Source organism: Ruegeria atlantica (assembly GCF_001458195.1).
Taxonomy (GTDB): Bacteria; Pseudomonadota; Alphaproteobacteria; order Rhodobacterales; family Rhodobacteraceae; genus Ruegeria; species Ruegeria atlantica.
In genome coordinates this window covers 110,758-167,549 of sequence record NZ_CYPU01000011.1, presented here as the reverse complement: position 1 = coordinate 167,549, position 56,792 = coordinate 110,758, and the positions used below count along the sequence as shown (strand labels likewise).

General features: G+C 56.1%; 57 protein-coding genes and 1 pseudogene (2 of these 58 only partly in view). 41 read left to right on the top strand and 17 right to left on the bottom strand.

The features are described from left to right. Positions 1-598: the 5' portion of an SMP-30/gluconolactonase/LRE family protein gene (locus RUA4292_RS03325; RefSeq protein WP_233493326.1), read on the bottom strand. Its footprint begins 287 nt before the window's first position; the window shows 598 of its 885 coding nt (coding positions 1-598); the start codon lies at positions 596-598; the stop codon falls past the left edge of the window. Between the two features lie 92 nt (positions 599-690). Between RUA4292_RS03325 and RUA4292_RS03320 the strand changes: the two genes are divergently transcribed. The 6 genes from RUA4292_RS03320 (at position 691) to RUA4292_RS03295 (ending at position 6,857) form a co-directional block, all read left to right on the top strand. Beyond that, positions 691-1,362, top strand: a complete 672-nt coding sequence (locus tag RUA4292_RS03320; RefSeq protein ID WP_058276291.1) for a GntR family transcriptional regulator — start codon at positions 691-693, stop codon at positions 1,360-1,362. 136 nt (positions 1,363-1,498) lie between these two features. Continuing rightward, positions 1,499-3,064 carry a sugar ABC transporter ATP-binding protein gene (locus RUA4292_RS03315; protein ID WP_058276290.1) on the top strand — a complete coding sequence of 522 codons (1,566 nt, stop codon included), beginning with the start codon at positions 1,499-1,501 and terminating at the stop codon, positions 3,062-3,064. A 2-nt stretch (positions 3,065-3,066) separates the two neighbouring features. Then, the gene (locus RUA4292_RS03310; protein ID WP_233493328.1) at positions 3,067-4,053 is read left to right on the top strand and encodes an ABC transporter permease; all 987 of its coding nucleotides are present in this window, start codon (positions 3,067-3,069) and stop codon (positions 4,051-4,053) included. A 56-nt stretch (positions 4,054-4,109) separates the two neighbouring features. Then, complete coding sequence (locus RUA4292_RS03305; protein ID WP_058276288.1) at positions 4,110-5,105, top strand: substrate-binding domain-containing protein; 996 nt, start codon at positions 4,110-4,112, stop codon at positions 5,103-5,105. 52 nt (positions 5,106-5,157) lie between these two features. Then, on the top strand, positions 5,158-6,060 hold the full coding sequence (locus tag RUA4292_RS03300; protein ID WP_058276287.1) for a hypothetical protein: 903 nt from the start codon (positions 5,158-5,160) through the stop codon (positions 6,058-6,060). Then, on the top strand, positions 6,048-6,857 hold the full coding sequence (locus tag RUA4292_RS03295) for an NAD-dependent epimerase/dehydratase family protein (protein ID WP_058276286.1): 810 nt from the start codon (positions 6,048-6,050) through the stop codon (positions 6,855-6,857). The genes RUA4292_RS03300 and RUA4292_RS03295 overlap by 13 nt, the downstream gene beginning before the upstream one ends. Before the next feature lie 416 nt (positions 6,858-7,273). On the opposite strand, the gene RUA4292_RS03290 is transcribed toward RUA4292_RS03295, so the two are convergent. Further along, a complete protein-coding gene (locus RUA4292_RS03290) occupies positions 7,274-8,641 on the bottom strand; it encodes a sensor histidine kinase (protein ID WP_233493325.1) in 1,368 nt (455 codons plus the stop codon). Further along, entirely contained in the window at positions 8,638-9,306 is a 669-nt protein-coding gene (locus tag RUA4292_RS03285) for a response regulator transcription factor (RefSeq protein WP_058276324.1), read from the bottom strand. Before RUA4292_RS03285 ends, RUA4292_RS03290 begins: the two co-directional genes overlap by 4 nt. A gap of 139 nt (positions 9,307-9,445) precedes the next feature. On the opposite strand from RUA4292_RS03285, the gene RUA4292_RS03280 reads away from it, so the two are divergent. From RUA4292_RS03280 to RUA4292_RS03260, 5 genes are all read left to right on the top strand, one after another. Then, entirely contained in the window at positions 9,446-10,534 is a 1,089-nt protein-coding gene (locus RUA4292_RS03280; RefSeq protein ID WP_058276285.1) for a type 2 periplasmic-binding domain-containing protein, read from the top strand. An 81-nt stretch (positions 10,535-10,615) separates the two neighbouring features. Further along, positions 10,616-12,646, top strand: a complete 2,031-nt coding sequence (locus tag RUA4292_RS03275) for a tripartite tricarboxylate transporter permease (protein WP_058276284.1) — start codon at positions 10,616-10,618, stop codon at positions 12,644-12,646. A 44-nt stretch (positions 12,647-12,690) separates the two neighbouring features. Next, positions 12,691-13,779, top strand: coding sequence for a 4-oxalomesaconate tautomerase (locus tag RUA4292_RS03270; RefSeq protein ID WP_058276323.1), 1,089 nt, complete (start codon positions 12,691-12,693; stop codon positions 13,777-13,779). 53 nt (positions 13,780-13,832) lie between these two features. After that, positions 13,833-14,069, top strand: coding sequence for a hypothetical protein (locus tag RUA4292_RS03265; RefSeq protein WP_058276283.1), 237 nt, complete (start codon positions 13,833-13,835; stop codon positions 14,067-14,069). Beyond that, positions 14,066-15,046: a D-2-hydroxyacid dehydrogenase family protein gene (locus tag RUA4292_RS03260; protein WP_058276282.1), complete on the top strand. Its 981-nt coding sequence runs from the start codon at positions 14,066-14,068 to the stop codon at positions 15,044-15,046. Before RUA4292_RS03265 ends, RUA4292_RS03260 begins: the two co-directional genes overlap by 4 nt. On the opposite strand, the gene RUA4292_RS03255 is transcribed toward RUA4292_RS03260, so the two are convergent. Beyond that, positions 15,015-16,046, bottom strand: a complete 1,032-nt coding sequence (locus tag RUA4292_RS03255) for an AbrB family transcriptional regulator (RefSeq protein ID WP_058276322.1) — start codon at positions 16,044-16,046, stop codon at positions 15,015-15,017. The two genes, RUA4292_RS03260 and RUA4292_RS03255, sit on opposite strands and share 32 nt — an antisense overlap. Before the next feature lie 110 nt (positions 16,047-16,156). Here RUA4292_RS03255 and RUA4292_RS03250 point away from each other — a divergent pair, with 110 nt between their 5' ends. From RUA4292_RS03250 to tcuB, 3 genes are read left to right on the top strand one after another with little or no spacing between them, the layout of a single operon-like run. Next, on the top strand, positions 16,157-16,837 hold the full coding sequence (locus tag RUA4292_RS03250; RefSeq protein ID WP_058276281.1) for a GntR family transcriptional regulator: 681 nt from the start codon (positions 16,157-16,159) through the stop codon (positions 16,835-16,837). A gap of 11 nt (positions 16,838-16,848) precedes the next feature. Then, positions 16,849-18,243, top strand: a complete 1,395-nt coding sequence (tcuA, locus tag RUA4292_RS03245) for an FAD-dependent tricarballylate dehydrogenase TcuA (RefSeq protein ID WP_058276280.1) — start codon at positions 16,849-16,851, stop codon at positions 18,241-18,243. Beyond that, positions 18,233-19,312 (top strand): tricarballylate utilization 4Fe-4S protein TcuB, encoded by a 1,080-nt coding sequence (tcuB, locus tag RUA4292_RS03240; protein ID WP_058276279.1) that lies wholly within the window; start codon positions 18,233-18,235, stop codon positions 19,310-19,312. Before tcuA ends, tcuB begins: the two co-directional genes overlap by 11 nt. A 348-nt stretch (positions 19,313-19,660) precedes the next feature. Here tcuB and RUA4292_RS24370 read toward each other — a convergent pair whose 3' ends face one another. Both RUA4292_RS24370 and RUA4292_RS03235 read right to left on the bottom strand, forming a co-directional pair. Beyond that, the gene (locus tag RUA4292_RS24370) at positions 19,661-19,840 is read right to left on the bottom strand and encodes a hypothetical protein (RefSeq protein ID WP_145974844.1); all 180 of its coding nucleotides are present in this window, start codon (positions 19,838-19,840) and stop codon (positions 19,661-19,663) included. 108 nt (positions 19,841-19,948) lie between these two features. After that, complete coding sequence (locus tag RUA4292_RS03235) at positions 19,949-20,656, bottom strand: IS6 family transposase (RefSeq protein ID WP_058276278.1); 708 nt, start codon at positions 20,654-20,656, stop codon at positions 19,949-19,951. A gap of 163 nt (positions 20,657-20,819) precedes the next feature. Here RUA4292_RS03235 and RUA4292_RS03230 point away from each other — a divergent pair, with 163 nt between their 5' ends. The 3 genes from RUA4292_RS03230 to RUA4292_RS03220 all read left to right on the top strand — a co-directional run bounded on the left by RUA4292_RS03230 (position 20,820) and on the right by RUA4292_RS03220 (position 23,333). After that, positions 20,820-21,827 carry a terminase TerL endonuclease subunit gene (locus tag RUA4292_RS03230; RefSeq protein ID WP_058276277.1) on the top strand — a complete coding sequence of 336 codons (1,008 nt, stop codon included), beginning with the start codon at positions 20,820-20,822 and terminating at the stop codon, positions 21,825-21,827. Between the two features lie 156 nt (positions 21,828-21,983). Then, positions 21,984-22,661, top strand: coding sequence for a class I SAM-dependent methyltransferase (locus RUA4292_RS03225; protein WP_058276276.1), 678 nt, complete (start codon positions 21,984-21,986; stop codon positions 22,659-22,661). A gap of 21 nt (positions 22,662-22,682) precedes the next feature. Then, on the top strand, positions 22,683-23,333 hold the full coding sequence (locus tag RUA4292_RS03220; RefSeq protein WP_158506931.1) for a hypothetical protein: 651 nt from the start codon (positions 22,683-22,685) through the stop codon (positions 23,331-23,333). Here the strand turns inward: RUA4292_RS03220 and RUA4292_RS03215 are convergent. From RUA4292_RS03215 to RUA4292_RS25605, 7 genes are all read right to left on the bottom strand, one after another. Next, complete coding sequence (locus RUA4292_RS03215; protein WP_158506928.1) at positions 23,330-24,049, bottom strand: HNH endonuclease; 720 nt, start codon at positions 24,047-24,049, stop codon at positions 23,330-23,332. The genes RUA4292_RS03220 and RUA4292_RS03215 overlap by 4 nt on opposite strands. Before the next feature lie 452 nt (positions 24,050-24,501). Next, positions 24,502-25,038 carry a hypothetical protein gene (locus RUA4292_RS03210; protein ID WP_058276273.1) on the bottom strand — a complete coding sequence of 179 codons (537 nt, stop codon included), beginning with the start codon at positions 25,036-25,038 and terminating at the stop codon, positions 24,502-24,504. 215 nt (positions 25,039-25,253) lie between these two features. Continuing rightward, the gene (locus tag RUA4292_RS03205; protein ID WP_058276272.1) at positions 25,254-25,646 is read right to left on the bottom strand and encodes a hypothetical protein; all 393 of its coding nucleotides are present in this window, start codon (positions 25,644-25,646) and stop codon (positions 25,254-25,256) included. A 124-nt stretch (positions 25,647-25,770) separates the two neighbouring features. Then, positions 25,771-25,965: a hypothetical protein gene (locus tag RUA4292_RS03200; RefSeq protein ID WP_058276271.1), complete on the bottom strand. Its 195-nt coding sequence runs from the start codon at positions 25,963-25,965 to the stop codon at positions 25,771-25,773. A gap of 119 nt (positions 25,966-26,084) precedes the next feature. Next, positions 26,085-26,681: a hypothetical protein gene (locus RUA4292_RS03195; RefSeq protein WP_058276270.1), complete on the bottom strand. Its 597-nt coding sequence runs from the start codon at positions 26,679-26,681 to the stop codon at positions 26,085-26,087. 577 nt (positions 26,682-27,258) lie between these two features. Further along, positions 27,259-29,223, bottom strand: a complete 1,965-nt coding sequence (locus RUA4292_RS03190; RefSeq protein ID WP_158506925.1) for a mechanosensitive ion channel family protein — start codon at positions 29,221-29,223, stop codon at positions 27,259-27,261. A gap of 273 nt (positions 29,224-29,496) precedes the next feature. Further along, complete coding sequence (locus RUA4292_RS25605; protein WP_058276268.1) at positions 29,497-29,946, bottom strand: helix-turn-helix domain-containing protein; 450 nt, start codon at positions 29,944-29,946, stop codon at positions 29,497-29,499. A 109-nt stretch (positions 29,947-30,055) separates the two neighbouring features. Between RUA4292_RS25605 and RUA4292_RS03180 the strand changes: the two genes are divergently transcribed. The 11 genes from RUA4292_RS03180 (at position 30,056) to RUA4292_RS03125 (ending at position 43,010) form a co-directional block, all read left to right on the top strand. Next, complete coding sequence (locus RUA4292_RS03180; RefSeq protein ID WP_058276267.1) at positions 30,056-31,060, top strand: helix-turn-helix domain-containing protein; 1,005 nt, start codon at positions 30,056-30,058, stop codon at positions 31,058-31,060. 520 nt (positions 31,061-31,580) lie between these two features. Then, the gene (locus RUA4292_RS03175) at positions 31,581-33,101 is read left to right on the top strand and encodes a DUF1254 domain-containing protein (protein ID WP_058276266.1); all 1,521 of its coding nucleotides are present in this window, start codon (positions 31,581-31,583) and stop codon (positions 33,099-33,101) included. 58 nt (positions 33,102-33,159) lie between these two features. Further along, positions 33,160-34,155 (top strand): efflux RND transporter periplasmic adaptor subunit, encoded by a 996-nt coding sequence (locus RUA4292_RS03170; RefSeq protein ID WP_158506919.1) that lies wholly within the window; start codon positions 33,160-33,162, stop codon positions 34,153-34,155. A gap of 497 nt (positions 34,156-34,652) precedes the next feature. Continuing rightward, positions 34,653-35,867, top strand: coding sequence for a DNA cytosine methyltransferase (locus RUA4292_RS03160; RefSeq protein WP_233493324.1), 1,215 nt, complete (start codon positions 34,653-34,655; stop codon positions 35,865-35,867). Further along, a complete protein-coding gene (locus tag RUA4292_RS03155) occupies positions 35,864-36,637 on the top strand; it encodes a GIY-YIG nuclease family protein (RefSeq protein ID WP_058276263.1) in 774 nt (257 codons plus the stop codon). The genes RUA4292_RS03160 and RUA4292_RS03155 overlap by 4 nt, the downstream gene beginning before the upstream one ends. A 97-nt stretch (positions 36,638-36,734) precedes the next feature. After that, positions 36,735-39,068, top strand: coding sequence for an ATP-binding protein (locus RUA4292_RS03150; RefSeq protein ID WP_058276320.1), 2,334 nt, complete (start codon positions 36,735-36,737; stop codon positions 39,066-39,068). Continuing rightward, entirely contained in the window at positions 39,065-40,738 is a 1,674-nt protein-coding gene (locus RUA4292_RS03145) for a DEAD/DEAH box helicase family protein (RefSeq protein WP_058276262.1), read from the top strand. Before RUA4292_RS03150 ends, RUA4292_RS03145 begins: the two co-directional genes overlap by 4 nt. After that, a complete protein-coding gene (locus RUA4292_RS03140; RefSeq protein ID WP_058276261.1) occupies positions 40,735-41,262 on the top strand; it encodes a hypothetical protein in 528 nt (175 codons plus the stop codon). Before RUA4292_RS03145 ends, RUA4292_RS03140 begins: the two co-directional genes overlap by 4 nt. A gap of 3 nt (positions 41,263-41,265) precedes the next feature. Continuing rightward, positions 41,266-42,360, top strand: coding sequence for a PIN-like domain-containing protein (locus tag RUA4292_RS03135; RefSeq protein WP_058276260.1), 1,095 nt, complete (start codon positions 41,266-41,268; stop codon positions 42,358-42,360). A 215-nt stretch (positions 42,361-42,575) separates the two neighbouring features. After that, the gene (locus RUA4292_RS03130; RefSeq protein ID WP_058276259.1) at positions 42,576-42,788 is read left to right on the top strand and encodes a helix-turn-helix domain-containing protein; all 213 of its coding nucleotides are present in this window, start codon (positions 42,576-42,578) and stop codon (positions 42,786-42,788) included. Positions 42,789-42,821: 33 nt separating this feature from the next. Next, complete coding sequence (locus tag RUA4292_RS03125; RefSeq protein ID WP_058276258.1) at positions 42,822-43,010, top strand: hypothetical protein; 189 nt, start codon at positions 42,822-42,824, stop codon at positions 43,008-43,010. An 11-nt stretch (positions 43,011-43,021) separates the two neighbouring features. On the opposite strand, the gene RUA4292_RS03120 is transcribed toward RUA4292_RS03125, so the two are convergent. Beyond that, positions 43,022-43,270 (bottom strand): hypothetical protein, encoded by a 249-nt coding sequence (locus tag RUA4292_RS03120; protein ID WP_058276257.1) that lies wholly within the window; start codon positions 43,268-43,270, stop codon positions 43,022-43,024. 158 nt (positions 43,271-43,428) lie between these two features. Here RUA4292_RS03120 and RUA4292_RS03115 point away from each other — a divergent pair, with 158 nt between their 5' ends. The 6 genes and pseudogenes from RUA4292_RS03115 to RUA4292_RS25600 all read left to right on the top strand — a co-directional run. Continuing rightward, positions 43,429-43,893, top strand: coding sequence for a helix-turn-helix domain-containing protein (locus tag RUA4292_RS03115; RefSeq protein WP_058276256.1), 465 nt, complete (start codon positions 43,429-43,431; stop codon positions 43,891-43,893). Further along, positions 43,890-44,468, top strand: coding sequence for a PIN domain-containing protein (locus RUA4292_RS03110; RefSeq protein WP_058276255.1), 579 nt, complete (start codon positions 43,890-43,892; stop codon positions 44,466-44,468). The genes RUA4292_RS03115 and RUA4292_RS03110 overlap by 4 nt, the downstream gene beginning before the upstream one ends. A gap of 43 nt (positions 44,469-44,511) precedes the next feature. Further along, positions 44,512-44,736, top strand: a complete 225-nt coding sequence (locus RUA4292_RS03105) for a DUF1214 domain-containing protein (RefSeq protein WP_058276254.1) — start codon at positions 44,512-44,514, stop codon at positions 44,734-44,736. 145 nt (positions 44,737-44,881) lie between these two features. Continuing rightward, positions 44,882-45,304, top strand: coding sequence for a hypothetical protein (locus RUA4292_RS03100; RefSeq protein WP_058276253.1), 423 nt, complete (start codon positions 44,882-44,884; stop codon positions 45,302-45,304). A gap of 99 nt (positions 45,305-45,403) precedes the next feature. Continuing rightward, positions 45,404-46,912: a DUF1214 domain-containing protein gene (locus tag RUA4292_RS03095; protein ID WP_158506916.1), complete on the top strand. Its 1,509-nt coding sequence runs from the start codon at positions 45,404-45,406 to the stop codon at positions 46,910-46,912. A gap of 91 nt (positions 46,913-47,003) precedes the next feature. Further along, positions 47,004-47,138: pseudogene (locus tag RUA4292_RS25600) on the top strand (hypothetical protein); the annotation flags it as partial. Positions 47,139-47,361: 223 nt separating this feature from the next. Here the strand turns inward: RUA4292_RS25600 and terL are convergent. The 3 genes from terL to RUA4292_RS03080 are packed head-to-tail and all read right to left on the bottom strand — an operon-like array spanning position 47,362 to position 50,681. Beyond that, positions 47,362-48,852: a phage terminase large subunit gene (terL, locus tag RUA4292_RS03090; RefSeq protein ID WP_058276251.1), complete on the bottom strand. Its 1,491-nt coding sequence runs from the start codon at positions 48,850-48,852 to the stop codon at positions 47,362-47,364. Further along, positions 48,833-49,288 carry a DUF5681 domain-containing protein gene (locus tag RUA4292_RS24695; RefSeq protein ID WP_058276250.1) on the bottom strand — a complete coding sequence of 152 codons (456 nt, stop codon included), beginning with the start codon at positions 49,286-49,288 and terminating at the stop codon, positions 48,833-48,835. The genes terL and RUA4292_RS24695 overlap by 20 nt, the downstream gene beginning before the upstream one ends. Beyond that, entirely contained in the window at positions 49,281-50,681 is a 1,401-nt protein-coding gene (locus tag RUA4292_RS03080) for a site-specific DNA-methyltransferase (protein WP_082636977.1), read from the bottom strand. The genes RUA4292_RS24695 and RUA4292_RS03080 overlap by 8 nt, the downstream gene beginning before the upstream one ends. A 455-nt stretch (positions 50,682-51,136) precedes the next feature. Here RUA4292_RS03080 and RUA4292_RS03075 point away from each other — a divergent pair, with 455 nt between their 5' ends. The 7 genes from RUA4292_RS03075 to RUA4292_RS03045 all read left to right on the top strand — a co-directional run. Next, positions 51,137-51,367 (top strand): DUF3489 domain-containing protein, encoded by a 231-nt coding sequence (locus RUA4292_RS03075; RefSeq protein ID WP_058276249.1) that lies wholly within the window; start codon positions 51,137-51,139, stop codon positions 51,365-51,367. Next, positions 51,364-51,768 (top strand): DUF2924 domain-containing protein, encoded by a 405-nt coding sequence (locus tag RUA4292_RS03070; RefSeq protein WP_058276248.1) that lies wholly within the window; start codon positions 51,364-51,366, stop codon positions 51,766-51,768. The genes RUA4292_RS03075 and RUA4292_RS03070 overlap by 4 nt, the downstream gene beginning before the upstream one ends. Next, a complete protein-coding gene (locus tag RUA4292_RS03065) occupies positions 51,765-53,435 on the top strand; it encodes a recombinase family protein (protein WP_058276247.1) in 1,671 nt (556 codons plus the stop codon). The genes RUA4292_RS03070 and RUA4292_RS03065 overlap by 4 nt, the downstream gene beginning before the upstream one ends. A gap of 613 nt (positions 53,436-54,048) precedes the next feature. Next, positions 54,049-55,341: a tyrosine-type recombinase/integrase gene (locus RUA4292_RS03060; protein ID WP_058276246.1), complete on the top strand. Its 1,293-nt coding sequence runs from the start codon at positions 54,049-54,051 to the stop codon at positions 55,339-55,341. Then, positions 55,334-55,903, top strand: coding sequence for a hypothetical protein (locus tag RUA4292_RS03055; RefSeq protein ID WP_058276245.1), 570 nt, complete (start codon positions 55,334-55,336; stop codon positions 55,901-55,903). Before RUA4292_RS03060 ends, RUA4292_RS03055 begins: the two co-directional genes overlap by 8 nt. 298 nt (positions 55,904-56,201) lie before the next feature. Further along, a complete protein-coding gene (locus RUA4292_RS24360) occupies positions 56,202-56,444 on the top strand; it encodes a hypothetical protein (RefSeq protein WP_145974843.1) in 243 nt (80 codons plus the stop codon). 12 nt (positions 56,445-56,456) lie between these two features. Continuing rightward, on the top strand, positions 56,457-56,792 hold the start of the coding sequence (locus RUA4292_RS03045; RefSeq protein ID WP_058276243.1) for a PriCT-2 domain-containing protein. Its footprint extends 1,029 nt past the window's final position; only the first 336 of its 1,365 coding nucleotides appear in the window; the start codon lies at positions 56,457-56,459; the stop codon falls past the right edge of the window.

The window sequence follows — 56,792 nt, the reverse complement described above, 5'->3', positions numbered from 1 at the left end:
GCAGGCCGGGTTCATCCTCGAAAGAAACATGCATCCGACGGTTCGAAACAGATCCACTATCAGTGTCGTAGTCGAACGCCACGATTTCCCGATCCGGGGTATCGGCAAAGAACATTGTAGTTCCATCCGCCGTGAAGCAGGTCGAATTGGCGCAAGACACCCCTTCGATGATTGTGCGCACGTTCAGATCCGTGTCGACGCAAATAACCGACGAATCGGCATTACCCGAGACTTCGTTCATCCCCCCGACAATCAACCGCCCCTGACGATCAGTCCGCCCGTCATTCAACCGCGTCTCCGCGTTATTCGACTCGAATCGGGTGACGAGGGATTCTTCTTTCATGGCCTGATCGAGCAAAACGACACGATCTGCATAAGCAACGATCAGCCCTCCAGAGATCCGCGGAGCAAAGCAACATACGCGCTCTGGCATCTTATGAGACGTGCTTTTCGAAGTTACCGGATCAAATGAGAAAAGCGCGCTGCCTTCGATGTCGGTCCACCAGACAAGCCCATCGGCGGGATTCCAGAAAATCCCTTCCCCGTGCTGGTTCTTGCAGTCAACCACCAACTCTGCGCGCAATTTTTTGACCTCCATTATCGCATTCTGATATCTGATATACCAGCTTGCCTAATCTGGTGTATCAGATATCTTGCATCTGGCAACACCTTTTTTGGAGATATCCCCAGATGGCCCTTGAGAGACCCAAATCATTGCGTGAACTCGCACTGGAGCATTTGCGGAACAGCATTATCGATGGCTCCCTGAAGATGGGTCAGGTTTTGTCGGAGCGAAAAATCTCCGAAGAGCTGGGCGTGTCTAAGTCACCGGTCCGCGAGGCGCTCGCTCAATTGCGTGACGAAGGGTTGGTCAGTATCGAACCGCAAAAAGGCGCACGCGTGTTTTCCTTGTCTGAACCGGAAGTCACCCAAATCTGCGACTTCAGACAAGCGATTGAAACAGCCGCCTTCGAACTGGCATTGTCGCGTGACCCTGAAGGACTAGCGAATGAAATGCAACGCGTCGTGACGGAAATGGAGCGAGAACGGAGGCGCGGCAACGAGAAAGGCTACCTTTCACTAGATACCACGTTTCATCAGTTGATCTTCGAACATGCCGGGAACGATTATTTGACGGCTAGCTATACCCGATACATCGGTAAGATTGCAGCACTACGAACCCACCTGGCGAAGCTGCCGCAGCACACCGAACTCTCTTTTGATGAACATGCGAAGATTGCGATTGCAGTGCGCGAAGGGAACATGGCCAAGATCAAGTCTCTTCTTACGGCACATATTGATCGCACGCGGCAGGCCTACAAGAGCGCTGCAATTGTTCTCGAAGGAGCCGCTGCGCCCTGACGCATAGAGCAGCTGAGTTTTTGAAGGGGGGCGGGCCATATCGGCACCGCCCCTTTCTTGTTCCGCTTCACCGCTATCTCTTTTTGATTGACATCTGAGATATCAGATGCCAATCAAAAAGCGGGAGGAGCTTTGTATGACACCTGCAATGGAACATGGCGCACTGAGGTCACAGCCACTGATTCAACTGGAAGCGGCTGGCAAAAGCTTCGGAACGAACATTGTTTTGGACGGTGTCGACTTCGAGTTGAGACCCGGTGAAGTTCACGCGCTTTGTGGTGAAAACGGTGCTGGGAAATCCACCTGCCTCGGTCTTCTTTATGGACTTCACCAGCCTACAACCGGGCGAATCCTGTGCGATGGCAACGAGCAGCTGATTGAAAGCCCGTCACATGCGCAATCACTCGGTATTGGCTGTGTCTTTCAGGAACTCAGCCTCGCCGGTGCCCTCTCCGTAGCGGAAAACATCTTCGCAGGCCGCGTGCCCACCCGGTTGGGTGTCGTCGACTGGCCTGAATTGCGTCGTCGGGCGGAAGCGTTGTTGGCGGAGTTCGGTCTGGATATTGATGTTTCCATGCCGGTTGACGGCCTTCCGATTAGCTCCCGCCAGATCGTAGAAATTGCCAAGGCGTTGTCACTGAACTCCCGCGTCCTGCTTTTGGATGAGCCAACTTCAGCATTGGCACCCGATGAAGTGGACGCACTATTCGACGTCTTAAAGTCCCTTACAAAGAAGGGGATTGGCATCGTGTATGTCAGTCACCACATGGCCGAGATCTTCCAGATTTCAGACCGCATCACTGTTCTGCGCGACGGACGCCGCATCAGCACATTGCCCGTGTCAGAAACCTCACAGGAAAAGGTCGTTGCCGAGATGATCGGCGGCGCACATCCCGGTGATGTCACCCGTTCGGATCAAGGCGGCGGCAACGAGGTTTTGAATGTAAAGAACCTGACGCACCCCGCCGAGTTTGAAGACATTTCGTTTTCCATAAAAGCCGGAGAGATCGTTGGTATGGCCGGTCTAATGGGCGCCCGCCGCAGCGAGATTGTCCGGTCCATCGCTGGACTGATGCATGGCGCGACAGGCGAAATCAGATTGCATGGCAAGCCAGTCAGCTTTGCGTCCTTGCGGCAAGCGATGCGCGCTGGTGTCGGGTTTGTCCCCGAGGAACGCAAGACCGAAGGTCTATTTCTGGAACAATCGCTCAGCGACAACCTGATTGCAGCCAGTCTTTCCGAACACACGTCTGTCGGTTTCATACGTGCCAGCACAATCAAAGCTGCGAGCCAGGCCGCCATTAACGCCTTCAGTGTCAAAACCAGCGGGATTACCGAACTTGTTGGCGATCTGTCAGGGGGCAACCAGCAAAAGATCATGCTGGCAAAATGGCTCAAACGTGCTCCAGCTCTTCTGATCATCGAGGAGCCCACAAAAGGTGTTGATGTCGGGGCCAAATTTCAGATTCACACAGAGCTTTTACGTCGAGCCGCCGAAGGGATGGCCATCCTCGTGGTGTCATCCGATTTCCCTGAACTTGTCTCTCTCTCTTCGCGCATCCTTGTGGTTCACGACGGTCGCCTCATGGGCGATGTCGCGGCAGCTGAGGCAACCGAGACTACGCTTCTTCAATTGGCCGCCGGAAACTCTGTTCCATCGGTGGATGCAACTCAACCCAATCAATCAGGAGTCGCGACGTGACCATGACAGCTCAAGCCAATTTGCCCATGAAACCACCCCTGTTGCGCCGTGTCCTGCAAGCCTTTGTTGATATTCGTGAGTTAACGCTGATCGTCCTGATCGCCGCCATCATCATCGTAATGTCCAACATCAACCCCTACTTCCTGAGCTTCTCGAACTTTCGAGCAGTAGCTGTGGGCATGGCACCGACCGCAATCATCGTGATCGGCATGGCGATCCTGCTTGCATCCGGTGGTTTCGATCTGTCGGTTGGGTCGGTAATGGCCCTGTCTTCCACCGTCGTCGCCATGCTGCTTTTGTCCGGTATGGCAATCCCGCTCGCCGTAGCCTGCGGGCTCATTCTAGGTGGCATCGTGGGCGTGGTGAACGGTGTGCTGGTGACCGGCCTCGGGATCAATCCGCTGATCGCAACGCTCGGCACGATGTCGATCGCACGCGGTATAGCCCTCGTATTAACCGAGGGGTTTTCAGTATCCAGCCTGCCGACGTCTTTCGCCTGGATCGGTAAAGCTGACATCGGCGGCTTTCCGGTGATTGTTTTGTTCACCATTCTGCTGGTGATCCTGTTTGATCTGGCCGTCCGCCATACGCGTTTCTTTCGTCAGGTCTATTTCATTGGCGCCAATGAAAAAGCCGCGATGCTCTCAGGCATCCACGTCACACGCGTGCGCATCATTCTGTACGCACTGACCGGTGTCCTGGCTGCTCTGGCGGGTGTCTTGCTGGCTTCCCGCCTGATGAGCGGTACGCCCACGGCAGGCAATGGCATCGAACTGCAAGTTCTGGCGGCGGCCGTCATCGGCGGCGCATCTTTACGAGGAGGAGAAGGCACTATCCTTGGAGCTTTCCTTGGCGTCGTTTTCGTCGCGTTAATCAACAACACCATGACGATGCTGGCCGTATCGATCTACTGGCAGATGATCGTCATCGGCGGTGTACTCGTTACAGCAGTCGCCTTGGACATGCTGATCCGAAGCAAACGGGGCTAGGCCCGAAGCTCTCCAAAACTCAACAACAACCAAAGATCCAAAACAGGGAGACTACGATGACCGAATTGAAAGTAAATCGGCGCAAGCTGCTGACAGCGGGCACGACTGCGGGACTGGCCGCCGCTTTCGGACTGCCCATGCTGTCCAAGGAAGCCATGGCGCAAGCCGCTGGCAAGGAATACGTTTTCCTGTCCATCGTCACACAAGTGCCGTTCTGGGTAGATTATCGCAACGCGATGGAAGATCTTGAGGAGTTGATGGGCATCAAAGCCACGTTCACGGGCCCCCTAGATTTTGACACTGCAGCGCAAGCGCGCCAACTGGACGAATTGATCGCCAGACGCCCCGCAGGTATCCTCATCTTCCCCGGTGATCCGGCTACTTTGGCACCCGGCGTTGAACGCGCGGTCGAAGCCGGGATTCCGATCACGTGCTGTATAGGTGACATTCCCGACAGCCCCCGGTCCACGTTCCTCGGCATCAATGGCGTTCAGGCAGGACGTGTCGGCGGCGAGATGCTGGCGCAAGCGATTGGCGGCAAGGGGAAGGTCATCCTCGGCACGTTTCCCGCTCCTTCCACGCTGGAGCGGGTCGAGGGATACAAACAAGTTTTCGCTGAGAAATACCCGGATATCGAAGTCGTCGATGTTGTGAACGACAAGGCCGACCCGTCCTACGCGCCAACAGCCTATCTTCAAGCCATTCAGGCAAACCCGGATATTGTAGGCATTGGCGGCACAGATGGCGACAGCGGCAAAGGCGCTGCGATAGCGGTCAACGAGGCGGGTCGCAAGGACATCAAGATCGTCGCGATGGATCGTAATGACGACATGCTGCCCTACATCGAAGACGGCACCATACACGGTGCTGTGGCCCAGAAGTCCTATTTGGAGATATTCCTCGCCTTCCACATGATGCATTGGCAAAATACCGATGCGTTGAAGGTCTTGCCGGATTGGAAGGCCGCCGGGATCAACCCGCTGCCTGAACGCGTCGAAACCGGGGTGATGCCGATCACGTCCGAGAATGTCGCACAGTTTAAGCACGTCTAAATTTTCATCCCGGCGCGGCCATGTCGCGCCGGAACACCGTCAGGGAGCAAACATGCCGGACAGATGGAGTGTTCTTCAGCTACAGCAGGGCGATCTGCGACTGACACTCCTGCCAGGCATTGGAGGCCGTCTTTGGGACGTGAGTTTTCATGGGCGCTCACTCCTCTTTCAAAACCCAGATCTTGACGGATTCGAGGTCGATGACACCCGGCTCGCCGATTTGCCTACACGCTCTCCACAATTTGGCTTTCCACTTTGGGGGGGCGAGAAGACATGGATCGCCCCTGACGCGTCTTGGGAAAACGGCGCTCCGTTTCCCGTGTTGGACAGCGGCTCCTACCAGATCACTTCGAGAAGCAGCACTCGTATCGACCTGACCAGCGCCGTCTGTCCCTTATCTCACTTATCTGTTTCGCGTCGCATCACACTGACTTCTGAGAAGAGCTGGGACATTGAACATATCGTTGCCAATCATGGAACTTCCTCGCGCTTGACCGGCATTTGGTCGGTCATGATGCTTAACACCCCAACCAAGATCGGCGTCGAAATGGATCATCCTGTGTTTTATCCTGTTTTCGGCTCTGCCGAACAGATGGTTGCAACGCACGGCAGAAGCGCTGTCGTGGATTGTAGCAGGCTGCAGGAATTCAAGATAGGACTTCCGAACCCCAACAGCCGGACGCTGGTAAAGTGCGGAACGGATGGACCTTTGTTGATGTGCTCAGTACCGGAACCTCGGCAAGGTGACCGATTTGCGCATCACTATCCATTCGAGGTCTTCAATTCAGGCGATTACGCCTACTGCGAAGCAGAGTGGCACTCCCCCGTGCGCGACCTCGCCCCAAATGAAACGCTGAGTTTTAGGCAAATGTTCCGCGTCTTGACGGACGAGGACGCATCACAAATGCCTGTACGTCTCAAACGCTACAAGGAATTCCTGTCATGCATGTCCTGATCACAGGCGCCGGCGGGCATCTTGGACGCAAACTGTTCGACACGCTCGAAAGTGATCCCGGCTACACCGTATCTGGCATTGACATCCGGCCCGTCGATCATCCCGACATTCATACCGCGGATCTGTCCGACGACAGCACTTGGACAAGCCTGCTAAAGGGTGTGGACGTGATCGTACACCTTGCTGGTGACAGAGAGCCCGCCGCAACGTGGCCCTCAGCGATCAAGCACAATATGGATGCAACCCTTACGCTCTATCACCATGCGGTCGCCATGGGTGTCAGTCGCGTGGTTCTTGCCAGTTCCAATTGGATCCATGGCGACAAGAGATTCACGCATGACGCGCTTAATAGCAAGACGCCTCCTGGCCCGGTGAATGCCTACGGTATGTCAAAACTGTTCTGTGAACGGACAGGGGCTTACTTCGCCGAGCATCACGAACTGTCTGTCATTTGTCTGCGCATTGGCTGGACGCAATGGACTCATGACAACCAACCCGGCACGCATATGGCGATGGGCCGATGGGGCCAAGAAATGTGGTTGAGCGATCGGGATTTCCTAAGCGGCATGCGCGCCGCAATTGATGCTAAGGACGTTTCCTTTGCAGCACTGAACTTGATGTCGGATAACCCGGGCATGCGTTGGGATATCACCGAAACGCAGCAAGTGATCGGCTATTCGCCGAAAGATGGGAGCCCGGCGAAAATCACTGCAAGCATTGCCTTTAGGTCTGCGCTGAAGCGCCTCTTTGCAGTCTGGCTCCCCAATTATTTCACGACACGTTTTCCAGATTGGTAGAGTACAAGGTCCGGGCATTGTTGTTGCGTTGCGCAATCAGTTTCCGAAACATATCCTTAAGGTAAGCGCTGAAAAGGTCAGCGTTGTTCGCATTGCGGTTGTAGGCGACCGACGTCTCGAGCGGCAGATTTCGCAACCATTGGATGTTTGATGGTGCGATAACAATCCGCGAACATCGCTAAGCGGTTTTATGTGAAGCGATCTCTGGTTGAGTAGTGGCCATTCAGTGGAACAAGTACGAAAAGCTGCCTCGCGGGACCAAGCGCCATTTCGCTGCACAAGGCTTCAAAGTCCGGTGAAGGTGCATCAAGATCGCCGTGCCTGGCACCTGGGGTGGAAATCGGTCATTCGCTGCAATCGCAAAAATTCGCTTTGATTGTTACAGGTTTCGGGTTCCGAGTAGAAATAGAAATGAACTAGACGGCTATGGGAAGCTCAAGCGTAACGCTTGCTCCTTTTTCGACTTGGTTGATCGCGACCACTCCTTCATGGCGCTCCGCCACCGCTGAGACAATTGACAACCCCAAACCGCTGCCTTCGGAGTACTCGAGCTGCGAAAACCGACTGAACGCGGCTTCGCTTTGGTTAGGCGAAAGACCTGTTCCGTCATCGGCCACAGTTAGCTTGACGTTCCCGCCCTCACAGTGCAGCAAGACTGAAATTCGGCTCAATTTTGTACCACCGTGCTTAACAGCGTTGTCCAGCAGATTTTTGATGGCCTCAGTCAAAAACACACGATCCCCTGAGATCACGATCGGGGTGTCCGGCATCGCGACCTCAAAGTCGATCCCTTTTGCGAGGATATGAACGCCCATCTCTGCACAAGCCTCTTCCACGACTACGCGGAAATCAATCTCATCCATCTGATCCTGATGCGTAGGTTGCCGCAGTCGTTCCAGCGACAATAACTGTTGCGCCACCGTGGCCGAGTTTTTTGCTGCGGCCACAAGCTCAACAATGCGTTTGTCCCTGTCCTCATCCGTTTTCGCATCTCTCAGTGCTTCGGCCATGGACTGGACCGCGGCTGCTGGGTTTCGTAGCTGATGCGCGGCTTCTGAAATAAACACTTGATGAGCGTTGATGCTGTGTTCAACCTGCCCAAACAGCCGATTCAGGGTTTTGACAATGCCTCGTACTTCGATCGGGACCGACCGTTTGATTTCGCTGAGGTCGTCTGGCGATCTCAGCGCGATTGCTTCCTGTAAATCGAGCAACGGTCGTAGACCGCGGGCAACGCCGAACCACACGACAATGGCAAGCGTCGTCAACAAAATGCCCATCAGAATTGCAGCGCGGAGCGACAACTGGTTGGCAAATGCATTTCGGTCGGCCATGAGCTGCCACACAGTTACAGTCGCGTCCCCCACCAGATTTTCCAAAGTGACGCGCTCGGTCATTCTGAGAACCCGGACGGGCACCTCCCGGTGCACAGATTCAAAAAAATGTGGACTGTAAGGGTCTTGTTGCGATGATGCAGCAGATGTTGGCGGGTACGCGTAGCCAGTGACATAGCTGCCGCCCGGACCGGTCACGTGATAGAATATCTCTCCACCGGATGCTTCGCGGATCATACTGCGCGTCGAGGGCAACAACGCGTCGCCGCCCGAGATAGCGACATCGCGCGAAATTGCGAGCCCCGCAGACAGTAAGCTTTCATCGAAAAGCTCCTGCGCTGTTTTCTGTGCGACGGTAAAGCGCCAAAACCCAAGCAGAAACGCAAGCAAAACCAAAGGCGTGAGGATCAGCAGGAACAACCTGAGCCTAAGTGATCGGTGCGGGATCACTTCTGCACCTCAAGCAAATAGCCAAGCCCGCGGGCCGTTTTGATCTGGATGCCCAGATCCTGAAGCCGCTTCCGCAACCGGGACACATGGGGTTCTACGGCCGAATCCTCGACATCCGTCCCGACGCCGTAGACGTAATCGGTCAGTTGGCTTTTGGGGACAATCCTGCCTCGGCGTTCCAGCAGGCATTCAAGCACGGCCAATTCCCGGCGTGGCAGGTCCATTACCTCTCCGTGAACGGTGACCTGCCGTGCCGAGCGATCGAATTCCAATCCGCCGATGGTTTCGCGCGCGCCATAGTCGAGGTCCTTTCGACGCGAAAGCGCACGAATGCGGGCTTCCAACTCATCCATCTCGAAGGGTTTGACCAGATAATCGTCAGCGCCCATATCCAGACCCAGCACACGGTCGCTTGTCTCTGACCTGGCGGTCAGCAGGATCACCGGCGCACCATCTCCGCGATTGCGCAAGGATTGCAGGATTTCAAGCCCGGACCGGCCTGGTAAGTTGATATCCAGAACGATCAGGTCTGCACCTTCCTGTTCCAGATAGGTGTCAGCCTCGTCGCCATCGGTCAGCACGTCAGCTGCATGGCCACGATCACGCAGGCGATACGCAATGGCGTTGGCAAGTGGCTCGTTATCCTCGACGATGACAATCCGCATCGGGGCTCCTGCAAGTTTCGCGCAAGGTTGGCCCTTCATGATTGCCAGATGGGAGGGGGAATCAACCCCACAGTTCTATTTGCGATCACGGTGGTGCCAAGAGTGCCTTCGTGGTTGTCTGGTCAATAGGGAGGAACCAATGACCATTTCCAACTTTACCCGTCGCGCCGTCGTGGGGCTGATCGCTGCCGCCGGGCTGGCCGCGCCTGTCGCTGCTGAGGTCGATTTCTCGGGCAAGACCATTGAGTGGGTCATCCCGTTCTCGGAAACGGGCGGTTCGGCCAAATGGGCCAACTTCTTTGCGCCGCTTCTGTCCGAGGCGCTGCCCGGCCAGCCAACCGTTGTGGTGAAGTTCATGCCGGGCGCAGGCTCAACCAAAGGTGCAAACTGGTTTCAAGAACAAGAGCACGACGATGGCACGCTTTTGTTCGGAACATCCGGTTCAACCCAGTTTCCCTACCTTCTTAGCGACCCGCGCGTGCGCTATGAATACAACGACTGGATTCCGGTCATGGCGTCGGGCACCGGAGGTGTCGCCTATCTGAACCCGGAAGATGGGGCCAAGTTCGACGGTTCTGCAAACGCACTGAAAGACACAAGCTTCATCTATGGTTCGCAAGGTGCCACCCGGCTGGATTTGGTACCGCTACTAGCGTGGCAGATGCTGGGCATGGATGTTGAACCAGTCTTTGGCATCAAGGGTCGCGGTGATGGCCGACTGATGTTCGAACGTGGTGAGGCCAACATCGACTATCAGACCTCATCGGGTTATCTGGGCGGCTCGGCCCCATTGGTTGAGGCCGGTCAGGCTGTTCCGATGATGACCTGGGGCGCACTGGATGCCGATGGCAACATCGTTCGCGACCCGACATTCCCGGACATAGCTACCTTCAAAGAGGTTTGCGAAGCCACCGATGGCTGTGAAACCAGCGGTGAGGCGTGGGACGCATGGAAAGCGTTCTTTGTTGCAGGTTTCCCGGTTCAGAAATTGGCCTTCCTGCCGGGTGATACCCCGCAGGACGTCGTCGACACGTACACGGCAGCCTTCCAGGCAGTCACTGAGCGTGCTGATTTTGGCGATATTTCGTCCAAGCGGGTTGGTAAGTACCCGGTGTTTGTCGGAGACGGTTCCAAAGCCGCCCTGCAAACTGCAACGAGCGTGGATGATAACGCCAAACAGTATGTCCTGAACTGGCTTAAAGACTCCTACGGCGTCGAGCTTAATTAAGCCGGGCCATCACAGCGCGTGCCCTCCCACACGAGGGCCGCGCCATCTGAATTCTATAAAATTGAATGAAAGGCGGCCGCTATGGAGGCTTTCGCCACCGCTCTTCCTGCGCTTGGTGATGCGTGGGCTCTGATCCTGCAACCTATCGTTCTAGGCTATCTTGTGCTCGGCGTTGTCATGGGGCTGGCCGTTGGAGTTTTCCCTGGGCTCGGCGGCATTGCTGGCCTGTCCCTATTGCTGCCTTTCATGTTCGGCATGGACCCTATCCTGGGTCTGGCGCTGATGATCGGAATGGTCGCCGTCGTTCCGACTTCTGACACATTTGCCTCGGTTTTGATGGGGATACCAGGCAGTTCGGCTTCGCAGGCGACCGTGCTTGACGGCTTCCCGATGGCAAAAAAGGGCGAAGCCGCGCGAGCCTTGTCCGCCGCCTTTGCCTCATCCTTATTCGGGGGTTTGGTCGGCGCGACATTCCTGACCATGTTCATTCTGATCGCGCGGCCAATCGTCTTGGCCTTCGGCCTTCCCGAGATGCTGATGATCACCATTCTCGGTCTTTCGATGGTTGCTATTCTGGCCGGGCGCATCCCGTTGAAAGGTGTTGCCGCCGCCGGGCTGGGCCTGATGGTCGGCACCATCGGCGAGGCGGATGCTGGTGGCTCGCTGCGTATGGCCACCTATGACATTCCCTATCTGACCGATGGCCTGAAGCTGGTCATTGTCGGTTTGGGTATTTTTGCCGTCCCTGAAATCGTTTCCCTGCTGCGTCAGGATCGGTCGATTGCCAAGGGGGCTTCTTTGGGGGCCGGATGGCTGGATGGGGTCAAGGACTGGTTCGCCAATATTTGGCTGTCTGTTCGCTGCTCAATCATCGGTGTGATCGTAGGCGTTATCCCCGGACTTGGGGGCTCGGTTGTCGACTGGATCGCCTACGGCCATTCCGTGCAAACAACCAAGGACAAGAGCAACTTCGGCAAAGGCGAAGTGCGTGGCGTGATCGGACCGGAAAGCTCGAACAATGCAAAAGAGGGTGGCGGTCTGGTGCCGACCCTGCTGTTCGGCATCCCCGGATCGGGTTCGATGGCGATTTTCATCGGAGCCGTGGCTTTGCTGGGATCAGGTGATATCGAGGTTGGTCCCAGCATGTTGCAGGACAATCTGGATATCACGTATTCGATCGTCTGGTTGCTGGCTCTGGCCAATGTCGTGGGCACCATCCTGTGTATCGCGGCTTCAGGCGGCATCGCCAAGCTGACCACGATCCGGTTTACCTATCTGGCACCGTTTCTGTTCATGCTGATCAGCTTTGCGGCGTTTCAGTCTGGTCAGAATTTCGAAGACCTGTTGGCCTTGTTCGTGATCGGCCTGATCGGTATTTTTCTGCGCCGTTTCGACTGGTCGCGCCCGGCGTTCCTGATTGGCTTTGTGCTGTCGAACCCGGTTGAAAAGTTCACCAACCAGGCATTTCAGATCGCATCGTTCCGCTTCCGCAAAAGCTTTGGCGAGGGCATGGAATATGTTTTCAGCCCTATTGTGATCATTCTGATCGTGGTCACGATTGTCTCAATCATTCTGGGAATCCGTCAGGCCAAGATGATCATGGCCGAGGGTGAGGTTCAGTCCGGCAGCAAACGCGCGCCGCTGGTCTTCCTGCTGGCGATCATGGCCTATCTGGTCGTTGCCCTGATCAACGCCAACATGATCCCGGACTATAACATGACCGACAAGATCATCCCTCTGGTGATTGGGTATGTGTCGTTGTTCTGCTGTGTCGTTCTGCTGATCCAGATGATACACCGACCCGAGGGCGATGCGATCTTTGCCGACAAGGAAGTTGCCGGTGAGGACGCCAGCGCGCCTCATGGATTGTGGTCCACGCTCGCATGGTTCGCCAGCCTGATCGCGGCGACCTGGGTTGTAGGCTTTATCCTTGCGCTGATCGGGTTCCTGATTGCGTTCCTGCGCGTCCGGGCTGGGTCCAGCTGGCAGATGACACTGGTCCTGACGGCCTGTGGCATCGGTTTCATGTGCGTCATGGCAGGTGCGTTGAACCGCGATTTCCCACCGGGTTTGCTACAGGACATGGTTGATCTGCCATGGCCGCTGAAATGAGCCGGGGCCTTCGCGGACACGCGCAAAACCCGAAAGGGCGCGACATGACCCAAACTGGAATTCCGTTCATATTCATGCGGGGCGGCACGTCTCGCGGTCCCTACTTCCGACGCTCTGACTTGCCAGAGGATCTGGAGACTCTGGCAGACGTTCTGATCGCTGCGGTTGGCGCGGGACATCCGTTGAATATCGACGGCATCGGCGGCGGCGCAGCCGTCACGACTAAGGTCGCGATGCTGTCGGCCAGTGATGAAAACTGGGCAGATATCGACTATTTCTTCGCCCAGGTTTCGGTTGAGGAAAAGTTGGTCGATTTCAAACCCACCTGCGGGAACATCCTGTCCGGTGTCGGGTCTGCGGCAATCGAAATGGGTTTGATCGAGCCGCGGGGCGATGAAACCGAAATCCGTATCCGCGCCGTCAACACCGGAGCGCAGGTGGTGGCGAAGGTGCCTACACCTGGCGGTGAACTGACCTATCAGGGAGATGTGGAAATTGCGGGCGTGCCGGGGCGTGCCGCGTCGATACAGCTAAGCTTTATGGGTGTTGTGGGGTCATCAACCGGCGCGTTCCTGCCCACTGGTCACTTGCGCGACATTGTGCAAGGTATCGAGCTAACCTGCATGGACGTCGCGATGCCGATGGCCATTGCCCGCGCTTCTGATTTTGGCCTTACCGGATACGAAAGCGCAGAGGAACTGGACAGTAACCGCTCGTTCTTTGACCGGATGGAGGCCGTTCGGATAGAAGCGGGATTGTTGATGGGAATGGGCGATGTATCCCAATCCGTAACCCCGAAATTCGGCATACTTGCACCTGCTCGGGACGGGGGCACACTTGCGGTCAGGTATTTCATGCCGTGGAGTACACATCCGACAATGGCGGTAACAGGGGCACAATGCATGGCCTCCTGCGCATTGACGCCGGGAACTGTTGCGGATGGGTTATTGGAACGAGCCGCATCCGGGCCTGCTGAAGTCGTGCTTGAGCACGCTTCGGGCAAAATCGATGTTCTGGTGGATTTTTCCAGCGAAGATGGTTTCACTCTCAAATCGGCGGGTTTGGTACGAACAGCGCGCAAGCTGGCAGATGGCAAAATCTATGTGCCGCAATCTGTGTGGGATGGGAGTTGAACGGGCATTAATCATTTGGTATACTGTAGTATACATTGAAGGGAGGTGTCACGATGAACAACTACTCTGAATGCCTCGATATTGCCCGGCAGGAACTCAAACTGGCGCAAGCTGCATTGCGGCAGGATATGGCGGATTATCCGACGCCAATCGCTGGCTGCGATGAGCAATTCAATCATTTGCTGGATCAGAGTCAACGTGTCCGCAATGCGCTCGCGGCGCTTGAGGCCTCGCATTTTGTTCCGACACCAAGAAAACTGGAAACCGGCGAAGGCATTGAAAGCCGATGAAAGTACACATTCTGGATGATTGGTTTGACACGCTGCGCGGCCTGCCTTGCTTCGCAAAGCTTGCGGATCATGACGTGACGGTTTGGACGGATCACCTTGAAGATATCGGTGTTCTGGCATCACGGTTACAAGATGCCGATGCCGTGGTTCTGTTCCGGGAACGCACCAAGATCTCCCGAGCGTTGCTTGAGCAGCTGCCGAACCTGCGGCTGATCAGTCAGCGCAGTGTCTATCCCCACGTCGATCTGCAGGCATGCTCCGATCACAACGTGCTTTTATGTTCTAACATGCATAGCGGAACTCCGTCTTATGCCGCAGCCGAATTGACCTGGGCCTTGATCATGGCCGGAATGCGCGATCTTCCGGCACAGATGGCATCAGTCAAGGCCGGTCGCTGGCAAGCCGGGGTGGGTAAGACGCTGCGCGGGCGTCGACTGAGCTTATATGGCTACGGGCGTATCGCCCGGGCTGTCGCAGGCTATGCCGAGGCCTTTGGTATGAACGTCATCTGGTGGTCGTCCGAAGAAGGTCGTGCGCGGGCGATGGCGGACGGTGTTGATGTCGCGTCCAGTCGGGAAGCGTTCTTTGCGGATAGCGATGTGGTGTCGGTTCATGTCCGCCTGAAACCGGACACGCGCGGAATTATCGAGGCGTCAGACTTTGCAGCTATGCAGCCGGGGTCGTTGTTTGTGAACACCTCGCGGGCGGGGCTTATTGCACCCGGCGCTCTGCTTGAAGGGCTCAACCAAAGTCGACCAGGAAAAGCGGCCATTGATGTTTTCGATACCGAACCTCTGACCGACCCAAGTGACCCGCTACTGTCGCATCCCAATCTGATCGCGACGCCGCATATTGGCTTTGTAACAGAGGACGAGTTCGACCTGCAATTCGCAGATATCTTCGACCAGGTACACGCCTATGCCGATGGCGCTCCGATCCATATGATCAATCCCGAGGTTTGGACCAACGCAAAATAAGACCCGCCGCAATAGGTGCGCCGATGATCACCAGCACGATCCGTGTCAGGTGGTGGGTGATCACAAACCCCAAATCAGCGCCCGAAACGATGGCAAGAACGGTCATCTCGGCCTGACCTCCAGGCGCAAACGCAAGAAACGTCTCGAGCGGTTGACCCAAGCCAAGTGTGGTCACAACAGCCGTGAATCCGGCAGCCAGAATGGCAAGAATAACAACGTATGCGACACCGGCAGCAACGACCCGACGTAGTTCAGTCCATGTCACGCCAACAAATTTTACGCCTATCCCGCACCCGATGAAGAACTGGGCAGCCAAAATTGCTTCGCGGGGTGGTCGGGCATGGATGAAATCGCCCAGAGACAATGCAGCCGTCAAGATCATCGGCCCAAGGATGGACGCACCAAACAGTCCAATTCTTTCGCCGCCTTTCCATCCGACAAAGGCTGCTAGAACCATGAGTAGAAGCTCATTAACCGGCAAATCGCTGACGGGCTGTCCAATGGGGTTGGTGAGTTCGGCATCGTAGAAAACCGTTAGAAACAGCGGTGCCAGCGTCACGATAATCAACACGCGTGTTCCGTGGATCAGCGACAGTGTTCTCGGATCAGCCCCGGCCTCGGTGCCAAATATGATCATGTCTTGCAGGCCACCCGGCATAGCGGCGTAAAACGCTGTCTTGTCGTCAAACCCCCAGAATTTACGAAAGAACGGCACGCCGATCAACGCGATTAGGATGATGAAAAACGGGATCAGCATGATCGACGCTGCCATTTTTGGCAGTTCGGCAAACAGGCTGGGTGTAATCGATGCGCCAACTGCGACGCCCAGAATGGTTCTGGCCGCGACCGAAATCTGTCCGAACCCTGACATTGGTGCATGAGCCAGAGCAGCAATCAGGCATGCTGTCATGGGGCCGAATAAAAACGGCAGTGGCAGATTCAACGCCCAGAAGATCAACGTGCCAAGCGTCGCAAGGCCAAGTGTCATTGACCTTTTCATCAGCATAGCTGGTTGGTTTTCCGAGCTGGGCAAAACTTGGCTTCCGGGATTATTGACTCACGATGTATCCAAATGTATACATATGGACGCAATATGCAAGCGTGAGCGTTATGAGCATCCAGGACGACCCAATACAACCCGGTCCACAAGGCAATTCCGCCTATCGGCGCCTGCTGGACGAGATTCGTGAAGGAACCCTTTTTCCCGGCGACCGCCTGAGGGAAATTGAATTGTCCGAACGGTTGGGCGTCAGCCGCACACCTATCCGCGAAGCGATCCGACAGCTCGAAGCGGACGGACTCGTTACTCATGTGCCAAGGCTGGGCGCAACCGTCCGCAGCCTCGATTACGCCGAGGTGATGGAGCTATACGAGATGCGCGCCGTGCTTGAAGGCACTGCCGCCAGATTGGCAGCACGGGCAGCCTCGGATGTTGAACTTGATGAGTTGGAGGTTCTGAATGATCGGCTGGCCGAGGCGGGCACAGGTCCGGACGCAGCCCGGATCAACCGGATTTTTCACGCCACTTTGCTGGATGCAGCCAAGAACCGGTTTCTGGCAAAGTCCATGCTGTCTCTGCAAAAGGCGCTGCTGATCCTTGGTCCATCGCAATTGTTGGACAGTGATCGGGCAGAAACTGCGGTGACTGAACATCGGCGGATCATGACCGCCCTGAAGTCGCGCGACGGTGCCGCAGCAGAAACGGAAATGCGCGCGCATATCCAGGCAGCCCAACGCATGCGTATCCGCGCGCTGCAGGAACGTGACCGCACAAGCGATCAAAGCCATTAGGAACACCGGACATGGCCACCCAAGCGGAAGCTTATGATATTGCGGTGATTGGAGGGGGCAACGCGGCCCTATGCGCGGCAATGACAGCAGCCGAAGCTGGTGCGAGGGTCCTGATCCTGGAAACCGCGCCAAAACCGTACCGCGGTGGAAACTCACGCCACACACGCAACTTTCGCTGTATGCACACCGGCCCTCTGGGCCCGTTGGTCGAGGAATACAGCGAGGATGAATACCTGTCCGACCTGTTGAAAGTCACAGGCGGCAAGACTGACGAACATCTGGCGCGTTTGGCGATCCGAACCTCGGAAGAATGCTTGCCTTGGATGGAAGAGCACGGGGTCCGCTTCCAACCGTCTCTTTCCGGAACCTTGTCCCTTGCCCGGACCAATGCATTTTTCATGGGGGGCGGCAAATCTCTGGTGAATGCCTATTACCGGACAGCCGCCGGATTGGGGATCGACGTCCGGTACGAAGCCGCAGTCACGCATCTGGAGCTGAATGGTGATCAGATCGAATGGGTGGATTTCACCTATGAAGGTCAAGAACATCGCATTACTCCCAAAGCCGTGATTGTCGCCTCGGGCGGGTTTCAGGCCGACACTGATTGGCTCACCCGCGCGTGGGGCGAACCTGCAAAGAACTTCCGGATCCGAGGCACGCCTTACAACCGAGGTGTGGTGTTGGCCGACCTTCTGGATCAAGGCATTGAGCGCGTCGGCGACCCGACCCAATGCCACGCCGTTGCCATCGACGGGCGTGCACCCAAATTCGATGGCGGGATTGTCACTCGTCTGGACTGCGTTCCGTTTTCAATCGTCGTGAACAAAAACGCAGAACGTTTCTATGATGAAGGCGAAGACGTCTGGCCTAAGCGCTATGCGATCTGGGGTCGACTTGTGGCTGCGCAACCGGATCAGGTGGGGTACGTCCTCATCGACGCCAAATCGCTGAACCTGTTCATGCCATCCGTTTTTCCACCGCTCAAGGCGAACACGTTGGAAGAACTGGCCGGGATGATGGACCTACCAGCCGACAAGCTGACGGCGACCGTCGCCGAGTTCAATGCTGCCTGCGGTGATACCAGCGGGTTTCACCCAACCGAATTGGATGGAGTAATGACCACCGGTCTGACCCCGCCCAAGACCAACTGGGCCCGCCCGATTACGGAACCGCCTTTCTACGGGTACTCGCTACGCACTGGTGTGACGTTTACTTATCTGGGCTTGAAAGTCGACGACGCGGCCCAGTGTTCGACCCGTGACGGTAAGATCAAGAACCTTTGGGCTGCCGGAGAAACCATGGCCGGATCGATCCTTGGGCAGGGCTATCTGGCGGGCTTCGGCATGACCATCGGAACCGTTTTTGGACGCATCGCAGGACGTGAGGCCGCCGCCTATGCAAACTGAATTGATCCGGGAAGCCCGCCGTCAGGCCGAAATCTGCAACGCCTGCCGCTATTGCGAAGGCTATTGCTCGGTCTTCCCATCGCTTCATGCAGAGCGCGCGTTCTCGGATGGAGACATCACGCAACTGGCCAACCTCTGCCACAACTGCCGAGGCTGTTATTACGCCTGTCAGTACACCGCCCCGCACGAGTTTGACCTGAACCTGCCCAAGGCACTGGCCGAGGTGCGGCGCGATAACTGGGAAAGCTTCGCATGGCCGCAGCCGCTGGCGCGCCGGTTCCACACGCATGGCGGGGCCATAGCGCTGGCGCTTGTGATCGGATTTGCCCTGTTGCTCGGGGCCATCCGCGCCATCGGTTCCAGTGGAGACGAGGGGTTCTACGCCGTCCTGTCGCACAACGCGATGGTTGTGATCTTCGCGCCCGCGTTCCTGCTGCCTCTGTTCAGTATAGCCATCAGCCTTCGGCACTATTGGGCCAAGGTTGACGGCGAACCGATCCAGATGTCTGATCTGATGGCTGCGTTCAAACACGCGGGCAAGATGCAGGATCTGGCCGCAGGCCATGGCGAGGGCTGTAACTTCGAGGACGAAGACCGTTTCAGTCAGGGCCGACGCCAAATCCACCACGCCATCATGTATGGCTTTCTGTTGTGCTTTGCGTCGACTTCGGTGGCGACCGTCATGCACTATGTATTCGGAATGCACGCGCCGTACGGGTTCTGGTCGTTGCCGAAAGTGTTCGGAATCTCCGGAGGTATTTTGCTGACAGTAGGGTGCGGTGCGATGGCGCTGCTCAAGCTAAAGTCAGACCGTGAACTTGGCGATCCGTCGGCATGGGGCGCGGATATCGGATTTATCCTGTTGCTCGGGTTTGTGGGGCTGAGTGGACTTGTTCTATACGCCCTCAGTTCAACAGCATTGATGCCTGCACTGCTTGCCATCCATCTTGGTTCGGTACTGACATTCTTCCTGCTGATGCCCTACACAAAGATGGCACACGGCTTCTATCGGCTTGCTGCTCTTGTAAGGGATGCCCAACGGAAAAGAGATGTGTTCCTGGTCCGTTAACAGCCCGTCGCGCCTGTGTGAGCAGAAAGAACATGCAATAGGATCAATTATGATTTTGAAGAACTCTGCGTTACAGCATTTCGAGTGGCGGTCAACGTCCGGAATGGGCCGTCCCTTGCACGACCGACGGCAGCGACGCACGCTTCGCACGTATTTGGGCCAACCGCAGCATTTGGCACTCTGGGCTTCCTTTGGAATATTCGCCGCACGCTGCACTAGGGTCCGGTTTTGATTTCTTGGAAAAAAGACAATAGCAGAAAGCCTCTGCACATCGCAGTTCGGGTGTTATATGCACCGGTCTCTCGTCAAACGCCCGATCTGCTGTCACATGCCTTCGATATTGGCATTTCAGGCCGTAGCATTTTCCTTAACGATGTACCGCAGCAAGTTATTACCCTCGGCCATAAGGTCGAGGCGATCTTCGTTCTTTTTCACTACGGATGACCACGCCATCTGATCTTGTATGAAATCATCAATGATCGCTATGCGCCGCCCACGGCCCATTTCCTTGGTTTTGCTTTTTGACACCAAAAGCCTGTCAATATGCCCAATGAGGTTAGGTGACAGGTCCTGATCTTTAATGGGTGCTGTCAGACCAATTCGAACCAGTCTCAGTTTACCGCAGAACGCGTGAACTTATCCGGAACAAAGCTGACGCCACTCGGAGAGAGCGGCGCTTCGGTTTAGTTTGAAATTGTCTCGTGAGTAGAGGTGGCGTTCCTGGTTGAAGTGGTTGTGGACTGATGAATGAACTGAGGCAAATTTCTGCAGGCATCGCATTTGCCTGAAGCGCAGCATCGCCCGTTCTCGTCGTCGAAATGGCAGGTGGGAATTCTCAGCCCGATTATTTAACCAGCGGCCAGTTTCTTGCCGGTTGTCGTTCCCTATAACTCGCATTGCGGCGCCATAAGACCGCAGTTTGTCGGTCACGATGATTTCAGGTTTGCCGCAACGCTTCATTGATTTCCTGAGGAATTTCAAAGCTGCCTTGCGGTCACGGCGCTTTGTCACATAGCTTTCCAGGACTTCGCCCTCATGGTCGACTGCCCGCCAGAGGTAGTGCGTCTCACCGTTGATCTTCACAAACACCTCGTCCAAATGCCACTGCCAGTTCGAATAAGATCGCATCCGACTGACTCGGTTTCTTCGGATCTCAGCCGCGAACATCGGGCCAAATCTGTTCCACCAGAACCGAACCGTTTCGTGGCTGATCTCGATGCCACGTTCGTGCAGAAGATCTTCTACGTTGCGGAGTGAGAGCGGAAATCGAACGTACATCATGACCGCCAGACGGATGATCTCCGGGCTCGTTTTGAAGTAGCGGAATGGGCTTCTTTTTGTCATCCAACGAGGCTACAAAACCGCCCTGCCCGTCTCAAGCTAGTTTCTTCTGACAGTGCCGACCCACGAACTCGCCCAGATAAACGCCGCCTCTGCCGTCATTCACCAGCTACGCCTTGGCGGCGCGAATTGGGGCCGAGATTTCAAAGTTCTCAGCATCACCACAATGAGCATTGCCCCGCCCGAAGGTGAGTTCAAACGCCAGCTTGCCTATGCCCGTTCCGTTCGGGACGGTCGAATAACTGACCCCGATTTTTTGCCCCTGCTGTTTACTTTCCCCCTGACCGAGCGGCCCGACCTCGACCCGCTCGACCCAAGCCAGTGGTGGCGCGGAATGCCGTCGCTGCGTACCGACAAGCAACCCGGCACGATGGATGCCGCCGAGTTGGAAAGGGAATTGAAACAGGCTGCCGATGCCGACGACCAAGAGAGTTTTGCCCTGACCCTGTCCCAGCGTCTTGGGATTGAGCGCAATGACAGCACGGCCAGCGCCGAGAGCATCTTGCATTTACATTGGGACAGATGCCCCCGCCTGATACCGAGCGGCCCCTATGATTTCGTGGCCGTGGGCATCGATGCTGGCGGATTGGATGATCCCGCCGCCGTGTGCATCGCCAGACGCCCCAAAGCGGCCCAGAGGCGGCTGGAACTCACGGTGCATCAGTTTCTCACTCAGACGGGCTATGACCGAGCACCTGGTAATTTGCAGGAAGTCTATGACGAGGCGATAAAGAACCAAACGTTACACGTTCATGAAACGACAGAGGCGATGCGAAACACCATGTTTGATTTGGTATCGCAAGCTGGCGCTGATGTGGTTGGCGGCGACGAACACGGCCAGACGGGGTTTGCCCAAGCCCTCAAGGATGCGACAGGCAAGGCGTTCTCATCCGTGCCGCAGACTTGGGTTCTCGGTGCAGCACTCGCCTCTTTGGAAGGGCGGTTGCTCGACGGCGCGGTTTCGCACAGTCACTGCCCATTGCTTATGGCGAATGTGGACAACCTTCTGGTCGAAGAACTGGCAAATGGAAACCGCAGGCTCAAGAAACGTGACAACCGTTTGAGTGGCCAAGGCTACGCCAAAATCGATGGCATCATATCCGTAATCAACGCAACGGCCCTCATAGATGAGCATGGCCACCGTGCGTTTGATGCTGGGCGACTTATTGGGTAGCGGAGAAAATCGCCAAACAAGCCAAAAATTCACAACCGGAACAAAGCAAAAACATTTGTCAAGACTATGATGTAAGAAAATCATCGTATAACCGTATAGGAAACACAAGGCTTCGTTGTCCGAAAGCCCAACAATACAATATATTCCGAGGTTAAAATGCAGAACACATCGCATGCCGTCATGGCGCAGCGCACCGAAGCTAAGGACAGCCTAGACGACTTCCCGACCCCTCCATGGGCAACGAGAGCGCTGATTGAACACGTTATCGAACCAGAAAACGGAACAGCAAATCTATCTGCACTCGAACCGGCATGTGGGCGTGGATACATGGCCCAAGCATTGAAGGAGTACTTTGGAACAGTTCACGCGTCCGATACTCACGATTACGGCTACAGCGAAGTTACCGATTTCCTTTCAGGCGTCCAAGCTACAGGCGCATACGATTGGGTAATTACCAACCCGCCCTTCCGTCTCGCCGAAGAATTTATTCAGCGGTCTCTACCTATCGCTCGAAGAGGTGTCGCTATGCTGGTCAGAACAGTCTTCATAGAAAGCGTTGGCCGATATAATCGTTTGTTCAGCATAACCCCGCCAACAAAAGTCGCTCAGTTTACAGAACGTGTACCAATGGTGAAAGGTAGGGTTGATCGAAAGGCATCGACTGCAACAGGCTATGCATGGGTCGTTTGGGAGAAGAACTTAAATACAACGCCCGCGCTAGTCTGGGTTCCACCTTGTCGGAAAAAACTTGAAAAAGATGCCGACTACGACGCAACATTTTTAACGGGCGAAAGCACTAGTGATGCGCCCTGTCAAAAGGAACTTTTCGGATAGGTACTTCATATGTCTCACCTCGTGGAAAAATTGAAACCCGAGGTAGAAGCTACTATCAACCGTTTGAATGGCAAAAAGTTTCGGCCTGATCCAATTGCTGGCGAACATTTTTCGAAGATCGTCAGTGTCATGAGCAGCGCCTACAAGCGCCACGGGTTCATTATTGAACGCGCGATACTGGAACAATTGAAAACAAATCCTGACTTTGCAGTCTGGGAGGATCGGTCATTCTACGTTCCCTCTACTGCCGATCACATCGTGGACAGCGCTATCGGCGCGCCAGACCATATCTTTGGTACTGAAACGGCATACCGAGAAGGGCCGCGAACCTTACAGGTCGATGCGATTGTCTATAATCGCCGCACCAAAGCTATAAGAGCATATGAAATAAAACGCGGATCAGGATTACATGACGCCGGAAAGCGTCGTTCCATTCTGCGCGACTTGTTATGCCTTCAAGTTTTGTTGAAATCATACGGGCAGCAAAAAGGCTACGAGGTGTCTGAAGCCACGGCGCACATCATTTTCTATTACGGTCAGTGTTCCATCAAAAAGCCATTCAGCCTTGTACGCGAAGAACTAGATCATCACTTCGAATATCCAGTGGTCGATGAAGTCGAAGGGGTTAACACTTTTTTCAAGGAACGTCTGTTTTCGATCCTTACGAGTTAGTTACCTATCAATGCTTTTAGAGTAGCAATATCCATGACTTCACCTGCTTTGCGGTGAACCATTCTATGACAATTTGGGCAAAGCGGTTTGACCTTCTTCACCGCTTTCCTCAAATCCTCTTTGGTCTCCCCGGAGCTAGAAATTGGCTTAAGGTGGTGTATCTCAATCAGCCCTTTTCCACCCTCACCATAGACGGTTGATCCTTCAAATCCACAGCCGCTGCATTCGATTTTCCCATCAGCTTTCGAATAATGCTTGATCGCATACTCGCGCAGCTTTTTGGACCTTATGACGATAGACTTGGCGACTTCTTGGCTTTGGCCCTCTTCGACAAAAACACAGTCTTTCTCTGGTGTTACCGACCGGGTCACTGATGTCTTATTAAAGCCTTGCCTAGCGTAGCTTTCTCGTGCGCCTTGAACTTTTTGAGCGTAACGCTCACCTTTGTCGGTGATGTGGTAACGCTCACCATCGTAGGTCGCAACTCCCAGTTTCTCCAGTTTGTTGTGCGACTTTAGGTTTCGCACTTTTTCGCTGAAATAGTCGTCGCCGCGAAGAGGCGAAATTTCTAAGTCTCGTCCGGAAGGCTTGAGTGCGTCGCGGAGGATTGGAATCAGTTCTGCTGTAGATAAACCGTTTGGTTTGTTCTCTGTCAGTGCCTCCAACGCTGGAATTACCAGGTCACCCTCAGACACTCTGGAAGGGTCTTTTGCCAAGAAAATCACCTTATCGTTTAAGTAAATTTTTGCAGCGCCTTTTCTACTTTAACGCCATAAGTAGTCACCGCGATAACGTAGCTGAAAGGAGATTGGAAGATGCATGTGAACTGCACAAAAGGCTCTGCGAACAACCCTTCTCACTTGAAGCGGCTAAAGGTATGCGGTCTTTCGCAGGACGCACCTGCTTTCATGGCGTGAATTGTGCAAACATCGACGTGCTGACCAATAGCTTGACATTGTGCGAAAAAAATTCTGAACACACATAAATGTCAGTTGCTCATGTGCGTTTTAGGCATTGCGTAGAACATTTTCCTAACAATACCCAGCTCGAACAATCCTAGCTTTGGCCTCTGGCGTTTCAAAGCGGCGGTACCGGCCACCTGAGTACCGTCGGCAGTCCAGCGCATGACCTGCGGCGAGAATGCTGTTGAGTTTCATATCTGTCCGCATCAATTCCGCATCACCACCACGTCGCAGCCTTCGCTTCTCCAAAGAAGCGAGGCGTTAAGTGCTCGGTTGTTTGTCCATTTCGTCCTTTCAGACTCGGAGGACGAGAGGGGAATATTGGGAACAACCTCTTTGATCCGGTCGAAGGCATCCTCGGCGCAGTAGGCATCGGTGAGGCCATAGGCGCGACCAGCCGCGAAATCCTTGCCGTCCTCTCTGTCCTGATCACTTATGCTCCACAGGGGTGAAGCGCAGATATTCCCCTGACCGGTGAGTGTGCCAGCGTCCGTGTCGACCGCGAAGTGGACCTTGATGATGTTTGTGGATGCTGTCTTTGCAAAGCGATTCATTTTGTCTGCGGCATCATTCCACGCGGCCTGATGCTCCCCGTCTGGAATACCAGCGACATGAGCGTAAACGCTGCACTGAACAGACCGCCAGGCGGTGTCGTATTCTTTGATGAGAAACTGCGCAACCGTCTCTGCGCCGGACTGGGTTGCGAAAACAGCAACCAAACCGGCAAGGATAATCTTCTTCACTCCAATACCTCATTTTTCGTGGAAAACCGTGCAGAACCCAGAGACGAAATAACCAGTATCAGACCGGTTGCTACGGCCAGTGTTTGGAGTGCGTTTTCGAACAACTGCAATAGTAGCCTTCATCCTTAAAGTGTCTAAGTTTTGAGTAGCTACCTGGTAAACGTCGCGTTGATTCTCCAGACGTCCTTATGATCGTATGCGGACTTTCTCATACATCACTGTCCGGCTACAAATATTGCAGTTCCTGACACAACTTGTTCATCATAAGGGTAGGCTACGTTGTCGATCATTACAAAGCCGCCAGTTTGCGAACCAGTTTGGCCAAGAATGACGCCGTTTGCCCCCACTGACGCAGCTTGGTTTTTTAGTTCCGCTACCGCGTAATCCATCGACTGTTGATCCGACCAGCCGCTGGAACTGTCGGCTTTCACCAGTGCAATAACTTCATGCTGGGTTTGAGGCTTCGATGAGTATAGCTGCACTTGAGCCGGGTCTATTGCCGGGCGTTGTTTGCCCGTTACGACGGTTGTTCCAGTGGCGTTTGTGCAAGCAGCTGCTATGGCGATACCTAATACCAGTACAGCACTTCTTACGGATGCAATTTTCATTTCTGTTTCCGAATACTGTAGACGATATCCGATCAACTAACTGAACGATGTAGCGCCGCCTAGCGGCGAACGGCCAAACAGTCGTTTCTAAGTCTCAAGGTGGCTAATTTCCCATAAAAGCGCTTCAACTATGCCCGACCGGCCCACGTAGTTCGGGTTCTGTTGGCAGCGGATGGTCTGGCGGTTCAACGCCATGCTTTTCCAACCATTCCAACCCTTCACCCCATTGGGTCTGGATGCTTGGTGCGCTGCGATACTCGCGCAACTGTTCCAACCGACATTTCAGGTCATAAGGAATCGTGCGGGGCCATTTCTTCATGGCAAGATGTTCTATTTTTGTTCTTACAGTTGTCAACAGCCCTTGACTTGCACTCGACCTACGAGGAACAACGCCAATCTAAACTTGGCCTTTTCAACTGTTGCGTAGCTACAAGATTTCTACCTTTTGTTCACGAGCACCGTTTTTAGCGCGTCCATCAGTTTGGTGATTTCCTCATGGTCATCGTCGCAAAGATGACGAAATGCCCACAAAGCGTCGTAAGTTTGTTCGATTATTTTCAGACAGTTGAGCATTATTGAAGGCATGCCACTTACTTCGATGCTCCAACCTTTCGGTTCAAAATGCGAGAAATCGTTGCGAATTTCGAACAGCCTTTTGAACGCGCGTTTCTGTTCTGCACTAAATTCCAAAACGCACCCAGCACGCTCAAAACGCTTGTCCTCTCGTCGTGCGCGTTTCAATAATTCATGTGGGTTTGCCAACTTTGGCCTTTTGGGCAATTCATCGTGGCTGCCGTTTTGCAAGGCATCCATGGTTGCTATTGCATCATCTTCTGTAAGCGCTCCGACCTGCATCGTACCTGACAAATGACAAGTCAATGCGCCGTTAACTGCGCTAGCCATGGCGATAGCAGCCCATTTCCAACAGTGTATGTTGCCCGACACGACCCGTTCCATCTGATGCAATACTTCGCTCAGCGAAATCAAAACGTCATGCGCCTCATCTGTGGAAAGGTAGTTCTCGTTGTCGGTCATCACTTTGTTGCTCCCAAATCCTGTCATGCCGAGCGACCTAAGTCCTAATTGACCGCACCGCCATCGTTATCAGCAGGTAGATAAATAGAACCAAGAAACCGACGGTACCCATCGACCCGATCGGTTTCTTTTCTATCGGGAAGGCGACGTCGAGCACACCGTACAGGTTGAGACGCAAAAGTCTTGGCGCGATCTGCCAACCGTTCAAGCGGATGCCTTGGAACCCAGTGCAAACGATTGCGCGGCTGCTGGGCTGAAACTGGCCGAGCGAATCTTACGGGATGAGTTGAAGCGCCGTGACTGACACCAGACTGACGCAGCCGTCTTTGCCAGCTACCAAATTTCCGCCAAATAATTGATTTTAATGGCGGTGCTGTCAGACCAATTCGAACTCGTCTCGGAGGGAACGGGACCCCCGTCGAACCTTCTCCACCCACTAACCCATTGAATTTACTATGCCGACCTATGGTTTGGAGTCCCGCTTGCTGCAAACGCGACTGAGATCCAACTTGAAAACTCTGATCCACTTGCCCGCTGCCGGCAGAGCAAATTCGCCAGTAGTCGACGCGCCAAAATTTCAGTCACCGGATTTGCCAGGCTTCTCATCCAAATTTCTTTCCGAAACCGGGTCTTGCGGCTCATCCGCTGAAAGCGTTTCGCCACCTTCGGCGAGTTCCTCATCGGTCGCGAAATAGTCTGGAGACCCCGGTGGCGGATACTTCAATTTGCCAGAGAGAGCCTCAAGCGCTGTGCCGGAAAAGCGCGGAAACGGCAGTTGCCGCTGCCGTCGCCAGGTCGCGACTTCCTGGTGCGCCTGTTCCGTGCGCTCAGTATCCAGGCCGGGATCGCGGCTCCAGTAGAGCGTCTGAGACGGGAATGCGAAGCCAGTACCGGACGCCTCCACGATGTCATCGATCCGCAGGAGTATGTCCTCTCTGATAGAGTAGAAATCGTTCCACTCCCTCGTCTTGGCATAGATGCGTAAATTAACATTTTTAGACGATTCACCAAACCCGATGAACCGGACGCGGATCGTTTCGGCCTCAATCCGCGGATGGGAGTGCAGCATTTCGCGGATTTTTGCGAGAACATACCGCATTTGCTCTGCATCCGTCTCGAAGCGCAGACCCAGGGTTTCGTTGATCAACATCGTGTCGCATTTGGCCCAGTTGACGATCTGCATGTCGGCGAATTGCGCATTCGGAATGGAGATCTGCGTGCGATCAATCGCACGCAGCTGGGTCGAGCGCACGCCAATGTTTTCAACGGTTCCGCTCTGATCGCCGAAGGTGCAGTAGTCGCCAACCCGGACCGGCTTATCAATGAACAGGATGAATCCACCGATCAGGTTCTCCAGCGTCGGCCTGACCGCAAGTGCTACGGCAATGCCGCCGATCCCGAAACCTGCAATCATGCTGAGAACCGGAACGCCCAATTCATGTGCTCCGTACCCCAGGATCAGGACGCCGCCGATAAACCCGATGATCTGCCCCACCAACCGGATAAAACTGTCATCGAGACTTTGATTTGTGCGCCTCGGATCCACTATGACGGTTTCGAAGAAGGCTCTGGACATGGTCCAGAAGGCCCCTGTGGCGGCGATGTAGAAGACCACGACAAGGCAAGATTCAGTCAGATCGAAGAAGCGTCCGGTGGTGTTGACCTGAAACGAAAACACGTGCTGAAGCCAGAGCAGTGCAATCATTATGCCAATCGGGCTCAGGATCCTGAGACGGACAATTTTGACCGGGTCGTCTGTCAGCCACTCAACCAGCAATCGATGCCAGACGCGCAGGACAACGCCTGATGCGATAGACAACAAGATGACTAACAGAATCTTCCAGATCGGAGTGTCGAGAATAGAGCGCTTCATGAAATTCGGCAGTTTCGCGACTCCGGCGTTTGGGATCCATGGACCAGCAAGCTGGCGGCTCGTATCGTCCCATGATGTTATCGGAAGTGACGACCGAAGCGGAAGCGTTCTCAGGCCAGCATAAAATCTGGGCGCGCTGCGGACTGTGTCCGCAGAAAACAGGTACTCCCCGGCACGGTTACCTTCGACTATTTCAACGATGCGCAGGGGTGTGCCGGGCAGACGAAATCCGGTGGTGGGTTGATCATCAAGATCGTCAGGCCCGGGAAGGACCGCAGCGTCGATGGCTTTGACCCGCCCAAGGATGTCCAGAAGGTACAAAGCCGTTTGCGATCCGGTCTCGCGACGAGAGGCTAATGGCAATTGCGACAGATCGATCAGGGCTCTGATCTGCCCGATCGCAAGTGTAATCTGAGCCGCGTTCGAGGTGTTCTGCTGCTGCCAGTATGCGCCCAGCGAAGTTTCAAGGTCATCGCGCAACTGGTATAGCGACTGCAAAGTGTTGCGCGGGCTTTCCGTCCGGATCGGGTTGATCTCGGCGGTTTCGATCTTCTCAAGCATCGAATCCAGTTCGCTGGCGACACTTCCCTGGTTCGCCTCTTGTGCTGAGACCTGAGAGGCGCAGAACAGCGAGACCAAAGCCACGAGCAGAAATCTGAAAAACGCCATGTCTTCTTCCTTGCGCCATACGCTCATTGTTTGGACCCACCATCCGCTGTGAAGGCGTTTGATGTCCAGCCTCCCAAACGACCGAGTCGGTCCCTCGGGTAAACAACTGGCGGAACATGTCCTCTGGTTTTGGTCATATCGCGCCACTCTCTCGGATCACTCAAAGAAAGCCCTGAACACGACGGGTCAAGCGCGGCATCTGCGGGCGCGCGGACAGGCAACAATCCAGAATACCCGGGCCTGGTGCCGCCTGACATCGTGTAGTTGGGATAATCAGGACATTTGGTGCGCGATACCCTGCCTGCGGTCACGCAAAAGACTTGCTCGCCACTGCTTGGGGGTTTGTCCTGTCCATTTTCGAACCGCGCGTCCAAAGTTGCTTGGGTCGCTGTATCCAAGCATCCGTGCGATTTCAGATAGGTTCAGATCCTCCCTCACCAAAAGCTGAACCGCCCTTTGTCGCCTGGAACTGTCGAGGAGCTGAGAAAAACTCGTCCCCTGTTCCATCAGCAGACGCTGGAGTGATCTGGGGCTCATACCGATCTCTTCGGCAACGCCCTTCAAGCTGGAACAGGTGGTCCGAGACGCGCACCGGACGGCGCGTTCTACTGTCTGAATATTGGTGAAAGTCTTGCGCTGGATCAAGTCGACACCATTCGGAGTATGAGAAAATCGCCCCAAGTATAGCCGAATCAAGCGCAGTGTTTGGTCCGAACACGCCATGCTTCACAATGGCAACAAGTGGCGCGAAATGATCAATATTGGCATCGCAAGTTGTCAAATTGTCGTCGATTGACTTAATAACCAGGTCGCGAAGTGTTTTTGGGGGAAGATGGACAAGATTTCGACATGCCGGGCGGCCTACCTGATCCCGTTCATTGACGTCCTGCGCGATATTGGCGCTTCGGTCGAACGTGAGTTGGCAAGGGCGAAATTGCCGACAATGGTTGAGGAAACACCGGAAGAACTTGTCAGCAATATCCTTTCCATGGACTTCCTCACCAGAAGCGCAAGGCTTGAAGGTGTAGATGATCTGGGCTGGCTTTGGGTCCAGAAGTTTTCATCGTCGAGCTTCAGTGCCGAGCTGCTGACGGCACTGCGATCCTTCCCCACTGTCAAGGCACGTCTCGACTGCCTGTCCAACCTGATCGCCCTTGAAGACTCTGATACGCGTGTTGGCCTTATCGGTTTCAATGGCAGTGCCGAAGTCTATTGTGACAGCAAGTCGTCCGAAATACCGAGCGACCCAATCTCGGAATGGACTCAGGTCACGGTTTTGATTGAGGCTGTTCGCAGTATCACCGGCGAAAACTGGTCTCCGGACGAGATCAGGTTCAAGTCTGATTTCAGCGTCTGCGACGCCGCACGCGCGGCGAACCCGAATACACGTTTCCTCACGCAATCGGCCCACACGTCGATCATCCTGCCATCGTCTGTTCTGGCGGCCAGCAAACTGACCTGCGCGGCGGCACAGGTGCCGGAGCCGAACACCCCCAACAAACTGGACGGGACGGAAAACCTGAAACGTCTGATACGTCCCTATCTGCTCCAAGTAGCCCCCAAAATCGAGGTGCTCGCAGATGTCATGGGGGTGAGTCCAAGGTCGCTGCAACGCAAACTCAAGCAATCGGGTTCCAGCTATTCAGAACTCATCGAAACCACACGTTTCGAAATGGCGGCCGAGATGTTAAGGGATTCCGACATGCCGCTGATCGATATTGCGATGATGTTTGGCTATGAAAACCAGTCCAATTTCGGACGCAGTTTTCGACGTGTCGCCGGGATCAGCCCGGGGAAGTATCGCCGCGAGATGTTTGGTCGCCAACGCGTCGCCTGATTTGGCGCGATCGGACCAAAAACGGCGCACGTTCTCCGACACCATCCAAGACATCGACTCATGCGCACAACATCGCGCGTGGGTCCCTTGGATAGCTCAGGAGAAAACACATGACAGGTCTGCCCCTCCGAAACGCGCTTTGCGGTGCCAGCATTCTGGCGCTCGTCAGTTCAGTTGGCTTACATACGCTACTACGGTCCCCTCAAGGCCTTTAACGACAAGACCTGGGTGCCAAATGATGTGGTGATGGTCGAATAGATTCGACCAAAAGATTAGTATCAGCGGGCCGGGGTCACCCTGGCCTGTTTGCATTTGGCGCATCTTCACAGGCCGCATACCGTTCCATTCACGGTCCTTCTTCGATTAAGAAGCGTGGTTTGCAATCACGGCGCTGCACGACAGAGCGCGTCCTTTCAAGTGGCGCGATCGGACCAAAACGCCCGAAGCGGAACGACCATACTTGGAGTGGATTTATCGCTGCCCTGAATTGTTCAGCTCTGCAGATGCAAAGGAGAGAGAAATGAAACCAGGTAAACACGTATCGGCAATATTGAGCGCAGGCCTGCTTGCGCTGAGTGGCGTTTCGGCACTTGCCGACGCCCCGCAAATGAAGATGACCACCGACCTGCCCGCTTCGATCACGACGCCGGACAGCGTGGACAGTTCGCTCGGGACGCTGACCTATCGGGACGGGGTTCCGGACGGCGCATCGGTCGAAACCCTCTATGAGTATCTCGACCGGTCCCGCGCGGTTGAGGTGATGCTGAACGCGATGCCAACCATGTCGGCCTATGCGCTGCGCGAAGGCCAGCGCGCGGCAGGCTGTGCAGCGGCGCACCAGATCTGCATCGTCGACACGCTGCTGGACAGCAAGGGGCTTTTCCTGACCGGCAATACGTCGACCATGTATTCCTTTGGCTTCCTGGATCTGGAACGGGACGGTCCGACCGTCGTCGATATACCGCCGGGCATGCTGGGGGTTCTGGACGATATGGCGTTTCAGTACATCACCGATCTTGGTGCGGCGGGCCCCGACAAGGGCAAGGGCGGCAAATACCTTGTGCTGCCACCGGGCTATGACGGGGATGTGCCGGACGGATATTTTGTCTTTCAATCCAAAACCTACGGCGTGTGGAACTTCATGCGCGGCTATCTGACCGACGGGGTCGCGGCCGCCTCGAAGAACATTCGCGACAACCTGAAGGTCTATCCCCTGTCGCAGGCCGACACCCCGCCTGAAATGGAGTTCGTGAATATCACCGGCAAAGAAATGAACACGATTGTTGCCACCGATGTCAGTTTCTACGCAGGCCTGAACGACGTGATTCAGCAGGAACCCGAAGGGTTTCTGGGCGTTGAGCGCACTGGCCAGCTTGCAGCCATCGGGATCGAGAAAGGCAAAGATTTCGCCCCTGACGACCGGATGCAGGCGATCCTTGAGGACGCCGCGAAGATCGGCGATGGCATCGCGCGCGCCTATACGTATTTCCCGCGCGACCCCGGCGTTCAGGTCTTTGGAGCGGACAGCGCATGGGTACTGGCCTACCCCGACCGCAACACCTTCTTCATGCGGGGCGAGGGCCGCAACCTTGATGGGCGGACGACCTATCACTACGGCTACATCGTGGTCTCACCCGCCATGGCGATCCGCGCCGCCGGCAAGGGGTCGGACTATACCATGGCAATGCTGGACAGCGAAAAACGCCCGCTGGATGGCGCCAAGACCTACAAGCTGACGATGCCTGCAGATGTGCCAGTCAAGGATTTCTGGGCGGTCACGATGTACGACACCCAGACCCGTTCGCAATTGCAGACCGATCAGCAATTCCCGACGCTCGACAGCTATACTGAGGGGATGCAGAAAAACGCGGACGGATCAATTGACGTCTATTTCGGACCGACGCCTCCCGAAGGCAAGGAAAGCAACTGGCTGCAATCCGTTCCCGGCAAGGGGTGGTTCATCGCGCTCCGGATGTACGGCCCGCTTGAGCCCTGGCTGGATGGCAGCTGGCAGCCCGGTGAAATTGAACTGGTGGAATGAGATGTCGCTTCGGGGCCGGTCGCAGGACCGGCCCCTGACAAAACACGGAGCAAACGTCATGACTGAAATTGAATACGGCCAAACCGCGCAACCTGCTGCACGGATACACGCGTCGGACGTAAGGCAACGCTGGCCCGTGGCAGCCTGTCCAAGAACGCAATCGTTTGTGGCTCTGATCGCGCTGCTCATATTGGTCCTAACGGGGAGCACTGCCGTTGCGCAATCTGCGATCACGGACAAGTCAGACCTGATTGATCTGATCCGAAGGGCCGCCGAAGGCGCGGTTTTCGATGGCCGCGTCGTCGCCGCCAACCAAACCGACATTTCAAGCACTGTTGAAAGTGTCATTACGCAGATCCATTTTTCTGCAGAGCAGAGTGTGAAAGCCGGCGATCCGCTGTTTACTCTGGATGCGACTGAATTCGAACTGAACGTCAGGTCCGCTCAAGCCCGCTTGCTTGGCGCCCAGGCTGACGTCGAATTGGCCGACAGTAACTACAGCCGGGCGCAAACCCTTTTCGACCGTGGTACTGTGACCACCGCTCAGTTGCAGAAGGCAAAAGCCGAACTGGCGTCTGCGCAAGCTACAATGGCCCTGGCTGAAGTGGCGCTTGACGCAAGTCGGGTCGATCTTGAAAGCACCGTGATCCGAGCCCCAATTTCGGGGATCGTCGGCCGCCCGAACGTGTCCGTTGGCGCCTACGTCGAGCTTGAAGCGGGCGCCCCTCTGGCCCGCGTTGTTCAGCTGGATCCTGTGTTGGTGGCCTATGAAGAACCGTATGCGCCGCAAGTTGAACTCTTCATGTCTTCGGTGCTGTCTTCCCCCGATGAGTTTCTCGGGCTTCTGACCATCAGGCTCATGCTGACAGACACTCTGATCTATCCGATATCCTCAAAACCGACCCATGCCAGCAGCACTCTGACCGAAGCGGCGGGGACTGTGACGCTGTGGGCTGAATTTGACAATCCACAACATGTTCTGAGGCCGGGCATGCAAGTCAAGGTTCTGACCGAGGTCGATGAGGACGCGGTCAGGCAAATGACGTCTGAGTAATCCAAGGTTTCCCCAGCCCCTTTTGGGGCCCAGCCATCAGGAAGACAATATGTTTCAAATAGACCCTGAGACTTGCCCCATTCGATATCGCTTTCCACGATGGGGCTTCCTGGCCGCTGCCTTGCTTCTTGAACCGAAGCTTAGAAGGAACCGGGCGCGCGATCTTGAGAACGAACGGCTTCTAAAAGATCTGGGATGGCGGATTTTGGTAATCTGGGAATGCGCTATCTCCGGCCCGAAGCGCCTTTCACCACAAGACTTGTCCCAGAAAATGTCCCAGTGGCTTCACTCGGATCTGCCGGCCCATGAGCTTGGGGGCGACGACTGTCGTGCGGTCGGCTCGAGGGGTGGATGATCATCGGATGGACCCGGAGAGCAACACCCAAACCGCTAATTGTTGAGATTTTCTTAAGAAGACACCCCATATCTTGCCACAGGAATCTTGATCCGAAGCCCACCTTCTGGTCTAACGAGGCAAAAAGGAGTCAGGCGCCAACATGTCGATCGAAATGGCGAATATCACGAGGCAACGCGCCTCGATCGAGCTCTTCGCCGGCGCGGGCGGCTTGGGCATCGGACTGGCGCAGGCCGGGTTCATTCCAAAAACGGTCGTCGAGTTCGATCGTTGGTGCTGCGACACATTGCGCGAGAACCACGGTGTTCTGGACGGAGCCGATCCCGAGGATCAGTCCGCGTGGAACGTGATCGAAGGCGATGTACGTTCGGTCGACTTCAAGTCCCATGAGGGCGCTCTTGATTTGATCTCCGGCGGACCACCTTGCCAGCCTTTCAGCATGGGAGGACGGCACCGCGCTTATGACGACGCGAGGGACATGTTTCCGCAAGCGGTTCGCGCGGTTCGAGAGGCGCGACCAAAAGCGTTCATTTTCGAGAACGTGAAAGGCCTGACACGTGCGACTTTCGCGGACTACTTCTCGTATGTGCAACTCCAGCTGGAGCACCCGGAGCTCTTGGCGCGCGACGACGAGGCTTGGCAGGATCATCTGGCGCGGTTGCAGCAACATCACACCTCCACCCGCCGTCCGGGTCTGCACTACAATGTGGTCACGAAGCTACTGAACGCGGCCAATTACGGCGTCCCACAACGTCGTGAGCGCGTGGTTTTCGTGGGATTTCGAAACGACGTGGACGCGTGTTGGAGCTTCGGAGAGGGCGAGTTCAATCAACACGCGCTGATTTGGGATCAAATGTTTGGCGACTATTGGGAGCGCCACGAGGTCCCGAAGGCCCACCGGAAACTGGAAGGGCGCGCGGCTCAGATCGCGAACAAAATATCCAGAGAAGAAAAGCCGCGGGGCAGGCCCTGGAGGACGACGCGCGACGCGATCGGTGATCTGCCGGATCCGCGTCGCACGCAGCGCGCGGCCACCTTCCACGATCACCGCTTCCAGCCCGGCGCGCGCAGCTACAAAGGGCATACTGGCAGTTTTTTGGACGAACCTTCCAAAACCCTTAAAGCGGGCGTGCACGGCGTTCCTGGTGGAGAGAACATGCTCCGTCGCGCGGACGGTTTCATACGCTACTTCACCGTCCGGGAATCCGCCCGTTTGCAGACATTCCCCGATGGCTATCGCTTCCACGGATCATGGAGCGAGACCATGCGCCAACTCGGAAACGCGGTGCCCGCCGAATTGGCTCGGGTGGTTGGAATAAGCGTCGCCAAAAAACTGGATGCGGCGGAAATGGCATGAACGACGGCTATGCGGAGCTGGAATTCGATCTGCCAAGCGCCCTCCTGAGAGACATCGTCGCCCTTCTTGATGGTATGAACGCCGCCGAGCTCACCTCGGCGAACCTGACGCGAGTTACGGACGCGCCCGGCGTTTACGCCCTGATTTCGGGCGCGACAGGGGAGCTTCTCTACATTGGAAAGGCTGAGAGCTCGAAAGGTCTGCTGAACCGTTTGACACGCCACATGCGCAAGCTGGATGGGCGGCAAAACATCAACCCTGGCGATATTCATTTCAAGGCGGTGCGGATATTCGTCTTCGCGGCGATGGATCTGGAGGCGGCGTTGATCGCTCACTATGGCGGCGATGGGAAACTCCCTTGGAACCATTCCGGATTCGGCTCGAACGATCCCGGGCAGCAAAGGGACACCACGACCTACAAACAGGACCACTTCGACACGCAGCACCCCATTCGGCTGGATGACTGTTTCGTCGAATTCAAAGTTGGGAAGCGGCCGGTCGCCGAGGTCATGCAGCATCTCAAGGATGGCCTGCCCTACCTTTTGCGCTTCCAGCGCCCGAACGCGAGCTCCCGAAACTCCTTCGAGCCCGACTTCGAGGTAAACGAGGTCGATATTCAGCGGCCTGACCTGACGACGCGAGAGGTGCTGCGGCTATGCATCGCCGCGCTTCCCCCCGGATGGCACGCGACGGCGCTTCCAAGTCACGTGATTTGCTACAAGGATGACGACCGGCGCTTTCCAAGCGGGACTTTAATCGCCCGTTCCTAGGGCTGATCGATGATTTTCAAAGCTTTTTGGATGTCGCGCTTTTTTCGCGATCTCAATTCAACTATTTCATGAATAGCGTTTCTTATTGGTGGAAAAAATGACCCAAGAATTTGATCTCACTCCTGACGCCCGCGTTTTGCAAATGCTGGGCGAGATCAATCTTCACCAATGGCGATGCGTCGCGGAGCTGATCGACAACAGCATAGACGGTTTCGTCGAGGCGGCTCGCGCGGGCACGCCGGTGGAGCATCCCGAGATCACGATCACGATTCCAACCTCCAACAAGGGCGACGCGCGTCTGTCCATCCGGGACAACGGACCCGGCATGGCGATCGATTTATTGGAACGCGCGGTTCGAGCTGGCTGGTCGGGGAACAATCCATTGACCAATCTCGGGCTGTTCGGCATGGGTTTCAACATCGCCACGGCGCGGCTCGGCACGGTAACCGAGGTTTGGACCACGCGCGCAGGCGAGCCAGAGTGGGTCGGTGTGCGCATCGACCTCGAGGGGCTTCGGGCGAGCCAGAGCTACAAGACACCGCGACAAACACGGGTGAAGCCGGACCACACCCAGCACGGAACCGAAATCATCATCACGAAGCTAAAGCCCGATCAGCGCGCCTATCTCGCGCGATCGGCCAATCTCGGAACGATCCGCAAGCATCTCGCCCGCGCCTACTCCGCGATCTTGCGCGAATCCGAAGCGGGCCGGATCAGACTGAAGGTGAACGGAACGAAGCTGGAACCCAGGCGCCATTGTCACTGGGATCCCGACCGTTCGGTGGAACTGAGCGACGGGACGGTCGTCCACGCGGTCGAGCGGTTCGACGTCGCGCTCGCGCCGCGGAGGTATTGCACCCATTGCATGCGAGCCTTGAGCGGCGATGAGGAGCAATGCCCCAACAGCGGTCCGAATTGCGAGATCGTGACAACCGAACGCCGGGTGAGGGGATGGGTTGGGCTCCAACGCTATCTGCACAAATCAGACTTTGGTATCGACTTCATCCGGAACGGCCGTAAGATCGAGATCGGCTCGAAAGACCTATTCGCTTGGAACAACGGAGACAATGCGGAGATCGAGTATCCGATTGACGATCCGCGGAGCCGCGGTCGGTTCGTGGGGGAGGTTCACCTCGACCATTGCCGCGTGAGCTACACGAAAGATCGCTTTGAACGGGACGACCCGTCTTGGGAGGAGATGGTACGCGTCGTCCGGGGTGAGGGCCCACTGCGGCCGCAGGCGGCGAAACAAAGTGGCTTCGACGGCAACACGAGCCCACTCTACAAACTGTTCCAGGCGTTCCGGCGCTCCAGCCCGCAAGGCAAGAACGGTCTGTGGTCACGGGTGCTCGTGGTCAAGGACAACGACCGGTCAGAGCAGATGGCCGAGTCGTTTTATGAGAACGACGCCGACTATCTTGACGACGAGCGTTGGTGGAAACTGGTCGAGGAGCAGGACAAAGAAATTCTGGGGGAGGGTGGCGACACCGATCTTCCAGATGGTTTCCTTGACAACGGGGAGGACGGGTCGACCGGCGGCGGCGGCTCGCAGGATGATACCGACGGTGCGGGCGTCGCGCCGGATCCGGAACCCGCCGAGCCGTCGGCCGAGCGCATCGAGATCCATGAACTGTCGCGCAAATACGTGCACCCCACATATCGTGTGGAATTCCAAGTGGAAGCCTTCGCGTCGGACCCTACGGATAAGGCGCTCACGGGCAGTCTTCCCTGGTCGTTTGAACTCGATGACGTCGCAAGCCGAACATACGCGTTTGTAATCGATCCAACCCACGACGTGTTTCGGTCGACGACGATGACGGCCTTGGACGCGTTGCTGACCGAACTCTCGGTACAGACCCTGGACTTCTTGAAAGGTCAGGTACATGACGTGACCCTCGCGAATATACTCGCCGACTACCGCTCAAGTTATGCCACCGCGACCCGACTGGAGCCGTCCGAAGTCATATCGATGGCCAATACAGGACTCGAGGAGTTCGCGAAGGCGGTGGCGAGCTTGGTCCCGGAGGGTCAAGGGCAAGCACTTTACGCCGAGCTCTCGAAGCCCGAACGGGAGCATGTCGCGAGAAGGATGGCCGCGCGCGGGGTTGTGGATGTGCCCAAGGTGATTTCTGACGGACGCTTCTGGGAATACATGGATCCTCAGGCGGTCGTCGCGACGTTCAGTCGGCATCCGGAACTGTTCTTCGATGGCAAGTACTGGCTGGACCCGTATGAGACGCTGGATTTCGGGGCCGACCATATTGACGAGGAGGCTCGGCGGCGACTCGTCACCCGCTATGAGGCCTATCTCGGCGATACCCTTTGGTTGGCCAACCAGTCGTCGCGTGACCTAGAGACGGCGAACCGGGACGAGATCATTCGAGCGACCTGTTCACTTCGTCTCATGAAGCCGGATGTGGATTTCGAATGACGGAAGCCTTTCTGGATGCCAGACGATTGCTGAAAGGGCCTTGGCAGGCCTTCGAGCGTGACGTCGCTCGGCTGTTGATCTGTAATGGTTTCCAGGATGTGCGGGTTGTCGGCGGGTCGGGAGATCGCGGCGCGGATGTGCTGGGTCGCAAGAATGACGAACTTTGGGTCATTCAATGCAAGTTCACCACCAATGGCTACGCGACGGCGGCGGCGGTGGATGAGGTCGCGGAGGCTGGGCGGTTCTATCGGGCCTCACGAATGTATGTTGCGACTTCTCGCCCGGCGAGCCCCGCGACGCGCGCCGCCATTGAACGCTGGGGAAAGCTTGGCCTGAAGATCGGGATCCTTGAACCCGCGACTCTCCTCGCCATGGCCCAAAAAAGCCCGGAGTTTCCGTCCGCCCGTAGGGATCTAAGGGACTATCAAGAAAGTGCCGTTGAGCTTTTCGTCGGAGCGCTCCGGGAGACGGGCAGGGGGCAGGTGGTCCTCGCCACCGGCCTTGGGAAGACCGTGGTGATGTCCGAGGCGACCGCGCGTCTCTTCGCGGACGCGCGAGTCCCGGATGGCCGCGCCCTTGTGTTGGCCGGTACACGTGAGCTCGTGGATCAACTGCAACGCGCGTTCTGGGATCAACTTCCAAAGACAATTCCGACGCACCGTCTTATCGGTGGCGAAACGCCGACGTTCTGGGAGGGGATTACATTCGCGACCGTTCAAAGCGCCGTCGCGCGGCTAGACGAGCTTCCGGACTTCGGACTCGTCTTGATCGACGAGGCGCATCATGTCGGCTCCGACACCTTCCGCCAAGTGACCGATCGCATGGTGGATTCTATGATTGGCGGTGTCACCGCGACACCGTGGCGAGGGGACGGCTATGACATCGACACACTTCTTGGCCCTCCCGTCATTCGAGTCGGAATCGCGGAAGGGCTGAAGCGCGGCTTTCTGTGCGAGGCCGACTACCGCATGTTCGCCGACGACATCGATTGGCAACTCGTGCGTGATCAATCCCGCAACGCGTATTCGATCACGCAGTTGAACAAGCGTTTGCTGTTGCCGACACGCGACGAGGAGGCCGCCCGCAGGATCAGGGAGGTGTTCGGCGCCGAAAGCCGCCGGTCCGGTATAGTGTTTTGCTCCACCGTTTTGCACGCGAAAAGCTTCGCGGCGATGCTCGGGCTCTTCGGGCTACGCTGCGAGGCCATCACAGGAGAGATGTCCGCCCGCGAACGCGACGAGGTAATGGCCCGTTTCAGGAGCGGCGCCCTTGACCTGGTCACGACTCGCGATCTCTTCAACGAGGGCGTGGACGTGCCTGACGTCGACCTCATCGCGTTCATGCGGGTGACCCATAGCCGCAGGATTTTCGTGCAACAATTGGGGCGCGGCCTGCGCACGAGCCCAAACAAAGACAAGGTGGTGGTCCTCGACTTCGTGAGCGATATCCGCAGGATTTCGGAGGTGATCGAACTGGAGCGAGGCGCGAAGGGCGACATCGAGCGCCTTCGCCTGCCCGGGGTGGTGGAGTTCCGCGATGCCAGCGCCGGGAGCTTCATGCTGGAATGGATGAAGGATCAGGCCGATCTTTTCTCCCGCGAGGGTGACGCGATGCTGGAATTGCCTCGGTTCGACTTCCCGGAGCCCCATGGTGGGGGGACAGTGCAATGAATATGCCCGAGGAGATCAGGCGCGCGATTAAGGAGGCGCTTTGGGCGAAGCTGGATGATTTGAGCTGGCTCACCATGTCGGACGCCGACCACTCGAACTATTATGAACAATGGACCCGCGCGCCGGAAATCGGCGGCAAGCTCGGGCATTTCATGGATCCGCGCGCCGTCCGGGTTTATATCAAGGATACTTTGATCAAGGATTACGCACGCGAACGGTTGCTTGAGAGCGCCGATCAAGTTCTTCGCGCCCTCGACATTCCTCCAGAACTCATGATCGTCCGAAAATACATTAAACCTCACGGCCTGCTCTTGAACGATGGGCGGGTGGTCTGCTGGGGAAACAGCCGGGATTGGAAGCACCTTCTGATGGCGGCTTTCGAGCGGCAGCGAGCGTCGTCTCGGGCGAAAGCGTGCTCGGTCGTCGTGATTGAGAATGGCAAAACGGTCGATCTTGATACGCGAGAACTGGTTCGAGACGCCGCCGCGCGCCTCGGTGTCGATCCGATCGTTTGGTGGGAGTGAGGGATGCGGAAGGCGCTTGAGGGATGGTATCCGAAAACGGCCGAGGAGCTTGCCAAGATATGGGCGCACGCGCTCTTCGTCCCCGACGCGAATATCTTGCTGCACTGCGTGCGGCACCCGAAAGCGGTGCGCGAGGAGTTGCTTCGCCTCTTCGGCGTCCTGCAACCGTCCCTTTGGGTGCCCTATCAGGTGGCGCTGGAGTTTCATCGAAACCGGCTCGACGTGGAGCGTTCCGGCGTGGACGCTTATGATCAGATCCTCCGGGACTATGAGAAGACGATCCGGCAGGCTCGCGACCAACTGAGACAGTTAAGGGCGCACCCCACGATCGATATCGAACGCGAGGTCTCGGCACTTGACGTCCATCTGGCGGATTTCAAAGGCAGGATCGATGCCGCGCGGAACGCGCACCCCGAGGCGGAGATCGGGACGGTGGTAGACCGCCTGACAGAGCTCTTGGAGGATCGTGTCGGCGAACGCTGGCCGGAAGCAGAACTCGGGAAGATCAAGAAAGAGGGCGAGACCCGATATGCGGCCAAAGTTCCCCCAGGATACCTCGACGCGAAAAAGGATGGTGACGAGTACCGCAAGTACGGAGACTTGATCATATGGAAAGACATGATCGAGAAGGCGAAAGTGGAGAAACGACCGATCATTTTCATATCCGATGACGTCAAGGAGGACTGGTGGTGGATCCACAAGGGCAAAAAGCTTGGACCGCGGCCGGAACTGGTCGAGGAGTTCAAGCGCGAAAGCGATCAGGCTTTTCACATCTACGAGTTTGGCAACTTCATACGGATCGCCGCCGAGCATCATCCGGAGATCCAACAAGAACTTGACGCGGTGGAGCAAAGTCTGAGGCAAGACAGTGAGGCCAGGGAACGCCTGTCGAAAAGCGAGTCTGAACGAAACCGCGCGGAGCAGTTGGTCGCGCTAGAGGATGAGCGCGACGATTTAATCGCCTTGCTATCCGGCGCTCCGGATCACCGCGCGTCCCGTGGCCCGATGTCTGATCGGGCGTCAGTTCGGCTGCGCCTTAAGGAGATTGAAGAGCAACTTTGTCATCTCGGTCTCGACACTGAAGGATCTGGTGAATGAGCAACAGAGTGGACAGCATTGGCAGAGAGACGGCACCTCGCCCAAATTTCGATCCAAACTCGCTACCACACGTGGTCATGCTATCTTCTTCAATCACATGGCGAGCTTGATCGACACCTTCGAAACCGGAAAATCTCACAGTATCAGCCGCTTCACTGTCGAATGTATAGTATATTGCGTGGTTAAATACACCACATCGTGGCCGATCTTCGGTCATGAATCTGAAGGAACGAGTAGGACTGAATCTCCAAGACGCCCGGCGTGCCAAGGGCGTCAGCCAAGAAGAGTTGGCGCACCGTGCGAATGTGAACCGCGGCTATGTCGGCAAAATCGAGAATGCCAAGTATTCCGCCTCTCTCACGACACTCGAAAAGATCGCGCGCGCCCTCAACATCGATCCCTCAGAGTTACTGAAACCCCGCAGCTAGGAGGCCGGCCGACATCCTGCTCCGGGACGGCCCGTGGATGACCGGCTCACGAAGGGTGTTCCCGTGCGCGAAGGTATCGCGATCGTGGATGGCCGCGAGCTTGTCGTCTGGCAAGAACACCTGTGGAACACTGGGAAACGGACGCGAGCATGGTTCGTGCCGCCCGAAGACGGCCGTGCCATGAGAATTGTGGAACGCGACATCGACCTGGACCACTCTTAGCGCGACGCGGGTTAGCGCGCCTTGTTCGACTGCGCGAGAACCGTCCCGGCCAAAGACTTGGTATCGTCACTGTACTTGTCGCTTTGCAGGACTTTGGACGCCTTGTCTTCCATGGCAGCGCCAGTTTGTTTGCCTGTGCCGGACTGCGCCAGTGCCGAGGCCGCCAGACTCTTGGCCGTCGCAGAGGCGTTGGGGTCACTGAGAGTTGCCGCTGCCTGAGAGGCCAGTTTGCTAGAAGTGCGTTTCGTATTCTTTCCCATGAGACTGCTCCGAAAATCGAATATGTTCCTGTTTTGTTTACACCAGCCACCTGCCTGCGTCTATCGGAATCGTTACGCTTATTTCACTTATTCCGGTTATTTCTCTTGTAAGTGAGCGGCGCGAGGTGCATCTAGAGGCTAAAAGCAGGAGGGAAATCGTGGTCGATACAGCAGAAAAACCGGCTCAGAGTGGGCTCATGGAGCGTCCGCCGACCGCCGAGGAAATCGATAGCGCCGCGCATGCCGCGACGGCGATCGCGGTCGCGATGGAATTGGACGGCGGCTTGAAGGTGTCCGGAGAGAACGGTGATCCTGTCAGCATCGCTCCGGCTGTCGGAAAGCTGATCATCGAACTGCTGGGTCACGTCAGCAATGGAAATATGGTCACGCTGGTTCCGGTCGGCACAATGCTCACGACCCAAGAGGCGGCAGACATGCTGAATGTGTCCCGCCCGCACCTCACGAAACTCCTCAAGGAAGGACAGATCCGATTTGAGGAAGTCGGCAAGCATCGGCGCGTGCCATTGAAGGCGCTCATGGAGCATCGCGAAGAGAAGGCGCAGCGCCAGGAACAGGCGATGCGGGACTTGGCACGACTGGGTCAGGAATTCGATAAGGCATGAGTTTTGTGGCCAACCCCTTCGTGGTTGTCCTTGATGCGAACGTCCTGTTCCCGTTCCGCGTTCGCGACGTCCTGCTGACGTTTACGCAGGAAGGCCTGTTCAGGGCGCGGGTGACCGACGAGATCCTCGACGAATGGACGCGCAACCTGATCAGGCTCAAACCGCATCTCGAGAAGAGCGTTCGCCAGCAAGAAGCGGTGATCAGAAGCACGTTTGAAGAATGCTTCGTATCGGGCCACCGGCCTTTGATGGCCGGATTGAAGCTACCGGACCCGGATGACCGTCACGTCCTCGCGGCGGCGATCCGTTGCTCCGCCCAAGTCATCGTGACAGAAAATCATAAGGACTTTCCAAGCGAAGTTCTGGACGAGTATGGCGTTGAGACGCTTGGTGCGGATGACATGCTCGCCAACACATACGACTTGTTTCCTTCGGGTGGCGCTCGCGCGTTGCGCAGCGTCCGCAAAAGGTACGACAACCCAGCGATGTCCCCGTCCGAGTTTCTTCTCGATCTAACCCGACACGGCCTGTCGAAACTGGCGGCTCAGGCCCGCGCTGACATCGAATACCTCTAGCAACGACAGAAGGCGTCAGTAATTGACCCAGTCGGTGTAGTCCATGGCCCCTTACCCCGCTGTCACCAGCATCGATAAGGCCGTCGTGCAGAATGACGATGGCTCCTGGGATGTCTTTTTCGGTCCGGAACGTCCGGACGGTGCGGACAACTGGATTCAAACCATTCCCGGCAAAGGCTGGAACATGCTGTGGCGCATCTATGGCCCCGAACAGGCTTGGTACGATGGCGAATGGCAGCCCGGCGAGGTCGAAGTGGTCAGCGAATAGGGCCACAGGGTTGAGACCGCCAGCCCTTTGCTGGCGGCTCAGCCCGGCAGGCTAAAATCCTGCCTGCCTGTCGTAATCGGACCAAAACGAAACCCCGGCGAATGGGATAATTCGCAATCATTCAACTTAATATAGGAGAACACCAATGAAACTCTCTGACGGACTTGCCGCACTTGCCGAAAAAGCGAAAGACGTCGAAACACGCGTTGACGAGTATACCCGTGAGGAACGAGCCAAACGCGATGCGCTCAAGGAAAAGTGGAGCGCGGAATACGCAAAGGCCGAGCAGGACTGGAACAGCGCCGTTGCCGAGGTCGACAGCAGCATGAATGCGTGGTGGTCCGGCATCCAGTCGAACTACGAAAACCACAAAGCCGAGCAGAAAGCCAAATGGGACGCCTGGAAAGCGGAACGCGATCTGGCGAAGGCCGAGAGGAACGCAGAGAACGCAGAGGCGGATGCCGCTGTTGCGATTGCCTACGCCCAGCTTGTTTCCGAAGAGGCGCAGGCCATTGCGATGGAAGCCGTCGGAGCCCGTGCCCATGCGGAAGACCTGAAGGGCGCATAGCCGGTCCAGCCCCACAACCCAAAATGAACGAAAGAAAGAATAATGCAAACGAAACAACGAATAAGAGTGCTTGGACTCGGCCTGATGGTCGCAAGCATGATGAGTAGTGCTTGGGCACAGGGCGAGCTTCCCCGGCAGCAGACCGAAGAGGAATTCCAGAGCCTTATGCCGATCACGGGCACGGTCGAAACCATGGCCGGTGATTTCGAGCTTGACCACAGCTTTCCTGCCCCTGGCGAGGCTGACAAGATCTACGACCTCATGGACCACCAGCGGGCGTCACAGCTCTATCTCTGGGGCCTGCCGATCGTGGGCATGACACGCTGGCATCTGGGCTATCTGGAGAATTACCCGGACTACGATTACAACAAGATCGTCGCAGTCAAGAGCTTCAACGAACGCAGAGGCATACTTACGGCTAACGAGACCACGGACTATTTCTGGGGTTTCGGAAATACCCGGGAAAGCGCCGTGATTCTGGAGATTCCGCCCGGCGTAGCAGTGGGCATGATCAATGACATGTGGGAGCAGAGTCCGGGCGACTATGGCATATTCGGCCCGAATAACGGCACAGGCGATCTGATTGCAGTTGTGGGGCCCAATACCCCGGCGGATATGGTGCCAGAGCAAACCGACGATTTGCGGATCATGGAAATCGGCACTGATCAGACTTACTGGCTGTTTCGGTTGATCGGCACGTCGGACGAAGTCGATGCGTTTACCAGCAAGTTGAAGATCTACAATTATGGAGATGAGGCTGCCCCCGTTGACATCATCCCGGGCGAGGACAAGTTCACGGCCGAATACCAGCCGCGCGGCCTGGCCTACTGGGAAATGCTGCATACGGCGATCAACCGGGAGGTGGTCCAGGATCGTGACCGTTTCTTCATGTACTGGCTGAGACAGCTTGGCATCGAAAAAGGCAAGCCCTTCAACCCCACCGAGCGTCAGAAAGAAATACTGATTGACGGTGCAGAGACCGGTGAACTGATGGCCAAGGCCCTCGTGTACAACGAGAGGATGGAAGGGGTTCTGCGCCAGAACAACTGGCGCATGATCCTCGGTGGCACATGGGGCGACGGCCAGAAATACACCAACCGGATGAAGTACTGGGATGCAATCGACCCCCGCGCCCGCTACACCTACGAGGCGATCACCACGTCGCCTGCCATGACCATGCCAAAGCCGGGCAAAGCGCAGCTCTACATTGGCAAGTTCGAGGACGAAGATGGCCAGCGCTTGCAGGGCGGAAATAATTATGTGATCCGCGTCGAAAAGGATGTGCCCGCGAATCTGTTCTGGTCGATAGTGGTCTACGACACGGACACGCGCACCATCATCGACAACCGGGAAGGTGCAGCCGGAGGCAAGGCAACGGCGGGCAGCAAGACCGAGGGCATCCGGATGAACGCCGATGGGTCCTTCTATGTGCTGCTCGGTCCCGATGCTCCGCCTGAGGGCTGGGAAGCCAACCACGTGCAGACCCTGCCGGGGCGCGGCTGGTTTCCTTACTTGCGCATGTACGGCGCTGAAGAATCGGCTTTCAACGATGAGTACAAGTTCCCGACCGTCAACAAGGTCATGGATTTCTCGGACTACATAGAGTAGCGAATTCGAAGCGGGTGCTGACTGTGCCCGCTTCGAACCACTTTTTGGATCGGCTGGCTCACAGCCGGTCCAACGCCAAGGCCCGAAAGCGCCGGACGGGCGAGAGGCGAACTGGATCCAGACCGTACCGGACATGGGGTGGTACATGTTGTTCCGCCTTTATGGACCAGAGCAAAGCTGGTTCGACCGGACATGGCGGCCCAGCGAGATCGAACTGGTCGAGTGACCGCGTGACCAAGTGACCAAGTGAACAAGGGCCGGAGAAATCTCTCCGGCCCTTTGTTTTGGCGCGATCTGACCAAATTGCCGCGTTGCCTGCCATTAGATTTGGAATCACTGGCAGCGTGTTTTGCGCCAAACGCAACTTGGGAGGTGCTGTCAGACCAATTCGAACTCGTCTCGGAGCGGCGGGTATTCGAACCTTGGGTACTTCCCTTGATCCGTTCCTTTCAAAACCGCATCCTGTCCTCGCGCCGTGGGCGAGATCGATGGTACAGCCCCATGCGCCTGCCTGTTTCGACATCGGTGTCGAGATAAGCATTTTGCGAGCGTTTCATATACTCCGCGAACTGGGTTAGTGCGTCCACTTGGTCGTCATTTGTTGCGTCCGGGAACGCCAATAATTCGCGACGGAACTTGTCAAACCAAGGCTTGTCAGTCGGGATGACCAGTTTGCCCGACTTAATCCAGTCTGTGTGCGGGATGAACCGGTCCAGTTTACTGGAAACGACGTTGATACCCATGTAGACGCCCGCCGTCGCCTTTCGGAATTCCTGCAGGATGGACGACCCCATGGCAGAGTCTTCAATCAAAACTCGATCAGCATACCATTTCTTGCGCTCGCGAAGAATGGCGGCCTTGAGCTCAGTGATGTTTGTCCGTTTGCGATAGACATCCAACAGATACCAGCGCTCTTCGAAATCATGCCACCCGAAGGTCAGGCCCACCGAATAATCGCATTTCGGACCACCTTTTGCTGCCGTGTCCCAGCTTTGGACCCTGCGCGTGAAGAGCGCCTCATCGGGCAGCGTATCGACCAGATGAAGGTCATCCATACTGAGATATTCGTTTTCAGCGTCGCTCGGGTTTTGCTGGTATTGAGCCTGAAACGCATAGTTGCCAATATCCGCTTTGATCTGATCCAGAACCTCCCGTGGTTCCCTATTCGGGCTGAGCAGATCGCCCGGACGCCGAGCCCAATAGCGATTGTTATAGAGGAGAATGTCCTCAGGAATCTCGGCGATCGACGGCAGGCACAAGTGCTCAAATGTCTCCTTCTCGAGCAGGTAAGCGGAGAAGTCATCGGGATGCAGGCGCTGCTGAATAGACACAATCCGATCGGTCCGTTTGTCGTTCAGCCGCGAGAACAGGGTCTGATCAAAATAGTCGCGCAACTCCTGACGATAACTGTCATGGCGCATCTCTGAAGGTTTGCCCAAATCGTCAATGATGATGAGGTTCGCACCAAACCCGGTGATGCCACCACCGATGGAGGACGACTTTCGCCCACCCCCTGCTGTCGTTTTCATATGATCAAACCGGTTGTGTTTTGGATCCAGCTTCATCCGCGGAAAGAGACGCTGATAATACCGGCTCGTCACCAGGCGGCGGAACAGCTCGGCATGCTCACGCGCGAGATCCTTGCCGTAGCTGACAACGACGATCTTCTGCGTTGGATCCCGGCCCAATACAAACGCCGGCAAAAGCACCGACCCGCAGATGGATTTTAGGTGGCGCGGCGCGATCGAGATCATCAACCGAAGGCACTGACTCGTAGCCACGCGTTGCAGCGCGTAGCACATGGCCTCGAGATACAGGGCCCGGGCAAGTTTTTCGCCCGGGCAAAGGATTGGAAACGCACCAACCAGAAAGGCATAGAGGTTCTCACGCGTGAGCGCGTCAGCAACTTCCTTGTGTGTATCAAGACTCTGGACAGTCATTGCCGACACCTTCTTGAACTGTGGCAAAGAGATCTTCCGGATCACTGCCAAACATATCAGCAAGAGCTTCCAGCACCGCGACATCCGATTGCGGGTCAGTCTGCGCGGTGCTCTCGGAGGCGGTTTCCGCCGATGTAAGTGCATCCTGCAGCTGTGGCAGAAGTTTCAGAACCCGGTCGACATTTCGCATATCCCCTTTAGCCGCGCCATTTGCAACTTGGCGGACAATAGCCTCGAGCATTGTCGCTTCGCGGCGAACACCGTTTTCAGTGATCGGAACCTTTTGAAAGAATGTATCTTCCAGAATTTTCCCGACATTCTTCGACGCCTTCGGTCGGCCCTTCGGGTTACCCGACCGACCCCTTTTGAACTGCGTCGCTTTCGGCGGTTTGCCATAGCCGACTTCATAGTCATCATCTTTGATATCATCAGACATGATCCATCTCCTTCTCGTCGGAGACAGGCACCGAGACGGCCCGCGCCCGGACGGCAAAGGTCTCGTCGGTGGCGGCTAGGACGGCATCTTTTCCAGTCAACTCCTGCCATCGCCGGATGGCGACATCGACATAGGCCGGGTCCAGTTCGATGAGCCGGGCGCGCCGTCCGGTCTTCTCGGCCGCCAAAAGCGTGGCACCCGACCCGCCGAAGGCATCCAGCACGACGTCCCCGCGATGGCTGACATCCATGAGCGCGTCAGCCACAAGGGCCGTGGGTTTCACCGTCGGGTGATCCGCGAGATCCGCCTCGCGCCCTGCCCCGAAAGTATTTACACCCGCATAGTCCCAGACATTGGTCCGGTTACGTCCATGCTTGCCGAGCTCGACATTGTTGATGTGCGCACCGCCGGGTTTCTTGAAGACGGCGACCATCTCATGCTTGGAGCGATAGAGACTGCCCATGCCGCCATTGCTCTTGTTCCAGATACACAGATTGATGAGTTCAAAACCGGCAGCCTTACCGGCGGCAATCAATTCTTCGATGTGGCGCCAGTCCATGCAGGCCATGCCGATGCCGCCATCGGTTAGCTGGTTAAACAACTTCGCTGTAACGTCTGCCAAGAATGCACGGAACTCACTATCTGTCATCTCGCCCGAGGCCATTGCGAACTCGCGATGGTCACCACCGTTACCGCTGCGAACATGTCCGTTCACGGGGACATTGTAAGGCGGATCGGTAAAGACCATCCCGCAGGGTTCTCCGTCTAGCACCCGCTGGTAACTTTGCGTCTCGAGGGAGTTGCCACAGAGGATCTTGTGGTCGCCGAGCAGCCAGAGATCTCCTGGGCGGGTCACTACCGGCTTGGCAGGATCCGGTGTTTCGACGGTCTCGGCGTCTTCTGCAGTTTCTTCACCTGCGCCACCGATAATGATGTCAATTTCGGGGATTTCGAAGCCGGTGATGTCGAGACTGAAGTCAAGCTCACCCGCAAGGCTGAGATCCATCAACTCACCCAGCTCAATCCGGAGCGCATCTTCATTCCAGTCCGAAAGCTCAGCGAGCTTGTTGTCCGCTATCCGGAAAGCCTTTACCTGCGCCGGCGTCAGATGATCCGCGCAGATCGTCGGGATAGTATTAAGCATAAGGCGTTTCGCTGCCTCTATCCGCCCGTGGCCTGCGATGACCGAGTTCTCGCTGTCGATGATGGCTGGTACAACAAAGCCAAACTCGGAGATTGAGTCCGCCAGACGGCCAATGCTCTTTTCCGTGTGAGTGCGTGCATTGTTGGGATAAGGTTTGAGATCAGAGATCGGTGTCTGTTCGATCCTGCCGCTCGTCCAGACGGGCCTGTTGCGACCGTGTTCGGGTGGTGTATTCGATTTTGCTGGCATCACTGCCTCCATTACTACGAGGCACCTTACGGTCACCTCAGAAATGGATCGCTGTGGAAAAACGGAGAGAGCATAGAAAGCAACTCTCCGGACCAAAGGATCCGGGAAGTTGCCCCTTCGAATGCTCTCTGCTGGTCTGGACTAATCCCGAACCGAATGAGTGCTGCCTGTGGGGGCAGAAGCGCCCCTCGTTGGGAAGGACAAGTTTCATATAGCGCATCACGACACATCGCACAACCCTCCACGGATGGTGGTTCAATTTTAACGTTCTGGTATCGTTGACAAAAAACGGGGGTATGGCACACGGCGCAGTTCTCAAGCTCGTTTGAAACACCACCAGAAACCACTGGACTAGTGCTGCAAAGCACGCATCAGTGCCCCCACGCCCGACGCACTGTCGGGCGCTCCTCAGTACCGGGCCTGCAATCTGCGGGCCTCAAAATGAGGAGACGGACATGACCAAACCCAAACAGACAAAGATCGCCAGAGTGCAGGGCATGCTGGAGCGCCCGTCAGGCGCGACAGTCGAGGCTTTGTGTAAAGCCACGGGCTGGCAGGCCCATTCGGTACGGGCAGCGTTGACTGGGCTGCGAAAGGCGGGGCACGTTATCAAGCGCACCGATGATGAACGAAAGGCCGGCAAGACGGTGTACCGTATCGTCAAGACGGCAGAGACACGCTCATGACGGTCGCAGAGATTGAAGGCATGGATCGAGCGGCCCTCGTTGCCGCCTGGTCTGACATCTTTCGCACCCCGGTCCCCAAAGGTCTAAGCAAGGTCCTGATGCGCCGCTTTCTCGCCATTGAGATACAGACACGGCAGATGGGCGGCTTGTCCAAGAAGACCAAAACCGCGCTGCGCAAACCCTCGGATCAGACAGCCCGGCGCCAAAGCCCAGGGTTACAACCCGGCGGCCGTCTGCTGCGCGAATGGAACGGAGTAACGCATGTGGTCGACGTAACCGACGACGGGTTTGTATGGAAAGAGACCAGATACCGCTCCCTCTCCCGGATCGCCCGCGAGATCACCGGCACCCATTGGTCGGGGCCGCGGTTCTTCGGCCTGAACGGAGCGGCGAAATCATGAGCTCGCCAAAAATCCGCTGTGCGATCTATACCCGCAAGTCGACTGAAGAAGGTCTGGATCAGGACTTCAACTCGCTGGATGCACAACATGAAGCCTGCGCCGCCTATATCGCGAGCCAAAAGCACGAAGGCTGGAAGATGCTTCCTGCGCGCTACGACGATGGCGGTATTTCAGGTGGGACACTCGAGCGCCCTGCCTTGCAGCAGCTGATGGCGGACATCGATGCCGGACGCATCGACATGGTGGTGGTCTACAAGATCGACCGGCTGACGCGGTCTCTGGCCGACTTTGCCAAACTGGTGGAGCGGCTGGAGAAAGCTGATTGTTCTTTTGTGTCTGTCACGCAGGCTTTCAACACATCTTCGTCCATGGGGCGGTTGACACTGAACGTGCTGTTGTCCTTCGCCCAGTTCGAGCGCGAGGTCACCGCTGAGCGGATCCGCGACAAGATTGCGGCGTCCAAGAAGAAGGGATTGTGGATGGGCGGTATTCCACCGCTGGGATATGATCCGCACCCCGACAAGACCCGGCGCGAGTTGGTCGTGAATGAAAACGAAGCCGAAGTGGTTCGGCAAATCTTCCAGCTTTATGAGACACACCGCTGTCTTAATGCGGTTGTACGAACTGCCGAAGAGCTAGGGATACGCTCCAAGCACCATGTCTTTGCAACCGGCCGAACCCAGGGCGGCACACCCTTCAGTCGAGGCCAGATCTATCACCTGCTGACGAACCCAGTGTATCTCGGGTTGATCCGGCACAAGGATCAGACATTTGATGGCCAGCACCCTGCGATCATCGATCAGCCTCTTTGGGACAGTGTGCAGCGGCACCTCAAATCTGCCAGCGCACGACGCCGCGGTGCACCTGCAGGCCAGTCATCAAATTCGGATGCGCCACTCAAAGGGAAAGTGCGCGATGAGACCGGTGATGTTCTGACACCCACACATACGACCCGCCATGGAAAGCGGCAGAGGTACTATGTCTCCAATCGGCTGATTTCAGGCGGGACCGATCCAACGGGATGGCGCCTCCCGGCCAAAGGTTTTGAGACAGCTGTCGTTAAAGCCATCACGGACCATCTGCGCGAGCATGCAAAACGACATACCGTTCTGGACAATTGTGACGTGAGCAAATTGGACGCCACGGCTACGGCCGTTTTTGGACTGGCCGATACTCTGGAGGCAGATGGCTGCAAACGCACGGCCCCTCTGATCCGGGCGATCGCACTCGACCCAGACACGCTATCCATTGATCTCGATCCCCACGCGGTAGCCGACGCAATAGACCTGCAGGCCTCCTCACTGAACGCCGCGCTTTGTGAAATCTCGACACCCTTCACGTGCAAACGCCGAGGTGTGGAGACACGTATTGTCGCGGGCGATCGCTGCCCCGACCCAGATCAAACCCTGATCCGCGGGTTGCGCAATGCGCACGATTGGGCAGAGGCTCTGAAGTCCGGCGAGCCGCTGAAGCACCTCGCCCAGCGCGTCGGACATTCCGAACGCTACATCAGACGCGTCACATCCTTGATCTCCCTGTCGCCTGGATTGCAAACAGCGATCCTGGAAGGCACGCAACCTGCACATCTCAATCTCGAGACACTGGTCCGCGGGAACATTCCTCTCAATTGGGCCCATCAGGATCATCTCTTTGGAACCCATTCCTGACCTTCCCTGCTCAGCGAATTGCATTCCCTGATAGGTCGCTCTGAATTCCCTGATAGTCGGAATAAATTCCCTGTTATGTGCTCTAGGGAATTTCCTTGTAAGCGACTGTTATTACTCCCGTAAAACCACCCGCAGAGCCTCGAAATCGACCAAAATGCAGGAATTTCCCTGTTAATTGGCTGTTATCAGGGAAAACGGACCGGCGAAGTCAGGCAACTGAGACAAAGGGAGATTGCTGCGGATGAAACGGCAGCACGGTCCGTCTCAGGGCAAAACGGCACCTCGCAACCGACGGAATACACGCGGGAATTCCAGCCAAAACGGACATGGGAAAATGAGACAGGGGTGGGTGGCGGACCGAGGAGGATTCGAACCCCCGACCCCTTGATTCGTAGATTGACCAGACTTGTCATTAATTGACTCTAAACACAGCATAATTTTTTCTTTCCTAAGTTTATTAAAATAAAAACATATGGTTGACTCTGTTTTACTCTGCAGCACTCTGCTGCAGATAGTTGTGCAAATTCTCGAAAACGTAAATATTTGTCTCACTTGGGTCTCATTTGGCGGCGATTGGGCCGAAAGTTCCAAATGATGATTGGGAGGGGCTTGAATGGCTATTACGCGATCGGACATCGAAGAAACACGCGCCACTGCCGTTAGATCCAATCGTAAGATAACATTGAGAGACGTCGATGGCAGCGGCAGTCGAGATCTTCCGGTCCGCGGATTGACACTCATCGTCGGTCCAACTGGTGATGGTCGCTGGGTCTATGCCTATCGAAAACGAGGCAAAGACAACAAAGGCAAGAGGCATCCTCAAAAGTGGGTGAGGATCGGCGGCGTGGAAGAAACTCCCATCGATACGGCGCGCAAGGAAGTCAGGCTTCTAAAAGAAATGGTCGCCTCGGGCCGAGACCCGCTCGCCGAAAAAGAAGTCGCCGAGCGAGAGGAAGCAGCAAGGCGAGCGGAGGAGGCCTTGATGAACCTTTCGCTTGTCGATGCCATAGAACGCTATCTGGCTCAAAAGACGTGCCGGCCTTCGTCATTGGCCAGTGAAAGGATGCAGCTGATCTTATCGGCTCGGGACATTGGCATCGAGGATGCAAGGATCAACTCAATTACCAAACGTCATGTGATGGATCTCATAGATCAGCATCGCTCCAAACCAGCCACTGCCCGACAGAGATATGGTGCTTTGAACCGCCTCTACAAATGGTTGCTGGCGCGGGACATGGTTACTTCGAACCCCTGCGCGCATATCGACAGGCTCCCGGCTCCTCCCCCGCCACGAACTTGGAAGCCCAGCGCACTAGAACTGCAAGCACTGTGGCAAGCTGCCGATGCCATCGGTGGAACACGCGGTCGATTCTTGAAGGCAATGATACTCCTTCCACTACGCCTTTCCGAAATGGCGGGGCTCGAACCATGTGAGGTTTCTTGCGGCCAAGTCACGCTGAGCGGGAAGCGTACGAAAAATGGCGACGACTTTTCTTTGCCGATCCCTCGAGCTTACTTGTGCTTGTTCGATCCTGACACCGACGCAAGAGTCTTCCAATTGGCAAGACGAGGATCCTTCAACGCGAGAAAAGGCTTTTCAGGTCAAGTTCGCAAAGTGAGCGGGGTCGAACGGTTTCATTTTCACTCCTTGCGCAAATTGTTCGTATCCGAACTCGCCGAACACGACATCGGAGATCCAGATCTTGCGGACTCACTGTTGAACCATCGGCAATCCGAAACCCGGTACGGAGTTCGAGCGGCATATTTGCAGGCGCGGAGAAGAAGGCGGAAAACCGAGGTAATGGAAGCCTGGGCCAACTTGGTGGCCTATGCAGTGGAACATGGCTCTTGGCCTAGGGAGTCGGAGACTTTACCGGAAAACGTAGTGTGGTTCGATCATGGATGAAGAGCTGCCGGAACTCAGACTCGCAGTCTTGCTGGTAGCCGATAAGATTCGACGATCCTCGGCGATCTCGTCGGAAGATAGAGGAATACTGATTCTGAATGCCGCATTGAGTTTGATGGAAGGCCTGATTCCCGATGACGTCGACCTTGCAGACGGACATGATTTGCTGGGCAAGCTTCGCGAAGAGCGGGATCGGGAACTCGAAGGGCGCAATAAGCGAAAACCGCGCCGGGAAATCGAGCGCCGTTGCTTTGCCGTAGCAGCTGTAAGGTATTTTTCATCCCAAGGAGATCAGCGCGGTATACGCGAAGCACGCAAGCGGATAGCTCGGATTTTGCAGTTGAATCCAGATTTAAAGAAGGGTGCGGATCAGATCAAACGCTGGGAGGTTCAGTGGCTAAAAAGCAAAAGTGCCGCCAATGGTTTGCAAGGAGAGCCAATCAGTCGTGGATCTTTGGTACTCGAGCAACTGATCGACCAGTTCCTCTTGCTTATCGAAGGCGCTGAAAAATCGGGATGCGACGTCGAGGTCTTTATCAAGGAATACTACGACAGCCCCTAATTAGGTGTTCTGGTAGTCGATTTGCTGAGAACACTCGAACTGCGCAATGCATGAGGTGAAGCCAAAATTGGAGGCACATCATGTTTCTTCGCAGCGACCGTATTCGTATCGATCATGCTTACGCGCCAGCAACTGCGGCGCGTCACCTAGGAGTAGATCCGTCTACCCTCGACTCGTGGCTGTACGAAGGTCACCTAGACCTCGGCGTGTTCATGTTGCCGAACGGTGAACGTCGGATCCCAGGCAGTAGATTGTTAGATGCCGTAAATGGACGCATTGACCGTTCGGAGGAAACGATATGACGGCTCCTCTCAAGTCACTGTGGTGCCCCGGCGATCCCCTTCCCCGCCGTGCCAATCGGTTGACGCTTCAGACGATCTTGTCTCACGAACTGGGCGCTAGTATCGGGCCACGCTTCGTAGAGGTTCTGGCGGTCAAGTCCAGATTGGTCGGCGGTCAGAGGGTTTGGCCAGTCGACGAAGTAATCCGAGCGGCATTGAATGATCGCCGTCGCGTCTCCCCGGCGCGTGATCAAAGCTGAAACCTATCGAAGATGGTACGCAGGTTTCCCACTGACCCGATTTTTCAGAAGGCCGCGCGCGAGCGAAATTGGCTCGCCTTTGCGATCAGCAGATCACCTGCTGGAAAACTCGAAAAGCACCCTGCCAACGCCTGGAACGGACATTCGCCGATCGCATCTGAGCAAGCGGCAATGCACACCCTCGAAAGCGTCCTGGAGGCCGTCGACGATTTGAATTCGCGGAAAACGGTCATCAATGCGATACGCTCAGAAGACGGCAAGCCTGAAGTTTCGAGTTTCGAAATCGGGTATCTCTGCCGAGCCGGCTCAGCGCTCGTTGGAATCGATCTCGATGATTGCAGATCAGCT

Excerpts from the sequence above, each read along its gene's own strand:
- RUA4292_RS03320 (WP_058276291.1), top strand. The coding sequence starts at position 691 with ATGGCCCTTGAGAGACCCAAATCATTGCGTGAACTCGCACTGGAGCAT.
- RUA4292_RS03315 (WP_058276290.1), top strand. The coding sequence starts at position 1,499 with ATGACACCTGCAATGGAACATGGCGCACTGAGGTCACAGCCACTGATT.
- RUA4292_RS03310 (WP_233493328.1), top strand. The coding sequence starts at position 3,067 with ATGACAGCTCAAGCCAATTTGCCCATGAAACCACCCCTGTTGCGCCGT.
- RUA4292_RS03305 (WP_058276288.1), top strand. The coding sequence starts at position 4,110 with ATGACCGAATTGAAAGTAAATCGGCGCAAGCTGCTGACAGCGGGCACG.
- RUA4292_RS03300 (WP_058276287.1), top strand. The coding sequence starts at position 5,158 with ATGCCGGACAGATGGAGTGTTCTTCAGCTACAGCAGGGCGATCTGCGA.
- RUA4292_RS03295 (WP_058276286.1), top strand. The coding sequence starts at position 6,048 with ATGCATGTCCTGATCACAGGCGCCGGCGGGCATCTTGGACGCAAACTG.
- RUA4292_RS03285 (WP_058276324.1), bottom strand. The coding sequence starts at position 9,306 with ATGCGGATTGTCATCGTCGAGGATAACGAGCCACTTGCCAACGCCATT.
- RUA4292_RS03280 (WP_058276285.1), top strand. The coding sequence starts at position 9,446 with ATGACCATTTCCAACTTTACCCGTCGCGCCGTCGTGGGGCTGATCGCT.
- RUA4292_RS03275 (WP_058276284.1), top strand. The coding sequence starts at position 10,616 with ATGGAGGCTTTCGCCACCGCTCTTCCTGCGCTTGGTGATGCGTGGGCT.
- RUA4292_RS03270 (WP_058276323.1), top strand. The coding sequence starts at position 12,691 with ATGACCCAAACTGGAATTCCGTTCATATTCATGCGGGGCGGCACGTCT.
- RUA4292_RS03265 (WP_058276283.1), top strand. The coding sequence starts at position 13,833 with ATGAACAACTACTCTGAATGCCTCGATATTGCCCGGCAGGAACTCAAA.
- RUA4292_RS03260 (WP_058276282.1), top strand. The coding sequence starts at position 14,066 with ATGAAAGTACACATTCTGGATGATTGGTTTGACACGCTGCGCGGCCTG.
- RUA4292_RS03255 (WP_058276322.1), bottom strand. The coding sequence starts at position 16,046 with ATGAAAAGGTCAATGACACTTGGCCTTGCGACGCTTGGCACGTTGATC.
- RUA4292_RS03250 (WP_058276281.1), top strand. The coding sequence starts at position 16,157 with ATGAGCATCCAGGACGACCCAATACAACCCGGTCCACAAGGCAATTCC.
- tcuA (WP_058276280.1), top strand. The coding sequence starts at position 16,849 with ATGGCCACCCAAGCGGAAGCTTATGATATTGCGGTGATTGGAGGGGGC.
- tcuB (WP_058276279.1), top strand. The coding sequence starts at position 18,233 with ATGCAAACTGAATTGATCCGGGAAGCCCGCCGTCAGGCCGAAATCTGC.
- RUA4292_RS03235 (WP_058276278.1), bottom strand. The coding sequence starts at position 20,656 with ATGACAAAAAGAAGCCCATTCCGCTACTTCAAAACGAGCCCGGAGATC.
- RUA4292_RS03230 (WP_058276277.1), top strand. The coding sequence starts at position 20,820 with ATGAGCATTGCCCCGCCCGAAGGTGAGTTCAAACGCCAGCTTGCCTAT.
- RUA4292_RS03225 (WP_058276276.1), top strand. The coding sequence starts at position 21,984 with ATGCAGAACACATCGCATGCCGTCATGGCGCAGCGCACCGAAGCTAAG.
- RUA4292_RS03205 (WP_058276272.1), bottom strand. The coding sequence starts at position 25,646 with ATGAAAATTGCATCCGTAAGAAGTGCTGTACTGGTATTAGGTATCGCC.
- RUA4292_RS03200 (WP_058276271.1), bottom strand. The coding sequence starts at position 25,965 with ATGAAGAAATGGCCCCGCACGATTCCTTATGACCTGAAATGTCGGTTG.
- RUA4292_RS03195 (WP_058276270.1), bottom strand. The coding sequence starts at position 26,681 with ATGACCGACAACGAGAACTACCTTTCCACAGATGAGGCGCATGACGTT.
- RUA4292_RS03190 (WP_158506925.1), bottom strand. The coding sequence starts at position 29,223 with ATGGCGTTTTTCAGATTTCTGCTCGTGGCTTTGGTCTCGCTGTTCTGC.
- RUA4292_RS25605 (WP_058276268.1), bottom strand. The coding sequence starts at position 29,946 with ATGGCGTGTTCGGACCAAACACTGCGCTTGATTCGGCTATACTTGGGG.
- RUA4292_RS03180 (WP_058276267.1), top strand. The coding sequence starts at position 30,056 with ATGGACAAGATTTCGACATGCCGGGCGGCCTACCTGATCCCGTTCATT.
- RUA4292_RS03175 (WP_058276266.1), top strand. The coding sequence starts at position 31,581 with ATGAAACCAGGTAAACACGTATCGGCAATATTGAGCGCAGGCCTGCTT.
- RUA4292_RS03170 (WP_158506919.1), top strand. The coding sequence starts at position 33,160 with ATGACTGAAATTGAATACGGCCAAACCGCGCAACCTGCTGCACGGATA.
- RUA4292_RS03160 (WP_233493324.1), top strand. The coding sequence starts at position 34,653 with ATGTCGATCGAAATGGCGAATATCACGAGGCAACGCGCCTCGATCGAG.
- RUA4292_RS03155 (WP_058276263.1), top strand. The coding sequence starts at position 35,864 with ATGAACGACGGCTATGCGGAGCTGGAATTCGATCTGCCAAGCGCCCTC.
- RUA4292_RS03150 (WP_058276320.1), top strand. The coding sequence starts at position 36,735 with ATGACCCAAGAATTTGATCTCACTCCTGACGCCCGCGTTTTGCAAATG.
- RUA4292_RS03145 (WP_058276262.1), top strand. The coding sequence starts at position 39,065 with ATGACGGAAGCCTTTCTGGATGCCAGACGATTGCTGAAAGGGCCTTGG.
- RUA4292_RS03140 (WP_058276261.1), top strand. The coding sequence starts at position 40,735 with ATGAATATGCCCGAGGAGATCAGGCGCGCGATTAAGGAGGCGCTTTGG.
- RUA4292_RS03135 (WP_058276260.1), top strand. The coding sequence starts at position 41,266 with ATGCGGAAGGCGCTTGAGGGATGGTATCCGAAAACGGCCGAGGAGCTT.
- RUA4292_RS03130 (WP_058276259.1), top strand. The coding sequence starts at position 42,576 with ATGAATCTGAAGGAACGAGTAGGACTGAATCTCCAAGACGCCCGGCGT.
- RUA4292_RS03120 (WP_058276257.1), bottom strand. The coding sequence starts at position 43,270 with ATGGGAAAGAATACGAAACGCACTTCTAGCAAACTGGCCTCTCAGGCA.
- RUA4292_RS03110 (WP_058276255.1), top strand. The coding sequence starts at position 43,890 with ATGAGTTTTGTGGCCAACCCCTTCGTGGTTGTCCTTGATGCGAACGTC.
- RUA4292_RS03105 (WP_058276254.1), top strand. The coding sequence starts at position 44,512 with ATGGCCCCTTACCCCGCTGTCACCAGCATCGATAAGGCCGTCGTGCAG.
- RUA4292_RS03100 (WP_058276253.1), top strand. The coding sequence starts at position 44,882 with ATGAAACTCTCTGACGGACTTGCCGCACTTGCCGAAAAAGCGAAAGAC.
- RUA4292_RS03095 (WP_158506916.1), top strand. The coding sequence starts at position 45,404 with ATGAGTAGTGCTTGGGCACAGGGCGAGCTTCCCCGGCAGCAGACCGAA.
- terL (WP_058276251.1), bottom strand. The coding sequence starts at position 48,852 with ATGACTGTCCAGAGTCTTGATACACACAAGGAAGTTGCTGACGCGCTC.
- RUA4292_RS24695 (WP_058276250.1), bottom strand. The coding sequence starts at position 49,288 with ATGTCTGATGATATCAAAGATGATGACTATGAAGTCGGCTATGGCAAA.
- RUA4292_RS03080 (WP_082636977.1), bottom strand. The coding sequence starts at position 50,681 with ATGCCAGCAAAATCGAATACACCACCCGAACACGGTCGCAACAGGCCC.
- RUA4292_RS03075 (WP_058276249.1), top strand. The coding sequence starts at position 51,137 with ATGACCAAACCCAAACAGACAAAGATCGCCAGAGTGCAGGGCATGCTG.
- RUA4292_RS03070 (WP_058276248.1), top strand. The coding sequence starts at position 51,364 with ATGACGGTCGCAGAGATTGAAGGCATGGATCGAGCGGCCCTCGTTGCC.
- RUA4292_RS03065 (WP_058276247.1), top strand. The coding sequence starts at position 51,765 with ATGAGCTCGCCAAAAATCCGCTGTGCGATCTATACCCGCAAGTCGACT.
- RUA4292_RS03060 (WP_058276246.1), top strand. The coding sequence starts at position 54,049 with ATGGCTATTACGCGATCGGACATCGAAGAAACACGCGCCACTGCCGTT.
- RUA4292_RS03055 (WP_058276245.1), top strand. The coding sequence starts at position 55,334 with ATGGATGAAGAGCTGCCGGAACTCAGACTCGCAGTCTTGCTGGTAGCC.
- RUA4292_RS24360 (WP_145974843.1), top strand. The coding sequence starts at position 56,202 with ATGACGGCTCCTCTCAAGTCACTGTGGTGCCCCGGCGATCCCCTTCCC.